Genomic DNA, 57,671 nt, shown 5'->3' with positions numbered 1-57,671 from the left:
TACAGAAGTTGAAATCAAAGATGCAGAGGAAGAAGCTGAAGATGCAGAAGACGCTGATGAGCCATCTCATTTTGAAGAAACTATTGACGCTGCATCTGAATCAGAAGAATAATCCCACTCTTTGTTTATTATTTTCTTGGATTCAACAAAAAAGAAAGACCATCTTATCTGGTATAGCGCCGGATGAGATGGTCTATTTTTTATTTATGCTTTTGGCAGTTTGAATGAACTCTTAAGAGATACGATACGGTTAAATACCGGTGCGCCTTCTTTGGAGTCATGGATGTCTGCGCAGAAGAATCCTGTTCTTACGAACTGGAAGCTGTCGTAACCTTTCGCTTCCATCAATGCAGGCTCTACATATGCAGTCACTTTTGTCAGGGAATTCGGGTTTACATTCAGAGAACCGTCTTCTTTGTTGTATACACCTTTCTCCTCGTCTACGATATTCTCGTAGAGACGTACTTCTGCTTTTCCTGCCTGGCTTGCTTCTACCCAGTGGATGGTTCCTTTTACTTTTCTGCCGTCCGGTGCGTTGCCGCCTTTTGTTGCAGGGTCATAAGTACAGTGTACAACACGTACAGTTCCATCTTCATCAGCTTCATATCCTGTGCAGGTTACGAAGTATGCGTTCATGAGACGAACCTCTGTGCCAGGGAACATTCTCTTATATTTCTTAGGTGGGTCTACCATGAAGTCTTCTCTCTCGATGTAGAGTTCTCTGCCGAATGGCATCTTACGGGTACCAAGTTCTTCATTCTCCATGTTGTTCGGAGCTTCCAGATATTCTACTTCGCCTTCCGGATAGTTGTCGATCACAAGCTTGATCGGATCAAGGATCGCCATCAGACGCGGACGTTTCAGTTTCAGATCCTCACGGATACAGTACTCAAGCATTGCATAGTCAACAGAACTGTTTGCTTTGGATACACCACAAAGTTCTACGAACATCTTAATAGATTCCGGTGTGAAGCCACGACGGCGCAGTGCTGCGATGGAAACCAGACGTGGGTCATCCCATCCGTCTACGATTCCTTCTTCTACCAGTTTCTTGATATAACGTTTACCTGTAACAACGTTTGTCAGGTACAGTTTTGCAAACTCGATCTGCTTCGGTGGCTGCGGGTATTCCAATTCTCTTACAACCCAGTCATACAGAGGTCTGTGGTCCTCAAATTCCAGAGTACAGATGGAATGTGTGATTCCTTCAATTGCGTCCTCAATCGGATGAGCGAAGTCGTACATTGGATAGATGCACCATTTGTCGCCTGTTCTGTGGTGTGTCATATGGGCAACACGATAGATAACCGGGTCACGCATGTTCATGTTCGGAGATGCCATATCAATCTTGGCACGGAGTACTTTCTCTCCGTCTGCGTATTTGCCTTCTTTCATCTCCTCGAAAAGCTGAAGGTTCTCTTCTACACTTCTGTTTCTGTATGGACTCTCTTTTCCTGGCTCTGTAAGAGTTCCACGGTATTCGCGGATCTGATCTGCTGTCAGGTCACATACATAAGCTTTTCCTTTCTGGATCAGCTTTACAGCAGCTTCATACATCTGGTCGAAATAATCAGATGCAAAGAACAGTCTGTCTTCCCAGTCTGCACCAAGCCATTTGATATCCGCTTTGATGGATTCTACAAACTCGCTCTTCTCTTTGGTCGGGTTTGTATCGTCAAAACGCATGTTGAATTTGCCGTTATACTCCTGTGCAAGACCATAGTTTAAAAGAATAGATTTCGCATGACCGATATGAAGATATCCATTCGGTTCCGGCGGGAAACGTGTATGCACGGTGTCATAAACACCCTCTGCTAAATCTTTATCAATAATATTCTCAATAAAATTCTTGGAAACTGTTTCGTTCTCCATCTTCTTCCCTCCTGTTGTCGTATTTTACAGTGTTTTTCACATATCTATATATAAAAAATACAACTGAATATTTTTTATGTCGAATGAATTTATATTATCATTGGAAATTCCATCTGTCAACCGTTTCCACTATAGTGATAAGCCTTATTTTATGCTCAAAAGCTCAATATTTGGCGTTTAAACTTCCAGTTCAGGGTATTGGCGTCTGTTGAATTTTCCGGATAGCTAAGTTATAATATTATTTACAGTACATATATAACTGTAAATCCAAAGAAGGGATATTGTCATTATGATAGAAATTAAAACTCTACAATCTTACTACACTGAAGATAAAGTTTTAATGACACAACATTCTTCCGAGCGTTGTCGCCAAAGAGGAATCAAGATAAAAGATATTCGTCATGCCATTATGGATGGTGAAATTATCGAACAATATCCAGATGATTATCCATTCCCCAGTTGTTTAATTTTCGGCTATTCTGTGGATAATAAAATCATCCATGTAGTTATGAGCGATGAAGGAACCGGCAGCCGGATCATCACCGCATATTTCCCTGATCCGGAAAAATGGGAATCTGATTATAAAACAAGAAAGGAGACTTTAAAATGAGATGCCTAACTTGTAAAAATGGTACTATGGAACAATCTACAACCACATACTTTGCACACCTGAAAAATTGCTATGTTATTATTGAAAATGTTCCATGTATGAAATGTGATCAATGTGGAGAAGAATTTTTTACTGCATCTGTGCTTGAAAAAATTGAAGATATCTTAGATCGTCTTGAGCAGATTGCAAGCAAGATTTTCATTATGGATTATGCTTCTTCTGCATAACAAAACTTTACAAGCTTGTTGCTCTCCATTTTTTATATGTTATAATACCAATTGAAAGAAATAATAATCTGGCAAAAGTCAAAACTGAAAGCCCTCGGAGCGGCAAGCTCCTTGGGCTTTTCTCATTTTACAAGTTTATTATATTTCAGAAAGAAAGACCAGAATATTCACCCTGGCCTTGCTCCTATTACATATTTGTATTAGAATTTTACAAATTTTGTATTAGCATAAATGCTACTTGCTTTTATCAGCTTCTGATATGTGCTGTAAGATTTCTTCGGCAATTTCAGAGTTACTGACTTATTAACTGCAAGTCCTTTCTTTCCAACATATTCCAGAGTAGAACCATTAATCTTCAGAGTCTTGATGGATGTACACTGGTAAAATGCTTTAGCTCCAAGCTTTCTTATGCTTGATGATAATGTCACATTCTCAAGATTCGGGCACTGAGTAAATGCACAAGTCTGTTTCTTGTCCTACGCTATCTGAAAAATCTGCTGCATTCACCACAATGAACGGATTTACAACCATTGTACTTGCAACTAAAAAAGCCAATACTGTCCTCTTCATACTATTATCCTCTCTTTTTATAAGATATCATTAAATCTTGTCATCATGCTCCTTGTAGTTAACTTTTTTCCATTTATACTTTATTTCTAATATCATTAAATATAATATTTTTACTTACACTATTGTATTACATATTTGTAAGAATTTCCACCATCATTAGAATATTTTCTATATATACCAACATATGCAGGCCTTTAAACATTATATCTTTCATTTTGTATATATCTTTATATTTTATAATTTTCCTTAAAAGTATACTTCTAGTATTCCTTCACTTCTGACAGTAAGCTATCTCAAATAGTCCATTCAACAACGGCAAATCTTTAAATAGAAAAAGGATCACAAACAGTCTTTGTTTTTGACTACTTGTAATCCTTTATTTTTAGCAATAAAAAAAGCTGATGACGGGAATTGAACCCGTGACCCCTTCCTTACCAAGGAAGTGCTCTACCTCTGAGCCACATCAGCATCGTGTCGGACTTGCCGCTCACATTTGGATATGTTACCAGAACTTGTTCGTGTTGTCAATCCCTATTTTTTAACTTTTTCATTTTGTAGAAAATTTTTTACAGAAAATATATTCTGATGATTTTATTTTTGTAGTTGTTCCAGTTGTTCTTTGATCTTGGTGCGGATGCGTTGGAGGGCGTTGTCTATGGATTTGGGTGTTTTTCCCATGATCCGGGCAATCTCTCCGTAGCCGTTTCCTGCAAGATAGTATTCGAGAACCTGATTTTCCATTGGACTTAGGGTGGTGGTGATCTCCTGTTCCAGGCTCTGGACATTTTCCTGGTCGATGATGATCGACTCGGGATTCTCTACCCAGGTGTCGCCAAGATGTTCTTCATTCTCTCCGTCCTGTTCGCTGAGGGAAATATACGAGTTCAGCGGCTGGTGTTTCTGTCTGTTGGAGCTCTGGATGGCGTTATATATCTGTCTGTCTACGCATATGCCTGCAAATGTCTGGAATGCTGCATCCTTGTCTGGCTGGTAGTCGCGGACTGCTTTGAACAGTCCGATCATACCTTCCTGTATCAGGTCATCATTCTCTCCGCCTATCAGGAACATGGTCCTTGCCTTCTTACGGACCATGTTCTTGTATTTCTCCATCAGATAGTCAAGGATTTCTGATTCCCCGTTTTTGAAACGTGATATTAATTCTTCATCTTTAATTCCGTCATACTGTTTCATCAATTCGAACCTTCCGTTTTTCTGAAAATCTCTCTATCATTTAAGTTTATCCTGAAACACACTACATATGTGTTATAACAAACTGCAATCTACAAGAAATTTTTCGCCCAGAGGGCTTCTTATAGCATAACAATATTGTGGAATAATTTTTATTATTGCTCACTGGTAATATCCCGCGAAGTGTTTTACCGGGCACGAAGTGAACAGTAATTATTTTTTCTGCAGTCTCTGACGTACAATTTCATAACCAAGTACGCCGGCTGCTACTGATGCGTTGAGGGAGTCAATGTCACCCTTCATAGGAATGGACGCCACGAAATCGCATTTCTCACGGATCAGTCTGCTTACGCCTTCACCCTCGTTACCGATCACTACACCGATCGGCCCTGTGAGATTGAGGTTATACATGGTTTCGCCGCCCATATCTGCGCATACAAACCACATGCCCTGTTCTTTCAGTTCATCGATAGTATGTCCCAGATTGGTAACTTTGGCAACGGGTGTATAGTTTAATGCGCCTGCAGAAGTCTTGGCAACTGTAGATGTCAGACCCACTGCTCTTCTCTTCGGAATGATCACGCCGTGTGCTCCTGCAAGGTTTGCTGTACGGATAATGGCACCGAGATTATGAGGATCTTCGATATTATCCAGGATAAAGATAAATGGATCTTCTCCTTTCTCCTTTGCTTTTGCAAGGATATCCTCTACGCTTGCATATTCATAGGCTGCCACCTGAGCGATCACACCCTGGTGTGCACCTGTCTCGCTTAACTGATCCAGACGTTCTTTTGCCACATAGTTAATGATTGTATCTTTTTTTCTTGCCTCTCTGGCAATGGTGCGGACCGGGCCGTCCTGGCATCCGTCCAGGATAAACAGCTTATCTACACATTTGCCGGAACGAAAGGCTTCCAGGACTGCGTTGCGTCCTTCTATCTGTTCACTCATATCTGATCCTCTCCAATTCCTGCACGGACCAGTTCTATGATCCTGCTGAAATCATCTTTTAAATATAAATAGCCCATCAGAGCTTCAAATCCCGTTGCCCTGCGGTAATCTGCCATGGTTGCATGCTTTGCCATTGTCGGAGAATGGGCGTTTCTTCCTCTTCTGTAAACGCTGTGTTCTTCCTCTGTGAGCATCGGCTCGATCACTTCCATCATGGAAGACTGGGTTCCTGCCTTGACCAGACTGCTGGCTTTTCTGTGAAGCTGATTGACCGGGCAGTTGCCTTTTTTTACAAGGATTGTGCGGATCACCAGTTCGTAGACTCCGTCGCCAATATACGCCAATGTCAGTGGAGAATAGGTTCGCAAATCTTTATCTTCCAAATGAAACACCTGATTAAGTAAACCTTTCAGACCACTTAAATTTACTTCTTCAGAAAATCTTTTATCTGAACTTTTGTCTGAATGCTCCGCAAGTCCTGTCAGTTCTGCCTCAACAGTATTATTCACTTCATTAAGTTCATTGGTTTCACTCATATCATTTAAGCTCGTTTCCATTTTACTCCTTCACGGGTATCCTTAAGGATAATTCCCTTTGCCAGAAGTTCGTCTCTGATCTCATCGGCTCTTGCGAAGTTCTTTGCTTTTCTTGCTTCCTGGCGTTCTGCGATGAGGTCTTCGATTTCTTTGTCGAGGATTTCTTCTTTCTTCTCAGCTTTCAGGCCAAGTACGTCGCATAATTTCACCATTGTATCAAGAAGTGCGCCGGTGAATTCCGCGGAGCTTTCCTCAGATACATTTGTGTTCGCAAATTTAACCAGTTCAAAAATTGCTGCCAGTGCATCAGCTGTGTTGAAATCATCCTCCATGGCTTCTTCGAATTTCTTTACAAATTCCTGTGACTGTACAAGCAGTTCTTTCTCTGCATCTGTTGCAGTTTCTGTCTGTGCGGCTGCTTTTCTGTCTTTTAAGTTTGCGGCAGCATCTGTGATACGTTCTAATGCGTTCTTTGCAGCTTCCATCAGGTCTGCGCTGAAGTTCAACGGACTTCTGTAATGTGCATTCAGCATGAAGAAACGAAGTACCTGCAGATCATACTGTTCGCTGATCTCACGGACAGTACGGAAGTTTCCAAGAGACTTGGACATTTTTCTGTTATCAATATTTAAGAATGCATTGTGCATCCAGTATTTTGCAAAAATCTTGTCGTTGCAGCATTCACTCTGTGCAATTTCATTCTCATGATGAGGGAAAATCAGATCCTCACCACCTGCGTGGATATCAATCTCATCGCCAAGATATTTCTTAGCCATAACCGAGCACTCAATATGCCATCCCGGACGTCCGTCGCACCATGGTGACGGCCATGACGGTTCGCCTTCTTTCTTCGGTTTCCAGAGTACGAAATCAAGCGGATCTTCTTTCTGGTCTTCACCGGATACCTGCAGAGAACGGAAGCCGGACTGCAGATCATCCAGATTCTTGTGAGAAAGTTTGCCATATTCTTTGAACTTCTTAACTCTGAAATATACAGTACCATCTGCTGCCGGATAAGCATAACCTTTATCAACCAGAGTCTGGATCATATTGATCATTCCATCGATTTCCTGTGTGGCCTGCGGATTAGTCGTAGCAGGTTTTACGTTCATGCCATCCATGTCTTTTTTGCACTCTGCAATATAACGTTCGGAAATCTCCTGTGCACTTACGCCTTCTTCGATGGCTTTCTTGATGATCTTATCATCTACGTCTGTGAAGTTGGATACATAGTTTACTTCATAGCCTTTATATTCCATATAACGGCGTACCGTATCAAAGATGATCATCGGACGTGCATTTCCGATATGGATCAGGTTGTATACAGTCGGACCGCAGACATACATACGAACCTTTCCCTCTTCAAGAGGTACGAATTCTTCTTTTCTACGTGTCAGTGTGTTAAAAAGCTTCATGTTTTATTCCTCCAGTTTTCTCTATTGTTTCATTATTTCATAGAGTTTTTATATAAAAGTCAGGTCAAATCTTCTGCAATCTGGCAAACATCTGGCTGCCAGATACAAAGTGAACAGTAATTCTATTTTACTTCATTAAGAAGACAGATTGCCTGAGACGCGATTCCTTCTTCTCTTCCTGTAAATCCCAGCTTCTCCTCTGTAGTTGCTTTGATATTCAGCTGAGATTCATCGATTCCCATTGCTTTCGCCATATTGGTTCTCATCTGTGGAATGTGAGGTGCCATCTTTGGTTTCTGCGCAATGATCGTTGCATCTATATTTCCAATCTCATAATGATGCTCTCTCAAAAGTTTCGTTACATGCTCCAGCAGCAGAATGCTGGAAATCCCTTTATATGCAGGGTCTGTATCCGGGAAATGTTTCCCGATATCTCCCAGCGCGGCAGCTCCCAGAAGTGCATCCATTATTGCATGGATCAGCACATCCGCATCTGAATGTCCAAGGAGACCTTTTTCCCAGTCAATCTTTACGCCGCCCAGGATCAGATCTCTGTCTTCGGTTAGTCTGTGTACATCATATCCCATTCCAACACGCATAATCATTCTCCTCTGATTTCCAGCATCTTGCTGATTCTTAATAAGCTTAATCGTCTCCTTGTATAAGGAGCAAGTCTGAGGCTTGGTAAAACGGCCGCTTCATCAAGTCCGATATCGTAAACAGTTTTTGCACATCCGGCTTTCTCCAGCATATGGAACATATCCTGCTCATTCGGAAGTTCGTCGATGATCTCCGCAATTCCATCCAGACATTCCTCCAGGTGCTGCGGGGAAATCGTTTTCAGAAGTTCCGGCTCGTTTTCTTTTGTGATTTCTTCCAGAAGCCCTTTCTTTCCAAAGGTTTCTTTCAGAAGTTCCTCGTCTTCATTCTCATACGGTTTCGCGTGACATCTTCCCTGTGTGATGGCTGTGGCAATACGCTTGTATTCTTCCAGTACAAGGAGTGCTGCTACAGAAACTTTCTCACCATGAAGTGCATCCAGCGGACCATTGATCACTTCCATATCCCATAAATGTGTGACATGGTGCTCTGCGCAGGACGCAGGTCTGGAATTGCCGATCATCTGCATGGCAAGTCCGGAAAGGATCAGGGCGTACATAAGCTGTTCACACTCATCTTCCTCTCCCTCTGTAATATCCTGAATCGAAGATTTTACAGTTTTTAACGCTTTCTCTTCCAATTTTACAGTTTCGCGGCAGAAATATTCTCCGGTGACCAGGTTGGCGATCTTCCAGTCTGCAAGGCAGATATATTTTCCCATCAGGTCTGAAATTCCGGCTGCCGTAAGGCGCTGCGGTGCTTTTGAGAAAATGTCCGTGTCTGCATATACGCAGATCGGAGCTACTGACGGTACCGTTTTCTTCACTCCGTCCCAGGTCATTGCTGCTACTGTTGTTACAAATCCATCTCCACTTGCTGCGGTAGGCACTGAAATGAAAGGTACTTTATAGTTGTGTGCAATATAGCGGCTGATATCATGGATCGTACCTGCTCCTACTGCAAGGATCAGGTCAATATCCTCTTCCATGTTATTCTCCACAATTTTTACTGCATGCCGGTCTGCCTGAAGTCCCTCTGCATCCAGGACCAGTACCTGGCATCTGTCATAGATATCCTCCATGAGTTCTTCTGTTGCCGCATAGGTATTGGTGTCGCAGATGACCAGCGGGGATATGTACTCTCTGAGCATTCCCTCTGACATCTCTTCTTCAAGCTTCTCTACTGCTCCGGCTTCTATCAAAATCTCTTTCACTGCAATCTGGTGTTCCCTGCCGCAGCTGCAAGGTCGGGCAAAATCGTCCGCATCAACTCGCATTTAAATTCTTCCTCCTGACTTTCTTGATTAAACTTAATTTTCTATAGGCATAGTTCGTTGGTATTATACATGATTTTCCAGTAAAAATCAATCATTGTGCATGTGGCTGACAGTAGTAAATTACATTATTTCCGGCCCCTGCATGACACTCTATAAATTAAGGTAATTATATACAATCTTCGAAATGTTCTGTATATTTGTCACTGCAGTACCTTCCGGACAGTTCTCAGACATTACACATAAGATATAAGTTGTCTTTTCTCCATAGATAATCGCAATATCATGCTGGTCCTGATCTGTTTCACCGGTCTTATTGGCCGACTTGATCCCGTCCGGCAGTCCCTGCGGGATTTTCCAGGTGTTCTCCTGGTTTGACAAAAGATTCAGCATTGCTTCTGAAGCTTCTTTGCTGACACATTCTCCATTGTAAATCTTCTCAAGCAGTGTGCCGCAGTCTTTTACGGAAGTCATATTTCTGCCGCCCAGACTCTCCTGCGCAGAAGCTGCCGGGTGCAGAGTATGCTGTACCGTAGTTTCCGTGTAGCCCTCTTTTTTCAGGTATTTATTGATATCTTCAGCGCCTTTTTTGAAATCAAGAGCATCTGTCTGAAGCTTCACCAATTCGTTGCAGGATTCGTTATCGCTGACCGTGATCATATTCCATAAGAAATCATCCAGCTTCACTTCTGCTGTTTTCACGTCTGTAGTATTCAGCTTCTTCTCTTCATTTGCTTTTACCTGTTCCATATCCTGGTATGTTTTTGCCATTACGAAGGCCTTGATCAGGCTGGCAGAATACAGTTGGGTATCGTTGATCACGATTTCTTTGTCTTCGTTAAGGTCTTTGACATATACACTCCAGGTTCCCTGATATCCGGACAGGATGTTCTCAAGCTGAGGTTTGAGATTATCAATTCCCAGGTTATCCAGATTCAGGACTTTTCCTGTATCGTCTACGATAAATCCATCTGAAGTCACGGTACTCTCCTGCAGCAGCGCTCCATTTATACCGCCAAAATAGTAACTTCCATCAAAATTTATCTCATAACAGTTCATTTCAAGGGAATGGATCCCCGGCTCTGTTACCATTCTGCCATTTTCATCAAAATAGTAGTAGCCGTTCAGAGTAATCCCGTCTATTGCCAGGTTGTCAATATATCTTACCTGTGGCGCTGCAGACAGGCGGCCCAGATTATTTACAAAATAGAATCCGTCAAATTTCTCTGCAGTCTGGGTTGTCTGCGCTGCCTGAGCATCTGCTTCTGTTGTTTCATCTGCCTTATTCTCAAATGCCGCAACACTTTTTAAACGTTCCATATGTGGATTGCAGGCTTTAAACTTACCATCCGTATCATGGTAGTAATATCCGTCAAATACTGTTCCGTCTATTTCATAATCGTGAAAATAATGAACCTCTGCCTGAGTACTTCTGGCACCGTTCACATCCAGACAGTAGAATCCGTCACTCTTCATAATATATTTGCCGCTTCCGTCACCTATAGGCTGAATCTGCGCCTGTTCTGTGACAGAGGACAGGCTCTGCTGTGCTGCCGGAACATAATATGGAAAAGCCATCATTATCGAGACAGCTCCTGCCAAAATGCCTGCCGCTATAAAAGATTTCGCTGTTCTTTTGTTTTTTCTCATGTGCAACTCCTTTTACAGTTACTTTCCATGTTGTCACTGCTGTTTTCTAAGCATCCTGCGAAAATCCTGCAGAATATTCTCAGAAACCATTTTTTCATTTATCATTTCAACTCATGTTATTTTACAGTAAGCAAAGTATATATTGTTTTTTTCAGGATAGCAACATTTTTATCCTTTTTCCAGTAAAGCCCTGCTTTTTAATCTTGAGCACTGCCATTTTCCTGATTTGATAACTGTCCACTTTCCTTTACGCTATTCCAGAAATGATCAAGCTGTTCTTCTACTGTATTTAAAGTGCAGTTTCCGCGGTCAGACCATTCTGCCGGAAAGAGATTCCGGTAATCGCTTCCCGCGAAACGTTCATCCAGTAGAAGTATGATTCCTGTATCTTCCTGCGTTCTGATCACTCGCCCTGCAGACTGCAGTACTTTATTCATTCCCGGATAACGATAGGCATAGTCAAACCCGCTGGCTCCTTTTTTATCATAATATTGTCTCAGTATTTCTCTCTGTATTCCAATCTGCGGCAGGCCGGTTCCCACAATGATCGCCCCGATCAATTTCTCTCCCATCAGGTCAATTCCTTCCGAGAAAATACCGCCCATCACGCAAAATCCTACCAGTGTCCCCTCTGATGTAGAAAACTCTTCCAGAAACTCTTCTTTCTCCTGTTCGTGCATTCCCGATGTCTGCGCAATACAGCGCACCCAATCAACTGAAAATTCATTTTCATACACATCCAGCACATCTTCCATAAATTTATAGGAAGGAAAGAATACCATATAATTTCCTTTTCTCGTCCATACTGTTCTGGCAATATACGACGCGATCCTGTGATACTCCTCATATCCTCTTCTGGTGTAACGGCTGCTCACATCACGGCCTGTAAGAATACATCGCTTCTCCTGTTGAAAAGGTGACGGAACATAAATCCCATAGTCGTCCTTTCTGGTGCTCAGAAGCGTCCGGTAATAGTCCATAGGAAGAAGCGTTGCTGAAAAGAACACGGTACTCTTTCCTTTCTCCAGGCATCTGTCGATGTTTGCCGCAGGATTTACGCAGAAAAGCCGCAGGACTACTTTTCCCTGATCTCCGATTTCTGTATAGACCACATAATTCTCATCCAACAGTTCATCAATATTCAGAAAATCTCTGACGCAGAAATAAAATTCCAGGAGCTGTTCCGGCAATTCTTTTCCATGAAGCTCTTCCAGCAGTTTATCCATTTCACCCATGACCTGCAGCATACTCAGAGAAACAGCACCCGGATTCTGCAGGATTTCGTAATCTCCACATTCCTTTTCCAGCGTAAGCAGGTGCCGGTTTACCTTTTCCAATGCCTTTACAAGGCCTTTGCTGTAATCTGCTGCCAGCTTCTTTGCTTCCAGTACATCTGCTCTGTCCACATAGGCGCTGTACATTTCCCTGCCTCTGTCCACCAGATTGTGTGCTTCGTCGATCAGGAAGATATAATCTCCCGAAGTTCCTTCTCCGAAAAATCTCTTCAGATATACATTCGGGTCAAATACATAATTATAATCGCAGATCACTGCATCTACCCAGACTGCAAGATCCAGACATAGTTCAAACGGGCATACCTGCCACTTTTTTGCATACTCAAGCAGAGTTTCCCTGTCATATCTGTCCTGCGTAGTCCACAACTCATAGACCGCATCATTGACCCTGTCCAGATGTCCTCTTGCCCAGAGACAGTTCTCCGGATTGCATTCTACTTTATCGCAGAAGCATAATTTTTCTTTTGCAGTGATGGTGATCACTTTGAATTTCAGACCATGCTCCCTCAATATGGAAAAGGCTTCTTCTGCTACGGTTCTGGTGATCGTCTTTGCTGTAAGATAGAAGATATTTTCGCCCATTCCTGCACCGACTGCTCTTACCGCTGGAAAGATCGTAGACATGGTTTTGCCTACGCCTGTAGGTGCCTGAATAAAAATCTGGCGTTCTGTGGATATCGTATGGTATACACTGGATACGATTTTCCGCTGTCCCTCCCGATATTCAAAAGGAAACTCCAGATTAATCATGGATGCATTCCTCTCTTTTTCCCATGCAAGCTGATAGGCGATCCATTTGTGATATCTATCCAACAGATCCTGATACCATTGTCTGAGTTCTTCCAGCATATGGTCTTCCCGGAAATATCGAAGTTCCTCTGTATCCAGATTTCCGTAGGTCATCTGCACTCCGATCTTCTCAAGCTGCTGCTCCTGGGCATAGATCCACGCATAGCACATTGCCTGGGCACGGTGGACTTCTACCGGCTTCTCAAGCTGACTGACATCTGCATAAATGCCCTTAATCTCATCAATGTAATACTGATCATCTTCCGCGAATATCCCATCAGCTCTGCCCTCTACCTGAATGTCCACATCTTCGTATTCTGTTATATATTTCAGGGAAATCTCTGCTCTGTAGTGGCTTCCCATACGGCCTTGTATCTTTCTGTGAAGTCTGCTGCCTTTCAGCATTGCTTCTTTGTCCGCAGAACCTCTGCGGTTGTCAAGGTCACCGCTTTTCAGTATAAACTCCACCAGATTTCTGACGGAAATGCGAACCAACGGTTTCTCCATGTCTGCCTCCTGCATCCTAAAAGTTATTTTTCCTCACCATATGAGTTATCCACTGACCAATTCGCCTGATCACCTAATGCCTAATTATTCCTTCAGGTATAATATACGATTATAGCACATCTTCCTCATTCATAAAACGCAAAAGCCACCGGAAATCTATATACAGATTCCCGGCGGCCTGTTACATTCTTCAACTTCTGTATGGCTGAATCTTCAAAATTCAGCTCATTGTCTAATGTGTTAATTAGATCTGAGTAAGTACAAAAATATCATAAATTGCTTTTACAGCAGCTTCGAAATCTCTGTTCTCAACACCGATGATGATGTTCAGCTCACTGGATCCCTGGTCGATCATCTTAACGTTTACATTTGCATGGGCAAGTGCAGAGAAGATTCTGCCTGCTGTACCTCTCTGGGATTTCATACCACGACCTACAACTGCGATCAGTGCAAGGTCAGATTCCATTTCTACGAAATCCGGCTGTACTGCACGGTGGATTCCTGCGATTACCTGCTGTTCTTTTTCCTCAAATTCATCCTGATGTACATATACAGTCAGTGTATCGATTCCGGATGGGATATGTTCAAAGCTGATTCCCTGATCTTCGAACACCTGAAGAACTTTACGTCCGAAACCAACTTCGCTGTTCATCATGGATTTCTCGATATTGATGGAGCAGAAGCCTTTCTTTCCGGCAATACCGGTAATTGTATATTTCGGTTTCTTGCATGTGCTCTCTACGATGAAAGTACCTTTATCTTCCGGTTTATTTGTATTCTTGATGTTGATCGGGATTCCCTCTTTACGAACAGGGAAGATTGCATCTTCATGAAGAACGGTTGCACCCATGTAAGAAAGCTCACGAAGTTCTCTGTATGTGATCGTCTCGATCACTGCCGGATTCTCTACGATTCTCGGGTCTGTTACAAGGAAACCGGAAACATCTGTCCAGTTCTCATAGAGGTCTGCTTTGATTGCTTTTGCAACAAGAGAACCTGTTACATCAGAGCCGCCTCTGGAGAATGTCTTAACTGTTCCATCTTCATATGCTCCGTAGAATCCCGGGATTACAGCACGTTCACATTTGGCCAGTCTCTTGGAAAGAAGCTTGTCTGTCTTGTCTGCATCGAAGTTTCCGTTCTTATCGAAACGGATCACGGTTGCTGCGTCTACAAATTCATAGCCAAGGTAAGCTGCCATTACTTTACCATTGAGGAACTCACCCCTGGATGCTGCATAATCAGAACCTGCCTGAGCCTTAAAATCTTTTTCGATCTGTGCAAATTCGTCTTCTAAAGAAAGGTCCAGTTTCAGACCACGGATGATCTCGTAGTATCTCTCTTTGATTTCCTGTAAAACAGCTCCGAAATCTTCGCCCTGTACTGCGATGTTGTAGCATTTATAAAGTAAATCGGTAACTTTGGTATCTCCGTCAAATCTCTTTCCAGGTGCGGACGGAACCACATAACGTCTGCTCTCATCACTTCTGATGATCTCTCCTACTTTCTCAAACTGCTGTGCATTTGCCAGAGAACTTCCTCCGAATTTTACAATTTTCTTCATCTTTCCTGCTCCTCATATGTCACTTAGTATTTCCAGACAACTCTCATTCTTGCCTTATTGTTCCTCATCAGTCTCCTGCCTCACTATCATCAAACTCTCCGGTCAGGTTCCTGTCTGAGAACTGTTATTGTTACTGTTCACAAAGTAAACAGCAGCCTGTTAGTCTTTGTCACTCTACTAACATAAAGTCTGTTTAATATTTTATTGAATAAACTAGAATTTTGCAAGCTTTTCTTGCAGAAATATCTGAAAATAGTTATTTTTCACAATCCGCGGCAGATTCCTGCTGTTTTTTTACAAAATCTGTTACATCATGGACTCGCAGAGTATCCCCATTTACGCGGAAATGAATGTCTTTGTCTCCAAACGGCATTCCATAGGAACGTTCCGGATCATTCTGGTATGCAGGACGCGGGTCGTCTGCAAGTACTGCCATTAATGCTTCGCGGCTTTTGGGCGGGATTTTTTTCAGAAGTTCCGGTGGAAATTCTACATTCAGATGATAGTCTCTGGCAAATTCAGCAAAGCTCCCTGTTGCTTCAGGATGACAGTCCGCATACGGAATGTATGGTTTTATGTCAAAAATCGGTGTGCCGTTCATTAAGTCCGCACCCTCTACATAGATTACGGGACTGTCTGGCTCATCCAGAGCTACTTTTGTAAGTTTCACGCAAGATAAACCTATGGAGTTTGGGCGGAACGGAGATCTGGTGGCAAAAACTCCCTTTCTTACGTTTCCGCCAAGCCTCGGCGGGCGGACAGTCGGTGACCACTTTGTTCTTTTCGCCTCTGAAAACTCCCAGATCAACCAGATGTGGCTAAATTCTTCCAATCCACGGCAGGCATCCACATTGCGATACTCCGGTTCGAATACAATCCTTGCTTTCAGAGCTTCTACACGGCCGCTTTGTCTGGGGATGCCGAATTTAGTCGGGAAATCATTTTCTATGTGTGCAATTGGTTTCATATTTTTCTCCTCATGCTCTATTAGCTCTAATGAAAAAAGAGAGGAAAACTAATTTTCCTCCCTCTACATTCTTCACTCGGTCAATTTTTATTTTACCGATGAGTCAGAACCGTCACTCATCTCATATTATGGTGAAGAGAATATTTTTCTCTGTTTATTATATAACATATTTTTCCGCATCATGCAAGTTATGGGCAAAACAATAGCCCGGAAAATTACTCTCCGGGCTATTAATGTTAATTCTTCTGTGCGAAATACTCTTTCGTAAGTGTAATGGCAGTTCCTGAAAGCAGAAATACACCAATTAAGTTGGGGATTGCCATGAGACCGTTGAATGTCTCAGCAATGCTCCAGAGAAGTCCCAGATTTACAGTTGCACCAAGGATTGCCACTAATGAATAGGCAATCATAAATGGGCGGATAACTTTTGCAGAGAATAAAAATTCAATACAGCGTGCTCCGTAAAGTCCCCATCCGATAATCGTTGAAAATGCAAAGCAACACATGGCAACTGCCGTAAAGATAGAAACCCAGCCTCCGTATGTAGCAGTAAATCCGGAAATTGTAAGTTCTGCACCTGCCGCTGCACCGTAATTTACCGGCACGCCGCTTACAAGGATCACAAGTGCTGTCAGAGTACAGATCACGATCGTATCTGCAAATACCTCAAAGATACCAAACATACCCTGTTTTACAGGTTTGCTTGTATCTGCACAGGCATGAGCGATAGACCCTGTACCAAGTCCGGCTTCATTGGAGAAAATACCTCTGGAAACACCCTTTTTCATACTGAGGAAAAAACTTCCGATCACACCGCCTGTCACTGCTGACGGATTAAAGGCTCCATAAACAATATCATGGAAAACTGCCGGAACTCTTCCGATATTTAAGATCACAACACCCAATGCAAGTACAATATAAAACAATGCCATAAAGGGCACCAGCTTCTCGGAAACACTTCCGATTCGCTTGATACCACCCAGCAGTACCATACCAACCAGCAGCGTGATCACAATTCCAAGGATCAGATTCAGTCTGCCTGTGGAAGACTCTGAAATCACATTAAAGTTAATAAGAGCTGTGTCAATTGCTGTTGTAATGGTATTTACCTGAGTAGCATTACCTGTTCCAAATACAGTCAGTACACCGAATGCAGAATAAAGAACCGCAAGAAATCTCCAATTCTTTCCCAGACCGTTCTTAATATAATACATAGGTCCGCCTACATAATCTCCATGTCTGTTTCTCTCACGGAAGTGTACTGCAAGGGTAACCTCTGTAAATTTCGTGCACATTCCAAGGAGCGCGGAAACCCACATCCAGAATACAGCGCCCGGACCACCGATGGCGATAGCTCCGGCAACACCGGCGATATTTCCAGTACCTACTGTACCTGCCAACGCAGTACAGACTGCCTGGAAAGGTGTCATGGAACCGTCAGAGGCCTCTTTTTTCTTAAAAATTCTTCCCAGTGTGGTTTTAAGCGCATACGGGAATTTGCGGATCTGGACAAAACCAGTCCGCAGGCTCAGGTAAAGCCCTACGCCGATAATACAGATCATAGCCGGGACACCCCAGATAAAATTATTTACGACGTTATTGATGGATTCAATTGTCTGAAGCATGTTAAATAAACCTTTCTTTCGTGTAATAATAACAGTTTAGCACTTTTTTCACCGTATGTACAGAAAAATTCTATTAAGATAAAGCATTAAAGCATAACAGATTATCGGAACAAACAACTAAAACCATCCGCTCTACTGCCTGCCATACCTGTATCTCTGCTTCACAGTTTGATCAAAAGTCAAAATAACGTATAAATTTGTCATAATTTCAGTAGCATTTCTCCACTCAGCCCTCTATTATTATAGATAGAAAATCAAGGAAAACACCTGTGTATTTTCCAATAGTACTTAAACGCTTCAGTTATTAATTTAACATTTTTCAACCTAAGGAGGACATGACAAAATGATTCAGAAATATACTTACGGAACCCCATTTGAAACCGATGCCATCGTAACTTCCATCCCGGCTTCTGAGGGGACTCCTGCATACGGAACTATCTCCACAGAGAACGGCTTCTCTTTTACTTATGACATGGATGACAACGATGTTGTCTATGGTCTGGGCGAATCAAACCGCGGAATCAACAAACGTGGATACGTTTATGAAAGCAACTGTTCCGACCAGCCAAACCATACAGAAGATAAAATCTCCCTCTACGGAGCACACAACTTCATCGTAATCTCCGGAAAACAGACTTTCGGTCTCTTCGTTGATTATCCCGGAAAACTGAAGTTTGATATCGGTTACACACTCTCTTCCCAGTTAAAGATCACCTGTGAGGATGCAGACCTTTATCTGTATGTGATCGAGGGCGAAACTCCTTACGATATCGTAAAACAGTTCCGTAAAATCATCGGAAGAAGCTATATCCCGCCTAAATTCGCATTTGGTTTCGGTCAGAGCCGTTGGGGATATACAACTGCTGACGATTTCAAAAAAGCCGCTGACGGATATCGTGAAAACAATATTCCGATCGATATGGTATACATGGATATCGATTACATGGAAGACTACAAAGATTTCACAGTCAATCAGGAAAACTTTCCTGACTTTGAGGCCTATGTCAATGAAATGAAAGAAAAAGGCATCCACCTTGTCCCGATCATCGATGCAGGTGTCAAGGTAGAGGCTGGCTATGATGTTTATGAAGAAGGCGTTGAGAAGAACTACTTCTGCAAACGTGAAGACGGAAGTGATTTCGTTTCCGCTGTATGGCCGGGCTGGACTCATTTCCCTGATGTCCTGAACGCAGATGCCAGAGCATGGTTCGGACAGAAATACGAACGTCTCATTTCCAAAGGAATCGACGGTTTCTGGAATGACATGAACGAACCTGCAATGTTCTGTACACCGGAAGGCGTTGCTGAATTAAAAGAATACATCAAAGACAACTTCATGGACAAGGAAGAAGCACCTGGATTTACACTCGGTGATAAAGTAAACGCCCTTGCAAATAATCCGGAAGATTACAAACGCTTCTATCACAATGTAAACGGTCAGAAAATCCGCCACGACAAGGTACATAACCTGTTTGGCTATAACATGACCCGTGCAGCAGGTGAAGCATTTGAAAAAATCGCACCTGGCAAACGTTTTCTGATGTTCTCCCGTTCCTCCTATGTGGGAATGCACAGATACGGCGGAATCTGGATGGGAGACAACAAATCCTGGTGGTCACACATCCTTCTGAACTTAAAGATGCTTCCATCCCTGAATATGTGCGGTTTCCTTTACACAGGAGCAGATCTGGGCGGATTCGGTGCAGATACCACACGTGACCTGGTACTGCGCTGGCTGGCACTGGGTGTATTCACACCTCTTATGAGAAACCACTCCGCTCTGGGAACCAGAGAACAGGAAGCTTACCAGTTTGAAAATATCGAAGACTTCCGCCATGTGATCGGTGTCAGATATCGCCTTGTTCCATATCTGTACAGTGAATACATGAAAGCAGCATTAAACGACGACATGATGTTCCGTCCGCTGGCATTTGACTACACAGACGATGCATTCGCAACTCAGGTAGAGGACCAGCTTCTCCTTGGAAACGAAATCATGATCGCACCAGTTTACACACAGAATGCAAAAGGCCGCTATGTATATCTGCCGGAAGAAATGATGTTCGTAAAATTCCTGCCTGACGGAACAATTTCTCAGGAGATTCTTGAAAAAGGACATCACTATGTAGAAGTTGCCCTGAATGAAGTTCCACTGTTCATCCGCAAGGGAAAAGCAATCCCGGTTGCTGATGTTGCACAGACAGTAAAGGATATCGATCCTTCTACTATCCGCATGATCGGATATGAGGGAGCTGAATATGACCGTTATGATGATGACGGGGTAAGCACTCTGTAATCCCAGCATATATCTGTAAAAACAGTTACCTCAGAAATAATAGAAAAACAAAAAGAAACAGCCACATACATTTGATGAATACTGAAATATTCACTCAGATATATGGCTGTTTTTTGCATTGTTATTTTTTCAAATAATACATATCAAACTTCCCAATATTTCTCATGTGGCTTTTCACATATTTTTCCATTCTGAATCACATATACTTTATCACATAATAAATCTATATCTTCCTGATAATGACTGGCTATCACAATAATTTTTCTTCTTTTCTTCAAATCAAGTAATAATTCTCTTATTAATTTTACTCCGGATTCGTCTAAACCATTTGTTGGTTCATCTAAAATCAGAATTTCAGGATTTTCCATAAAAGCCTGTGCTATCCCCAGCCGTTGTTTCATACCCAAAGAGTATTTTCCAACCTTTTTCTTGTCACATGGATCAAGGTTTACTTTTCGTAGACTTTCCTCAATTTCTTTTTTTCCCGCAATTCTTTTAATGGATGCAATGTATCTAAGATTCTCATATGCGGAAAGCTTTTCCAAAAATCCTGGACGCTCAATCAGAAACCCTAACTGATCTATGTATTCCATATCTTTCTTCAATCTTTTTCCATTAAAAATCACCTCTCCCTGTGTCGCTTCCATTAAGCCACATATACATTTTAGCAGCACAGTTTTTCCTGATCCATTGCGTCCAACAATTCCATAAATATGTTCCTCTTCAAAACATAAATTAATATCTGAGAGAATCAACTGATTTTCTATCTTTTTCGTTAAGTGTTTTATTTCAATAATGTTCCCCAATTTATTTTCTCCATTTTATAAAATCATGAAATAATATTCCTGATACAAATATCACAATACCAAACAAATAAAACTTTATTGAAGAATCAAAACTAATCCCGTATTTTGCTGTTTCTATCGAATAATTTCCAAGCTGAACTAACGTTAAAGGTGAAAAAACATAAAATTTCTCCAACATAGTATTGGTAAGCATAACGTCCAGAAAAATAAAAACATATGTGATATAAATTCCTATCACTTTTTCTGATAAATCATAAATAAAATACATAAGAAACGCTAACCAGCATATACATAGAAGCTGAAGTATTTCCGCTTTCAAAAATGCTTCCACTGCACAGTTATTTCTGCTGATAGAAGGCAGAATATTTATCTGCACATCATACTTTGATTTATCTATTACCGCTAAAGTTTTCCATATTTTTCCCCATGTTAATGAAAATTTTACATGCGGAAAAAGAACAGCGATTGATACTACTGCTAAACTCAATGTATATAAAAAAGCAGCAACTATTATAGCAATACAGCTTCCTGTTTTCCATATGATTTTCCCGGCACGTGCAATCACATAATTATCAGATTCCTTTTTATCACAAAATCCTGTAATCAACCAAAGAAAATATCCTGAAATCAGCATCTGACAAATCCAGTCACTTGTCAGAAACGGAAAAATCCAGGGTGTGATTTTCTCCCCGGTCTGAATAGAAAATTTGCGTACTCCCTCCTCAGCAATATATAAAAAAACAGAAAAAACACTTCCTGTTATCCATAACCTTCTATTAAAAAATCTATCCTTTAATCTATATCTGCACACCATAATACTTCTATATAAACTCTCATTCATTTAAAACTCTCCACTTTACTTTTTTATAAAACAACCAGCAACATATACTCGTTAAAATAGTAACACTGACTGTTAACAGTAAAATATAAACATATGGTTGCTCCAATCCTGCCCTTCCGCAAAGCCAAAAGTCTAAACGCCACTTATCAGGTAAATGGAGCATAGAATTAAATCTTGTTAATAAAAAAATGCCTATAAAAGGAATTAAATGTACAAAATAATTCACAGGGCAATATGCAGAAATACAAACACTAATAGTTGTCCACATTCCCCCTGCCAAAAGCATAATATATAACATAATCAAAAAATATTTTTCCGGATTCTTTATCAAAATTTCACTACATGGCAAAAAAGTAACCTCTATTGCTCTGCCACTCTGAAATAAAGGTAATACACTTTTTAAAGCAGTTATAAAAAGCAAACCACCACCCGAAGCTGTTAGTCCTCCCAGGCAAAAAGCTATTATAAACTTCCTGACAGCATATTTCTTTGTTCCCATACGCATTATAAGATATCGCCAAATGCCCTGACAATATTCACAGCAAAACGAGTCTGCATAAGGCATTCCGGCTAATATATAGATAAAATAATATCCATAAATACCACCATAAATAATTGAATTCATCCAGAAATAGTGAATATCCAGATTACTTCTGTTTTTTATAGCTGCCATAAAAATATCCAAACTGTCTGCCGGTATACAAAAACTCACAAATAATGCGGAAATCAGACATTTTGATAAAATAATTATTTTCCTATTCGCCATATGACAAATCTCCACCTGTTATAGCATTAATTCTATCGGCTGTAGTGTACTGTTCACCATCTTCCTCAACATTTTTAATAATGCACCAGTATGGTCTTAATTCTATTGGTTTTGAAATTTCTGTTGTCCAATCCGGAATCATTACATACTCAAGTTTTATTTCTTCAATTTCTCCGGTTTTATCTGAAATTATTTCCTCATCTTCTTTCTGTAATATCCCAAGAGCTTCTTCTGACGACAGAATCGGAGTACTATATACACTTTTCTCTTCAAACATCTCCTGAATACTAACGCCTATTAACTTTCCATCTCCCATTAAAACTCTGACATATGCCGGAATTGCCTGTTGTATGTCCAGATAATATCCTTGTGTCGGTTCTTCTGATCCCATAACCGGAATTCCATCTTTTAAAATTTCATATTCCAACCCTGTATATTCTTCAGCGTTCCAGGCAGATGTATCTATATTTTCTTCACCATACTGTTTCAATTTTTCTGATACTTCCACCAGAGTCTCTTTGCTCAGTTTACAGGAACGGATTAACTGAAGTGTTTCATTTTCTTTAAATTCACAGATATGTTCTATTTGATTTTTTATTCTCTCATCTTCGCTGTCATCTACCATCTCTACTGAATCAGCGTTCACAAACTCATTTATGTCTATTAATCCAGGTAAAATATAATAAAAACACAGTGTTTCTATATCTGATGTCATATCATCTTTTTTATATTCTATCGTCCCTTCATTAACATAAACACTGCTTTCTTCTGACTCTATAATAAGGCTTCCATTTTTCTGAGATATTATATTACATTCCTGTGGTTCTTTTTCCAATAACCACTCACAAACCTTATTGTAATCAAATTTTTTAAGTGATATTTCATACACTTCAATCTCGTTTTTTTCCACATTTTCAGTTGCAAATATAGAATTAGTTCCACTAGCACAAACTGTCAGCAACATCATCGTTAATAGTATTTTTTTTCTCATATCTATTCCTCCTAAAAATGAGTTGTACAGGGCTTTTCTGTACAACTCATTTTTTGCTTCCTTACGGTGTTACAGTTCCAGATATATTCATTTCTTCTTACCTTGTATTTGAATAATAACATATTTATCGCAAAATTTTCTGAAACGGCGAAATTCATATATAAATTGGCGAAATTCGTTTTTTCAGAACATATTGTGGTTTTTTATAAGGTTTTCTTTCACAATATTTTCCCTCTTGACTAATTTTCTGCAAAATAAAAGACAGCGCAGTCCTACCACTACACTATCTTTCATAGATTCTACATAATTTATAAGTACAGCATTACCTTTACAGTAAAAATCTGATTTGTATTCGAAACATCCATAAATCCCTGATATTTCTCTACCATCTTCCTGACATTTGCAAGACCAATGCCATGTCCTTTTTCTTCCTTCGTTGACAATAATTTATTTTTCTCTACAGCCAATTCATGTTGAAAGCTGTTTTTTATTTCCATGGAAAGCATGCCCTTTTCATAGTATATATCCACTGACATCCATTTATCTTTCGTCTGTTCTGCTGCTTCTATTGCGTTCTCTGTCAGGTTTCCCAAAATCACATTCAGATCAAATGCTGATATACACAAATCAGATGGTACCCGTACCTCATACTCTACATGATTCAGTTTCTTTTTTGCCTGTCCCAGAAGATAATTCAGCAAACTGTCAAGATTCTTATTCCCACAGCTGACCAGTTCAGACTGGTTCTGCATATACTCCCCCATGTCCTGTATATATTTCCGAATTTCTTCATTATTCTGATTTCCAGCCATAAGTGCAAGTTCTCCCAGATGATTTTTCATATCATGGCGTAGAGCTTTTACTTTCTCTTCCGATTGCATCAACACATCCAACTGGTGAGAATAAATGAGCATTTGTTTTTCCATAAGAGATTGTTCTTCCAGTTTCTTATACGCACTTATCAGAACATCATATAAATAGAAAATCAATAATACAACTGCCAAAACACAACATCCAAATAACACCAGCAGGATACGATTTTTTAGTTCCTGTTCAACAATAAGCAATTCTGCCAGACAAAGTGCTGAAATAACCGCCAGTATCATCCCATGCGGAGTTTTATCTTCTCCTTTATTCTTAATCAAGATTTTTTCTGAAATAACATCGCAAATCAGCAATAATAGTACAGTTATATACGCAGCACATTCACCGACTTTCCCTGTTATTGAATAATCTGTCAGTAAATGAACAGCTACTAAATCACATCCCATATTAGTTCCATATACAAGTAGTGTCACAAATATTTTCTTTTTCAATGCTCCTTCATAACACACTGTAATCAAAAAAATCAGCACTATATTTGTTATCACACTCATACCCGGCGAACAAAATATCAGATATACCACTGCTGTCAAAACAAAAAACAATACATAACAGGCTCTTTCTTTTTTCTTTTCCTCAATATCTGTCCAAAAGAACAACCTCATAAAGCGATAGATTATATATGTACGCAAAAGATTCGTGCTTAATGTAGTTATCAACGCAAACATTTACTCTCTGTCCCTCCACACACGTTCCGCCAGTTGCTTTCTCACTGATTTCCGATATGGCTGGCTGATTGGAATTGTATCTCCGTTTTTCATTTTCACAGATTCATAAGAACATTCTTCGATATAATCAAAATTGATCAGATACGACTGATGAATCTGAATGAAATTTCCCGGAATTTTCTTTGCTATTTCTTTCAGTTTGCCATTAAATTCTTTCTGTCCGTCTTTTAAAACCAGATACACTTTTTTATTCTGACTGCTGAAATACAGAATATCTTTATACAGCACCTTGAAATAATATCCACTGCCAAAGTACTCGAAAATACCTTTTCTGACTTCCGAAATTTTCTGAATCCTGTTCATGACATTCCCAACTTTTATTTTGTCTAAAGGTTTGATCAGAAAATCTGTAGGCTGTACACGAAATAGATCCATCGCATAACTGCTGTTCGCTGAAATGTAAACAATTGCAGTTTCCATGTTTTCCTGTTCTTCTCTTATAAAACGTCCCACTTCAATTCCATTTGTTGTCAGTAATTCTATATCCAGAAATAACACATCAAGAATCTTCTTGTTTTCTCTCAGGAACCGGCACAGGCTTTCTCCCTGATACCAGATATCAATATTCATCTGAATTTTATGCTCTTTTCCATAATCATAAAGCATTTTTTCCAGTTCCCCGCAGAGACCCTCATCATCATCGCAAATGCCAATGCAAAACATTCCTTTTCTCCCTTCATACTACATGCAGTATACAGCTCTTACAACTCTATTTCAAGACAAAAGTACCCTTTGGTTTCGCGTGGAGTACTCTCAGGGAAACCAAAGGGTTCACATATGAAAGTTATTATTTTTCTTTATTTGCCAAAACAATATAACGATAAATTTCTGTAAACGGGATCTCTTTTTCTCTGCTCAACTGTGCAACGCTCTCATATTCCGGATAAAGCTGCTCTTTTCCATTCAAAGTGCATACCTTTGCCAGAACTTCTCCCCATGGAGTCGGAAGGGTTCTCGTTTCTCTGGGAAGAATCGTACGTTCCATTCTGCTATAACGAATTCCAATCGTAGTAGTTTCTTCAAAAATAATATTCTGAAGCGTTTCCATATCTTCTTCCTTACAGATCACATTCAGAACCCATGCAGGTCTGTTCTTTTTCATAAAAACAGGCACATAATGCACATCTCTGGCACCGGCTTTCATTAGACGCTCCATGACAAATCCCAGAACTTCTCCACTGCAGTCATCAATGTTTGTCTCCATCTTGATAATCGTATCTTTGGTTTCCTGATTTTCAGCTTTCGGATTATTTCCGATTTCCGGGTGTTTGAATTCTTCTGTCTGAGCCTTTGCTTCATCTGTTTCTGCGCTCTGTGAGATAATCATTGCCCTTAGGATTCCCGGACACTCATACTGGCGTTTACCTGCGCCGATTCCAATCTTCCGGATCTCAAAATCTTTCGGAAGTTTATCTTTCGTTTTCACTGCTGCTACGATTGCCGCACCTGTAGGAGTTACAAGTTCCCCTTCTACTTCTGTCATTTTCAGGTGTAAATGGTTTGCGCTTACCACATTCGCAACTGCCGGAACCGGAATTGGCAGGATTCCATGCTGGCAACGGACAGTTCCGCGTCCCTCACAGAGGATAGGAACGATTACATCTGTAATGTCCAGATTATCCAGGCAGACTGCCACAGATACGATATCTACGATGGAGTCTACTGCTCCGACCTCGTGGAAATGTACCTGATCTGCCGGCACATTGTGAGCTTTGCTCTCCGCTTCCGCAAGAATTGCAAAGATTCTTAATGCGATTTTCTTTGCATTCTCTGTCATTGCGCCATGTTCAATGATATGAGTGATCTCTTTCATGCCACGGTGCTCATGATGGTGATGACCGTGCGCGGATTCTGTATTATGACTGTGAGTATGTTCATGTGTATTCAGTTCAGTTTCCTCATGCGTATGATCATGTGAGTGTTCTGCGGCATGACTATGCACATGACCATGTGCTGTATCATATGCCTGTTCTACATCACATCTATGTTCATGAACTGTGTGCGTATCATCGTGAATACGTTCAGCTGTTTCTTCATGGACATGTCCATGAACATTTCCAGAATGATCATGATGATGTTCACCAGATTCATGGTGATGGCCGTGCAGATACTCCATATCATGGTCATGATTCTCATGCTCTTTGTCCAGCACAACATCGAAATCGCAGGCATCTATTCCTGATTTCACGACTCTGCTGACCTTAGTCTGGAATCCTGACACCGGAAGACTTTTCAGCACATTGTCAAGAACTCTCTGGTCAGCGCCCAGATCAAGAAGTGCGGCTACTGTCATATCGCCGCTGATTCCGGAGTAACATTCCAGATATAATGTTTTTCCCATAATTATAAGTTCCTCCAGTTTCTCTGTTACTGTTTACTTTCATCTCAGTAACATTTGCTTATTTTTGATTCTGCTACAATGCTCTTAAAACAACTAATCCTCTCGTTTATCCACAATTGTAATTACATATGTTAAAAGTCCATGTAGCTATTTTTCTGTTGGAAGATTTCCCTTCTCATCTGCCCCGGCTGCCAGACGGTTAATTTGTGTTGCCAGATAACCGGCACCATAGCCATTATCAATATTCACCACTGCAATTCCATTTGCGCAGGAATTGATCATGGTAAGAAGTGCGGAAAGTCCGTGCATACTTGCTCCATATCCTACAGATGTCGGCACTGCAATCACCGGTCTGCTCACCAGACCGCCCATAACACTGGCAAGAGCTCCCTCCATGCCTGCAACTGCAACTACGCAGTTCGCACTCTGGATCGTCTCCAGCCGGGAAAATAAGCGATGCATTCCGCTGACTCCCACATCATAAATACGTTCTACATTTGTCCCAAAATATTCCGCTGTCTGTGCAGCTTCCTCTGCAACCGGAATATCTGCTGTTCCCGCAGAGCAGACTGCAATCTTTCCGATGCGCTTCTTATCTTTTTTCTCTATCTTTAAAATGCGTGAGATCGGATCATATTCCACTTCCGGGAACTTCTCTCTCACCAGTTCATACTGATGTTGGGAAGCTCTGGTTCCGAAGACCTCTCCATCTTCTCTGTATAATCTTTCAAAAATGTTCAGAAGATGCTCATCTGCCTTATTGCTGCAGTAGATCACCTCCGCGAATCCGGTTCTTGCCTTGCGGCTTGTATCCAGTTTCGCATATCCCATTTCTTCATAGCTTTCTTTCTTAAGGATTCTCTCTGCTTCTTCCACAGATACCGAACCGCTTTTTACACTTTCAAGAATCTCCTGTAATGTCATAAGTTCCTCCTGGTCTGTATCTCCAAATCGAAACATTAAAACTGTCATTCTGACGACTTATTCATAACCGAATATCTACTTTGCAGCCGTCAATTTATCCTTCTCTGCTCAAAAACAATCTCAAAATACCACCTGTATCAAAAACATATAAGCAACAGTTCCCGCTATAATACTAAGCAGAGTATTTCTTTTCCATAAATGCAGCAAAACAACCAGCACACACGCGATCAGCTCCGGCAGTCCATGAGGCGCTGTGATCAGGCTCACATTTTTCAGACAGTAAACCACCAGCATTCCCATGATCGCATAAGGCAGTACATCTGCCAGATAGTCAATTACCGCCGGCCTCTTCTTATTTCCGCCAAAGACAGCGCAGTCATAGAAAAGTCAATTCCGGCTGTATTAAAGTTCAGCACACTTCCCAGTACAGAACCCAACACGCTTCCCAGTACCCAGTAAAACTGATCAAATAAGGATACCAGAAAATAATATTTATTCTTATCAACTCCCTCAGGAATTTCCCCGCTGCACACCAGCGAATACGTCTCATCTGTCAGTGAAAAAATCAGATATGGTTTATACTTTCCCGTGTTCTTATATTTATCCAGCATGGAGATTCCATAAAACAGGTGTCTGGCGTTCACCATCAGTGTTATCAGTGCAGTCGCGATCATAGACGCCCCGCCTGTGATCAGATCTATGGCAACATACTGCATAGATCCCGCATAAATAAACACACTCATGGCAATCGCCCAGAGCACACCATACCCTTTTGATTCCAGAAGAACACCAAATCCCATGCCAAGCACGATATATCCCGCCATGATCGGGATAGACTGCTTAAATGCATATTTTGCTGTCATCTCTCTTTTGTCCTTTCCTGTATGTCTCATTATTCATTCCAGTATTTCAGGTAATAAGACTATCTGCTTTGCAAACTACTTATTTTCATCCCGAAAAATCCTATGAGCATTTCATCTCTTATCAGAATTTTTCCCAAAAAGCTGCTTCAAAACGCAGATATTATCACTCTTTATCAACGCCCTTATTTCCGCGCTGATCATAGTCATCCAGGAAGTTATAATATTCTCCATCTTTGTGATATCCCATAACCGTACGAAGATTAATATCCCTCACACTGTTAAAGATATTTGTCTCGATCACACTGCTGGTATTTCTGAACTGCGCAACCAGTTCTTTCATCTCGTCACGCTTGGAACCACGGCCGCCACCACAGCTTACACAATTCTCAGTGAAACGGCATGCACACTGAATGAAATGCAATCCGTTGGTATCTCTCCATGCCTTGATTGCAGACTCCTTGATCAGATACATCGGACGGATCAGTTCCATTCCCTCGAAGTTCTGGCTGTGCAGCTTCGGCATCATAGTCTCCACCTTACCGCTGTACAGCATACCCATCAGAATCGTCTCAATCACATCATCGAAATGATGGCCCAGCGCAATCTTATTACATCCCAGCTCTTTCGCATGAGAATAAAGATAACCACGTCTCATTCTCGCACACAGATAACACGGATTCTTCTCAATCTCTGCCACTGTATCAAAAATATCACTCTCAAACACAGTCAACGGAATTCCCAGAAGCTTCGCATTCTCCTGAATGATCTTCCAGTTATCTGCATTGTATCCCGGATTCATAACCAGAAAAACTGCCTCAAAATGAATCTTTCCATGTCTCTGCAGTTCCTGGATCAGCTTTGCCATAAGCATAGAATCTTTACCACCTGAAATACAGACAGCAACCTTATCCCCCTCCTGGATCAGCTGATACTCATTCAATGCCTTTGTAAAAGGTCTCCAGATTGTCTTTCTGAAAGTCTTGATAATGCTATGCTCGATTTCCTTTGTCTTCTGCTTCTTCTGCTCCTCTGCATCATCCGCCATAAAACGGCTCAGAGAGAGTCTCAGATATGCACGATATCCGCCCTCAATATTCACAGCATCATATCCTGCTTCCGCAAACTTCTCCACACATTCCTGACTTCTGTCCCCGGTATGACACAGAACATACACTGTCTTATCTTTATCAACGGACTCCATCTTCTCATCAAATTCATCTAACGGAATACTTACCGCTCCCGGAAAAGATCCTCTGCTGTACTGATCCGCCGGACGTACATCCACGATCGTAATCTCAGAAGAATCAATCTTCTCCAGTTCTTCTACACTAATTGTATTCATATATAACCTGCCTTTTATTTCTTAAGATCAATTACTTGTATCTGGCGAACCGCCTGTATTTCCGCCCAATTCACCAGGAAACATTATACTTGGAAACCCCAGTGTAGTCAACAGCTTCCGTCGCTTATAAAAAACATGAATTTGCATATATTCTATACTATTTGGCTAAAATTCTATTTTCTGCAAATGCAGTCAATTATAATAGCTTTCTATATTGGCTCTACTACTATTTTTTTATTTTAAGTCCGATGGTTCCTTCCGTAATCCCGGCTTCATCCAGGATTTTCAACATCTCTTCCCCTGCCTGCTCACCAGCTGCATAGTTATCTGTTGCAAATGTCGCCTCACCCTCAAAAGTTGCCGGTGAATCTATGTATATAATCTTCGCTCCTTATCCGGTACTGCCCACACACCTGCACCTGCGATTACGCCAACAGCACATTCCAGTCTCAAGTCCGTTTCTTGCGGCTGCAATAGCTACATTTACAGCATCACCGCCTGCATTCCTTATATATTCACCCTCTCTTTCGCCAAGTATAAAGTCGATCACCATTTCTCCAATACTGTATATGTCCATGTCGTTCCTCCCTTCGTTATCTTTAACTGCATTATAGTACACTATTTAATAATGCCAAGACACTATATTTAATTCTGTCACTTTCCATATAGCAAATCCATTGATTTTGTGCTGTTTTCACAATATTTTTTAGGTCTGCGCCTTTTATATTGATTCTGCTTTTTATACTTTTTGCGCATTTTACAGGTATTTTAATCAATTTAGTTATTTCACATTACTTTATATTTTATTTATTATTCCCATAATTTCAGTCTTCCAACAAAAACACCCTCTTTGCGACTTGTCCCCCAAAACAGAATACTTATCAAAAAAATTGATCCATATCTGCATAATTTAATTCAGGTTGATAAAATCGTCCAACTTCACTCTTGTCCCCAACAAAACAACCCTGATACAATTTTCGTACAAAAAAGAATCCTGATAATGTCTCAGACAGAATCACCTGTCTTCCACTTATCAGGATTCTTTTTATATTGAATATGTGTATAGCTTACCTATATAAATAGTTACCGTTTGCTCTTAGCAACACTTTGCAAGATAGCAACGCATAAACACAACTCTGATAATCCGCTTAAAGCACTTCCCCCTGGAAATACTTCGTCAGCATATTACAAACCACTCCCATCACCGCAGTTGTCTCAGAATAAAACGCCGGGACTACGCGGATCTTCGTCTGCTTATTACTGAATTCAGTTTACTAATCTTATTTTCCACATTTGAGTAACAGCATAGAAATTACACAAAAAAGATGTGCACCATACCACTCTGATACAATGCACATCCTAAATAAACATTTCTTATCTTCTGCACTCCGCAGTCAAGTCTTTAATAACCTCTCCAGCAATGATCAGTCCAACCACAGACGGCACAAACGCCACACTGCCGGGAATATCCCTGCGCTCCGTACACTTATGCTTCGCCCCTGGAGTACAAATACAGTGCGACCTGCAACTGATTGCCATATCCTCAATCGGTCTGATCGGCTGCTCCTCAGAATAAACAACCTTCAGCTTCTTCACACCACGCTTCTTCAACTCTCTGCGCATAACTTTCGCCAGTGGACACACCTTCGTCTTATAAATATCCGCCACACGAAACGCACTCGCATCCAGCTTATTTCCAGCCCCCATACTACTGATGATCGGCGTCCCGGACTCTTTTGCACGCATAATCAGCTCAATCTTTGCAGTCACCGTATCCACAGCATCTACCACATAATCATACTCGCTAAAATCAAAATCAGAAGCATTCTCCGGCAAATAAAAGCACTGATGGATACGAACATCCGCTTTCGGATTGATTTCCAGAATCCTGTCTCGCATTACCTCAGTCTTATACTGGCCTACCGTTTTTCTGGTAGCAATGATCTGTCTGTTAAGATTAGTCAGGCATACTTTGTCATCATCGATCAGGTCAAAAGAACCTACGCCGCTTCTCACCAGCGCTTCACATACATATCCTCCAACCCCTCCGATTCCAAATACTGCCACACGGGAGTTCTCCAGTTTATTCATTGCTTCTTTTCCCAGAAGAAGCTCTGTTCTTGAAAATTGATTGAGCATATTTCCTCCATTCATTTTTTTCTTCTGTCTGGATGCTGTCATTAATCAGAACAACATCCTTATTTTACCTTCTGCAGTTACTTACACTGCCACTTTATATATCTGATCATCATCTCCGGATTGAACCGCAGATTCTGTATCATTCTTTTCCATTCGTCCAACCCTGTTACCTGTAATATAGGCCGCTCTGCACGCCAGGATCAAAAAAACGATCAGCAGAAACCAAATCCAGATTCTTCTTTTGTTTTTTATAATCAACCGTTTCATAATTATACGCCATTTTCCTCTTAAAAATTAGTGCAGGAGGATTTCTCCTCCTGTCAAATAACTCTGTATATTACAGTTCTCTCTGTAACCTTATCGCTTCGAAAAAGCAAGATATGCTGCTCCGATCAGACCGGAGTCCTCATTTAATGTGGATTTTCTCACTTTAATAAATGGTCTCTGTGCCTCATAAACTTTACTCTTCACAAGTTCTTCCACTTCTTCTACGAAACCATTTATCTTAATCGCCACTGAACCACCCAGAATTACAATATCCGGGTCAACAAGATTATAAATCGCCGCGATGAAATTGGCAAGATGAACTTTTGCATCTTCCATAATTTTCTTAGCTGTTTCATTTCCGGCAAGTGCCAGATCATTGACTTCACCTGCATGTTTTACATCCAGTCCTGCTTTTCTGGCTCTTACTGTAATGGCAGTTCCACTGCTGATTGCCTCGATTCCACCTGGAAGAATGGTTCCGTGAGACGGGCCATCCTGCATCATGATCGTATTCTCTACTTCATTCGCCCATCCATGAGCTCCCTGAAAAATTTTCTTATCAATCACAAAGCCAGATCCGATTCCTGTAGAAATCGTCAGGAACTGGACAAATCTGTAACCCTTCCCTTCTCCCGCCACAGCTTCAGCAAGAGCTGCCAGATTTCCGTCATTATTCAGATATACCGGAATATGGATCATATCTCTCAGTTTCTGTGATACCGGTAAATGATACCAGTCACCTCTGATATTCGGAGGTGTGATAATTTTCTCATTTACCAGATCAAGCGGTCCAGGGCAGGACATTCCTGCTCCCACGATCTCGCAGTCATATCCTTTGATCACATCTGCAATCTTTCCCAGTGTTTCTTCCGGATCTTCCGGGTTTGTAGGAAACTGCTGCCTGTCAGTAATCTCCAGATTCTCATTAACAAGTGCAACTCGTGTATTCGTTCCGCCGATATCAATTGCTACTGCATATCTCATAATAAATCCCACAACTGTATTCTTTCCCTGCAAATACAGTCTTCCCTTTCTTTATATAGTGTTTTGCTGTTACTGTTGTTCCTCTCGCTTCGCATAAAGTCAAACAGATAAAATCATCCGCTTCGCTACTTGCTCATGACCAGATATCTGCTCCGCAGTTTGATTAAATTACGAAGCATATTACCGAGAATGGAATAAACTGCAGCTAATTATTTCAGTCTTATTTTTAACGTCTTAATTTCATATGGCTTAATGCAGAAAGAAACTGTATGATCCGCATAAGATACCTGCTGTTCATCTTCTTCCAGAAGATTACACTCAACCACATCTGCAATTTTTTCCCCACAGGTAAGAACCACATTCGCTCTTTTATTATAGCATTCATACAGACGAACGATCAGTTCCTCTCCAATTTCTGCCTTTTTAACCGTTTCAATTATTACATTATCCTGATCAACCTTGATCAGAGAATATTCTGTGGCAAGTTTTCCGCCCTTATTTTCCTTAACAACCGCTGTCATCGGATTATTCAGCTCATATGCCTGAGCAACCGTATTGGCATCTGTCCAGTTTTCTGCATGCGGATAAATTGAATAGGTAAATTCATGATGTTCTTTATCTGCTTCAGGATTCGGATGGATCGCAGATTTCAGCATGGAAAGTCCAACCTCACTTCCACGCACACTTACTCCAAACTTACAGTCATTCAGGAAGCTTACTCCATATCCGCCTTCACTTACATCCATCCACTTATGATGGCAGACTTCAAATTTAGCAAAATCCCATGACGTATTTGCATGTGTCGGGCGTTTTACGTTGCCGTACTGAATGTCAAATGTTGCTTCATTGGCATGCACATCTACAGGGAAATAATCTTTAACAAAAATCTGGTGTTCTTTCCAGTCAATACTGTTCTTGATATCAATTCTCGGAATATCATGATATAGATAAATTTCCTGAACGATCACAGAATCCAGATATTTTCTCTCAATCCTCACGCATGCTCTTACCGGTCCGTTCTCTGTTACTTTTATGGAGGAAACATCATCAATTTCCCAGGATTTCTCCGTATAATAATTATTTACATCCCAGGCATCATAATTATGCGGGCGGTCCTCATAACTGATGATCACATTACCTGCTTTACCTTCTTTAAGGATCTGTCTCTTCGCTGATTTATCATAAATCTTCGCAAACTGACCTTTTTCGTTATAATAAATTGCAAACCAGTCATTCTCCATATGTTTTACAGAAACATCCATGGACGCTTCTTCTGCAGACTCTTCTCCATCTTCCAGAACATAAGTTTTATATCCCTTTGATGGCACTCCCACTGCTGTAAAAATATAAACGTCTCCTGTCTTCTGGACCGCAACCTGAGTTCCATGATCTCTTAGTACCGGGTTCTTAATCTCTTTAGGGCAGGCAAAGGAAACAATTCCCGGAACCTCGCCGCTGTTTGGATTAAACACGACCACCGCATGTAAAGGTGCATCTACATTCTTTACAAGGCTTCCAAGGGAAGCAGCTTTCAATTCTTTATTTTCCTCAAAAATCTTCTCATATTCTGCTTTGGAGTCATCATATACCTCTTTAATGGAAGATCCTGGCAGAATATCATGGAACTGATTTCTTAGGATCACTTCCCATGCATCATAAAGAGCATCTTTCGGGTATGTATTTCCTGTCAGCAGTTCATCCATTGCCGCATAAGTTTCTTCATCCTGATAAGCAAGCTCTGCTTTACGGTTATACTTCTTATTTCTCGCCATAGAAGTATAGGTTCCTCTGTGATATTCCAGATATAATTCTCCGACCCATGACGGAAGATATTTACTGCCCTTTGTTTCTTTGTCCAGTCTCTCAAAGAACTCAAGCGCTGTGGACATTTTGGTTCTCGGGCATCCCGGTATTCCCTGGCTCATACGCCTCTGATTTTCCAGCTCTTCTTTCGACGGGCCACCGCCACCGTCACCAAATCCGAAGCTGCAGAGAACCTCATCATTCAAGTCTTTCTGACTGTAACGGGCCCATCCGCCCTTCATCTGACTTGGATTCAGGTAACCATTATAAGTTGTAAAATGCTCTGTTTCTGTGCCGCCTTCTACAGCAGCTTTATTATAATCTCTGGTAGGAATAAAATGGGTCAGCACTCTGCTGCCGTCAATTCCTTCCCATTCAAACGTATCATAAGGCATTTTGTTTAATTCATTCCAGCTGATCTTTGTTGTCATAAAATACGAGATTCCGCATTTCTGCATGATCTGAGGCAGGGCAGCTGCATATCCGAATACATCCGGAAGCCAGAGGATCTTGTTGTCCGTTCCGAATTCCTCTTTGAAGAATTTCTTTCCATGCATAAACTGACGCACCAGAGCCTCTCCTGATGCCAGATTGCAGTCCGCTTCCACAAACATACCGCCCTCTGTTTCCCAGCGGCCTTCTTTTACGCGCTCCTTGATCTGCTCATAAACCTGAGGTGCATTCTTCTTTACAAATTTGTAAAGCTGTGGCTGGCTGGACATGAAAATATATTCCGGATATTGTTTCATCAGATTCAGCACAGTGGAAAAACTTCTTACAGCTTTATCTTCTGTTACCCTTAATGTCCATAGCCATGCGCAGTCAATATGTGTATGACCTACACAACAGATCACTGGCCCCTGTTCTTTATCACAATGTTTCTCATAAAACTCTTTTGTAATAAATTCCTGTGCTTTCTCAAGGCTCTTGTAATATTCCGGCGAACCTTCTTTTCTCATATCCAGAAGATTCAGGGAATCATTTAACGCCTGAATAATCGTAATATACGCTCTGTCCTCTGTATTTAACAGACGTGCAGTTTCATATGGCACAGAGAGGTCATAGAAATACTTCTCTGTTTTTCTGTCCAGAACCTTTAATCTGGAATCCAGCTTCAATCTGAAATTCTGATCTCCGGTAAAAGCAGAGAGAATAATTCTGTACTGCATTCCCGCTTTTGCCTGCTCTGCAAGAATGATTTCTCTGTGGTTAATGTCAAGTCCTTGTACAAGAGTGCCGTTTACATAGATTGTAAACTGCGGATTAGTCGCATCCCATTCCCCTTCTTTTCCTGTCCGAAGTTCGTACACAACACATTTTCCATCAAACTCTTCCGGAACCGTTACGAAAGTTTCAAACCAGTAATATTCTCTGTGTCCACCCCACACTTCCGTATTTGTAAATTCTTCCCAGCCAGAAGTATCAAGATCTGCTATATTCTCAAATCTCTTATCCGTTTTGATCATACGGTACTTCTGAATTGGCATACTCTCAGGATAAATCTGCTCTTTTATGTATTCCAGCATTTTACTAATACGCTCTTTAATGAGAACCATTTTTTACCTCCCAGTCATTCTCCATCAGAAAACAATATTTTTCTGATAAAAGAGAATATTTATCGTCAATATCCTCCAATATACTTATGTTGTGTCAAGTGTATCACAGAAAAAAGAATCCCGCAATGCGGGATTCTTTCAGAAATACTGTGGTATTATTCAGATTTGTTTGACAATTATATTACGCCGCCTGTGAACGTTGCTGGGTGAAATTCACAAATCGGAAATGTTTATCCATCTGGTCACCGATCAGGCCGATCACTTTCCCCATGGTAAATGCTGCCAGCACGGTTCCTATTCCAAGCCCGCTGATATGTCCCAGGATCATTCCTGTCATACAGGCAGTAATTGTCAGGCAGATTACATCGAAAGAAACCTTAATCTTGGAATATTTCACCTTTATGATCTCTGACAACTCACGTGGAAACAGGTCCGTCGGAATGATCGGCAGTCCGCATCTGTTGGAAAGTGCGATTCCTATGCAGATCAGCAGATAACTGATGACAAAGTATAAGATTCTGAGCGGAATTGTCTTTGGCAGGACATTAATCCATGCCTCATTGACATCAAGTAGTTCGCTGAATGCAAATCCTACAAGGAAACTGCACAGATAAACCGGTACGAATTTCTTTCTCAGTATCATCAAGCTTAAGATCAGAAGTGCCTGGAAAATATAAGTCCATGTTCCCAGTGTGATCACCGGAAATACTTTCTCAAATGCATAAGGTACACTGGATATGGCAGATATTCCTGAACCTGAATACAGCATCAGGATAACTGCAAGGCTGTTGATCATAACTGCGATCACCAATGCCAGCTCCCCTCTGAAAATATGTCTGGAATCTTCTTCTCCGTTTGTTTTCATAATAATTTTCTCTCCTCATTACGTACAAAAAACAAGGGGCCGCTGTCGAAAAGTTGACGGCAGACCCTTGTATGTGTCTTTAAAAATTTATGCTGTTTGTTCTGTTAATATGATGTCAGGGGCAAAAGGTACCTTGCCCCTGACCTTGTATCTTAATATTATTCTACGATGCAGACACGGATCATGTTTGTTCTTCCCGGAATACCAAGCGGTACACCACCTGCGAATACAACCGTATCACCAACTTTTACAAGTTTATGCTTCTGTGCTGCTTCGATTGCTCTCAGGCAAAGGATTTCAGAGCTGTATTCTTCTTTGATGAGCATCGGATAAACGCCCCAGGACAGGTTCAGCTGACGCAGAACTCTCTCAGAGCTTGTGCATGCACCGATCAGACATCCTGGTCTGTGTTTGGACATCATGTGTGCGGTACTTCCGGATTTTGTCACTGCAAGGATTGCACGAGCCTTCAGGTCGATTGCTGTCAGGCAGGTTGCATGTGCGATCGCATTTGTGATGTCCGGGTTTTCATTTCTGTCTGTTTTCTTAAAGATTGTATTGTAGTCAATATTCTGTTCCATATGCTCTGCGATACGGCTCATCATCTGCAGTGCCTGTATCGGATATTTACCAGCTGCTGTTTCTCCGGAAAGCATAGTCGCACTTGTTCCCTGGAAGATCGCATTGGCAACGTCTGTCGCCTCTGCACGGGTTGGTCTCGGATGAGAGATCATGGAGTCAAGCATCTGTGTTGCAGTGATGACAGGTTTGCCTGCTGTATAAACTTTCTGGATGATCTTCTGCTGGATAACAGGTACATATTCCGGTGGAATCTCAACACCCATGTCACCTCTGGCGATCATAATACCGTCTGCTGCTTCGATGATCTCATCGATATTGTCAACACCCTGCTGGTTCTCAATCTTGGCAATGATCTGGATTTCTTCACCGCCGTTTTCTTTCAGGATTTTTCTTACTTCACGGATATCATCAGCAGTACGTGTAAAAGATGCTGCAACAAAGTCAAATCCTTCCTGAATACCGAAAAGAAGGTCATCATGGTCTTTCTTGCTGATAAATGGCATCTTCAGGTTTGCGCCCGGAACATTGACACCTTTCTTATCACCAACTACACCTGCGTTGATAACTTTACATACGATATCTTTTCCTGCGATATCCTGAACTTCCAGATCTACAAGTCCATCATCAACCAGAATGTGTCCGCCTGGTTTTACATCCTTATAAAGTTCTTTATAAGTAATGCTTACGTGCTCGTTAGTTCCTTCTATATCTTTATTTGTAAATGTAAAAATCTGTCCTTCTTCCAGAGAAACCTTACCATCCTTGAAGCATCCAAGTCTAATCTCCGGTCCCTTTGTATCAAGAAGTGCTGCAACAGGTCTGTCATATTTCTTGCGAAGTTCTCTCAGCTTCTGGATACGTCCTCTCTGTTCATCGTGAGGTCCATGTGAAAAGTTGAAACGTGCTACGTCCATTCCCTCTCTCACAAGCTGTTCCATAACATCGCCTTTATCAGTAGACGGTCCCATTGTACAGATAATTTTGGTTTTTCTCATTTAATTCTTTCCCTCCAACTGTTGATTGTATCTATTATCCCTGTCAATATTGTGTAAAAATTACTTTTCTCTTATCTTCCGGAAAAAAACCGTTAAAAAGAGTTTGCAAACCTGCCAGTTTTTTGTTTCTGTCAGCAGATTTCTTAACAGTTTCTATAGTAATGAAAAACATTAAGTCAAATAAAAATTACCATTATTGAGAGTATCTGTCAATATCGAATTTCGGTTTATTTTTGTAAGTATTTGACAAAAAAATAACATACTTTTATTGCAAATGTTACATATAATTTCGTCGATCCGGCAGTTGGAAGATTTCCTGTTCAATCAATAAAAATATTTCTTTTTTGCTATTAAATGCCTGAATCAGAATTCAAAATCCGCATAGTCTTCCGGCAGGAATCTATGGTAAATGATATGGCATCCTTCATCTTTAAAACAATAATAGTAAGGATCTGATCCATCGTCAAAGCGAATCATCACATCAAATTCGCCATTATCCATCGGTTCCGTAACGATCTTATCTGAATAAGAATGAAACAGTTCTTTAATCTCATCCATCGTACATCCATGTCTGCCAACCAGCTCGATCAATGCCTTGATAAATTCATTATCTTTCATATTATTATGCACATATTCTGAAGCTTTATCCGAAACAGTAAAACAGAAACGGTCTCCTCTGTGAGAAACTACAACTTCTCCGAATTTCTCTTCTATATAGGAAGGAAAATCTTTTAAAATCTCCATCATGCCTGCAGCATCTGCCTCACTTCCAAAGAAATGATTCAGGGAACTGAGCGGATAATAAAGACTGATCTTCTCTTTCATATATCCAAGCTTCGCCTGTTCCTCTTTGATCACATCGATCAGACTGGTTTCTAATCTATTATAATTCATGTTTTAATCCTCCTGAAAATCCCTTTTTTGCTCTTTTCTGGTTAATATTTTATCAGACATTGCCCGAAAATCAATGGATTTCTTTCTCAATTGTATACCCATCAAAACAATTCCAATGTTTTCTTTTTCGTACAAAAATAAAGCCTGCTCAATACTGTCCATTTTTTCTCCCCGGAAAATGGCTCTGGCCAAAACATCACGTGGATATTTTCAATTAAAAAACAGAGCCTTATTTGATCTGATTAGAATATAGTAAAAGATTCCTGCAAAATTTCCACTATATCAAAACAGCGTTCCAGATATTATTTATATCCAAAACGCTGCTATCATTTACATTATTTCAATATGTACTTAATCCCAGTTCTTACGCCCATAACGCAATGTCACATCATGAATCTCTTTCTGGAGTTTCCTTGTAAGATCTCTCTTCTTGATTCTCCACTTCCAGTTCGTGCCTACTGTAGACGGTTTGTTCATTCGGAATCTGTTATCCAGTCCCATGTAATCCTGCATTGGGATTACGCAGACACGTGCTGCGCTTCGCATGATCAGACTGATAAAGCATTTATACAGTTCTTCTTCCGGTGTTGCATGATCACACAGATAATCTCTTGCAAGTTTTCTCTCTGCTGCTGTGATGCTCTTCCACCATCCCACGATCGTTTCATTGTCATGAGTTCCTGTATATGCCACGCAGTTCTCTGAATAATTGTGCGGCAGATAATCACTGGCACATCCGGAATCTCTAGAGTCAAACGCAAATTCCAGAACTTTCATTCCCGGGAATCCACTCTCATAAACCAGATGACGTACAGAATCTGTCATGTATCCTAAGTCCTCTGCGATAACCTGTTTCCATCCAAGCGCCTGCTCGATCTTACGGAACAGATCAATTCCAGGACCTTTCTCCCAGTGTCCGCCTCTTGCATCAGTATCTCCGTATGGAATCGAGAAATATTCATCAAATCCGCGGAAATGATCGATTCGCACAACATCGTAAAGTCTGAAGCAATAGCTCATTCTGGATATCCACCACTGATATCCGGTATCTCTGTGATAATCCCAGCGATACAGCGGATTTCCCCATAACTGACCAGTTGCTGAGAATCCATCCGGCGGGCATCCTGCCACTGCCAGTGGTACATTGTCCTGATCCAGCTGGAACAGCTCCGGATGCGCCCATGCATCCGCACTGTCCATGGCAACATAAATCGGAATGTCTCCGATGATCTGAATTCCCTTTGAGTTTGCATAAGATTTCAGCTTCATCCACTGCTCGTAGAACTTAAACTGCATGTACTGCTGAAACTCAATATCAAAATATAATTCCTCACGGTAATAATCCATGGCATTATTCCAGCGGAGTCTGATATCCTCTGCCCATTTTGTCCACTCTACACCTTCAAAGCGATCTTTTACTGCCATAAACAGAGCATAATCAGAAAGCCACCAGCTGTTCTCTGCTACGAATTTCTGATAATCAGGATTCTTGCTGATGTCACTGTTCTCATATGCTTTTCTCAGAAGCGGATAACGGCCTTTGTAAATCTTCTCATAATCTACATCGTCGATCTTCTTTCCCCAATTTACTTTCTCGCAGTCTTTCTTATCCAGAACGCCCTCTTCTACCAGTGCATCCAGATCAATAAAATACGGATTTCCTGCAAATGTAGAGAATGACTGATACGGAGAATCTCCATAACTTGTCGGTCCCAGTGGTAAAATCTGCCAATAGGTCTGTCCTGCTTCCTTTAACCAGTCTACAAATTCATATGCACTCTTGGAAAAACATCCGATTCCATAGTCTGATGGCAGACTGCTGATCGGCAGTAAAATTCCGGCTGCTCTTTTTCCCATAATTCTTATCTCCTTCGTGATCTTTCACTTTTGCCACTTATACTTTATTCTGAAACGCTTGTCGGGTTCCATATAAGCAGCTTTTATATACCTTATGCGCAATTGTTTTTTTTATTATATCTATTTTTTGTGCAAATTGCAATATAACTTTTGCATTATTCATTTTTTCGTGAAAATCACTAATCAGCAATCAGTTCTTTCCGACATGTTTCATATTAAATGTCAATAATTTTCCAATCAAATCTTTTTTAACATTTGGGAATCTCTTACTCATCTTCCATCCATATCAAAAAGTTATATTTATAATGCAATATTGCTATTTTACGTTTCGTTTCTGATATGATAGGATGTGATCGGTTAAAAAAATAACAAAGTAACACTTCAACTTATCTGTTGAGAAACACTTGTCATTAACCAACTTATGAAAGCTTCTTCGACAGATATCTTCGACATCTTAAGTTATACACATCAAAGACAAAGAAAGAGGTAAGAAAATGGAAGACAACAAATTATGTCTCGAAAAGCAGCCTTTAAATCAGGAAATGCTTGACAAAATCGATGCTTACTGGCGTGCAGCTAACTACCTGTCTGCCGGACAGCTCTATCTTCTTGACAATCCGCTTCTGAGAGAGCCATTAACAATGGACCAGATCAAGAAGAAAATCGTTGGTCACTGGGGAACTGTACCAGGACAGAACTTCGTTTATGCACACTGCAACCGTGTTATCAAACGTTATGATCTTGATATGATCCTGCTTTCCGGTCCGGGACATGGCGGAAACTTCATGATCGCCAACACTTATCTGGAAGGTTCTTACAGCGAAGTTTATCCTAACATCAGCCAGGATGAGGAAGGTATGAAGAAAATGTTCAAACAGTTCTCCTTCCCATGTGGAGTTCCAAGCCACTGTGCACCGGAAACACCTGGTTCCATCAATGAAGGTGGTGAGCTTGGTTATTCCATCGCTCATGCATTCGGAGCTGTATTCGACAACCCAGACCTGATCGCTACTACTGTTGTAGGTGACGGTGAAGCTGAGACTGGCCCTCTTGCAACATCCTGGCAGTCCAACAAATTCCTGAACCCAATCACCGACGGTGCTGTACTTCCTATTCTTCACTTAAATGGATATAAGATCAGCAACCCAACTATCTTCTCCCGTCTTTCTCATGAAGAACTTGAATGCTTCTTCAAAGGCTGCGGCTGGAAACCATACTTCGTTGAAGGCGACGACCCAATGACCATGCACAAGAAGATGGCTGAGACAATGGATACTGTAATCGAAGAGATCAAAGCAATCCAGAAGAACGCTCGTGAAAACAATAATCCAGAGCGTCCGGTATGGCCAATGATCATCCTTCGTACTCCTAAGGGATGGACAGGTCCTAAGGTTGTTGACGGACTTCAGATTGAAGGTTCTTTCCGTGCTCATCAGGTTCCGATCTCCATGGAGAAACCAGAGCATCTTGAACTTCTCAAAGAGTGGTTGGAAAGCTATCGTCCGCAGGAACTGTTCGATGAAAACGGACGTCTGATCCCTGAACTGGCTGAACTGGCACCTAAGGGAAATGCACGTCTTGGTGCCAACCCACATGCAAATGGCGGACTTCTTCTGAAAGACCTTCGTCTCCCGGATTTCCGTGATTACGGTATCGAAGTAGAGCCAGGCAAAACAAAAGCTCAGGATATGATCGAACTTGGCGGATACATCCGTGACATCTTCAAACTGAATGAAGAGAACAAGAACTTCCGTATCTTTGGACCAGACGAAAGTATGTCCAACCGTCTGTACAAAGTATTTGAATATCAGAAACGTGACTGGAATGCAGAAATGCTTGATACTGACGACTGCCTCGCAAGAGACGGACGTATCATGGACAGTATGCTCAGCGAGCATATGTGTGAAGGATGGCTGGAAGGTTACCTGTTAACAGGTCGTCACGGCTTCTTCGCAAGCTATGAAGCATTCATCCGTATCGTTGACTCCATGGCAGCTCAGCATGCAAAATGGCTAAAAGTCTGCAACCAGCTTTCCTGGAGACAGCCGATCGCATCCCTGAACTTCATCCTGACATCCAACGTATGGCAGCAGGACCACAACGGATTTACACATCAGGATCCTGGATTCCTGGATCACATCGCTAATAAGAAAGCAGACGTGGTACGTATGTACTTACCACCAGACGCTAACTGCTTACTCTCCTGCTTCGATCACTGCATCAAGAGTAAGAACTATGTAAATGCGATCGTAGCTTCCAAACATCCAAGTTGCCAGTGGCTGACTATGGAGCAGGCTGTTAAGCACTGCACACAGGGTATCGGTATCTGGGAGTGGGCAAGCAATGACCGTGGTGAAGAACCAGACGTTGTTATGGCTTGCTGCGGTGATACACCTACACTTGAGATCATGGCTGCAGTTACTATCCTTCGTGATGAAATGCCAGAACTTAAGATCCGTGTTGTTAACGTTGTCGACCTGTTCAAACTGGAATCCGATCACAAACATCCACACGGCTTAAGTGATGCAGAGTACGATGCAATCTTCACAAAAGACAAACCGGTTATCTTTGCATTCCACGGATATCCAACACTGATCCACGAACTTACATATGGTCGTCATAACCACAATGTATCTGTTCATGGATATCAGGAAGAAGGTACTATCACTACTCCATTCGATATGCGTGTACAGAACCAGATCGACCGTTTCAACCTTGTAAAAGATGCCATCATGCATCTGCCACAGCTTGGAAACAAAGGTTCTTACTTAATCCAGAAGATGAACGACAAGCTTGTTGAGCACAAACAGTACATTGCTGAATACGGCCAGGATCTTGAAGAGATCAGAAACTGGGAGTGGCATAAATAATCTCTGATCGCGGTTTTATTTACAGATCAGGAGAATGATTTTTGATCACCCAGACAATGATAAATTCCTTATAAATATAATCAGCCATCAGGGATTCCTATAATATGGATTTCCTGATGGCAATTGTTCAAACGTTCAGACAGGGCAGCTAATCTATATGTTCCCCCTGAACATTCTACCTTTCTCTGTCCGAAAGAAATTTCTGAAATGCTTTCGACGCAATACTCTGTGGATATTCCGTATCGTGGATCAGAATAATGCTTCTCTCCGGAAAGGTCTCGTTTACATCAATTGCAAAAACTTTCCCTGATGCCAGATCATCTTTTGCAAACTCCTCAGGCAGAAATCCGATTCCCATATTGTAACGTACTGCCGGAAGGATCATGTCCGTAGTCGCCAGCTCTACATCCGGCGAAAACTGTAAGCCATTTTTCGCAAAATACGCATTCAGGAATCTTCTGGTGATTGCCTCAGAAGTCAGGCTGATCCATGGATAGGCAGACAGTTCTTCCAGCGAAGTCTTCCGTCCCTTCAGTTCTGAAAAGCGGCTTCCACTGATCAGAATTTCTTTATACTTTCGCACAACTTTCATCTTCAGTGGCTCTGCCACCTGTAAGGCCGCCGACACAACCGCAAGGTCTACTTTCCCCTCTTTCAATGCATTGACAGAATCCGTCGTACTGTTATTCAGTATCTTAAAGTGGACATTCGGATATTGAATATTAAAATCTCTGACAGCTTCAAACAGATAACAGTGAAGCGCCGTCTCTGTTGCACTGATATAGATGGTTCCATTTTCCAGACTGATCAGATTATTTAGATTATCTTCCGCTTTAAAAAACTGTGCGCATCCCGCAGCCACATATTCATAAAAAATCCTCCCCTCCGGTGTCAGCTTCATTCCGCTTTTACTTCGGGTAAACAATCTGCATCCCAGGATATTTTCAAGATTATGTATTGTCCTTGTCACCGCAGGCTGACTGGTCTTTAAAACTGATGCCGCTTTCGTCAGATTTTCATACTTGGATACATAATAAAAAACTTTATAATACTCAAAATTCGCATTCATTTTCTTCTCCGTCTGTCATCATCAAGTCCTTTTTTACGCGCATATTCTAACATAAATTTTTCTTCCATACAATCTTTACAATCGTTTTCGCAGGCTTTATAATTACTCTTGGTCATTTGATCATTTTTCTGTTCAGCCATTTTCTGACAGAAGCCAAACAATATTTATATGTAACCCACAATACAAAAAGTGCTGGCTTTACAGCATTTTTTTATTGCACAATTCTTTTTCGGGAGGATATTTTCTTTCTATGTTTTCTATATTGCGTTTTTCTGCACAATACAATATAATAAATTCAGAATTTATTTATGCAAAAAGACGAAAGGGTGGAAATATGAAACACACAAAAGACTGGTACAAAGATCTGGTCATTTACCAGATTTACCCTCGAAGTTTTAAAGATGGAAACAATGACGGAATCGGAGATCTGAAGGGAATGATTGAGAAATTAGATTATCTGAAAGAGCTTGGCATCAATGCCGTATGGATGTCCCCTGTCTACGCTTCTCCGAATGTGGATAACGGCTACGATATCTCCGATTATTTCGCGATCATGGAAGAATTCGGAACCATGGAAGACTGGGAAGCTTTCCGCGACGGCGCACATGAACGCGGCATCGCCATTATCATGGATCTGGTTCTGAACCATTCTTCTGACAAACATATCTGGTTCCAGGAATCAAGGAAATCCCGCAATAATCCTTACAGCGATTATTATATCTGGCGTGACCCTGCCCCGGACGGAGGTACCCCGAACTGCTGGATGTCTGTATTCGGCGGAAGTGCCTGGGAATATGTCCCGGAAAGAGGACAGTATTATCTTCACTTCTTTGCCAGAGAACAGCCGGATCTGAACTGGGATAATCCGAAAACCAAAGAGAAAATCTTTGATATCATCCGTTTCTGGAATGAGAAAGGTGTCGACGGCTACCGCATTGACGCCATCAGCTATCTGGACAAAGGTCTGGACGGACGTGCAGATATGAATGAACCGATCGGTACTGTAGCATGTGTAAACCTTGAAGGAACTCACCGCTACATCCGTGAAATGGTTGCTGCAACCATGACCCCTGACAATCTGATGAGTGTCGGAGAAGTCAACATCAATAATGAACAGGATGCCATCAACTATTCCAGTGCTGCAAGCAAAGAATTTAATATGTCAATCCCGTTTGTTCCTCCAATCGTAGAAATCCAGACCTGGTCACCGGAGAAGATGAAACGCGACCTGAAAAAAGATTATGAAACTCTGAAAAAAGACGGATGGTGGGCAAGATTTTTAAGCAACCACGACAAACCACGTCAGGTTTCCCTCTATGGAAATGATAAAGAATTCTGGTCAGAATCAGCCAAAATGCTGGCATGTTATCTGCATACACTTCCGGGAACCCCATTTGTTTTCCAGGGTGAAGAATTCGGAATGACCAATGTCGCATTCCCGTCTATCGATGATTATGATGACATTGATACCCGCAATTACTATAAAACCATGATTGAAAATGGCTCCTCCCCAGAAGAAGCATTAGCAGAATCCCAGAGTATCAGTCGTGATAATGCAAGAACTCCGATGCAGTGGAATGACAGTCCAAACGGCGGATTTTCCGAGCATACTCCATGGCTTGGTGTCAATCCAAACTATAAGCTTATTAACGCAGAAAGCCAGATGAAAGATGACTCTTCTGTTTTCAGATTCTACCAGAATCTCATAACACTGCGTAAAGAACATCCGATAATGGCTCATGGCGATTTCAAACTCTGCTGCCCGGAAGAAGGTCCGATAATTGCCTATACCAGAAATTATCAGAACGAAACATGGCTGGCAGTGCATAACTTTTCTGCATCCATGCAGAAGTTCGATTATGCCGCTGAAAATATTGAATTACCGTATGATACTCCTGTTATCATCTCCAATTACGGTGAAAACGAAGTGGAATACGGTAATGGAACACTGGTGCTCAAGCCTTACGAAACTGTTGTTTTTCAGCTTCATTAAATGAATCGTTATCATTTCCATAACGTAGAAAAAAGAGTCATTTCTGACTCTTTTTTCCGTTTGCAACAGACTTACTTGATTCGGTTAAAATCAGCAAAAAATAATGATACGATAGCACCATCATCACAGTATGCTGCAAAAGTATCTTCCCCGGAATCCCCGGTATATACGACATCCGAAATATTCTTACTTTCTGGATTCTATTTCTCTACCAACTTCAAAGAACATACACTGAAGCAGTTCATGTCCGTCCGACAATTGAATGAATTCAATTTCTCCCTCAATGGCGCTATGGTATGTCTTTAACAGAAATGCAGACTTATCCCCTGGCTTCTTTAATCTTCTGATAATTTCTCTGGCATATTTCAAATTGTCTTCGTCCAAATATTCTATCGGTTTTATAGTATCTCCAGCAGACAAATGGACTTTCATAATTTCCGTAGCTTTAGGATTCACCCTGTAAATCTGGCACATATGTCCAAATGGCAATTCCATCTGCAAGATACCACACGGAACACTTGCAAATAACCCCTCGTAATCTTTTTGCATTTATTTTTCTTCCTTCATTATCTTAAACGCTGTTGTATAATTTCTTAATAAAATCAATGCCGGAGTATATCTGAAAATCACCATAATGAATTCTCAGATATATGCTCCGGCAACTCATTTTGCCACCCTTAGTATACCACGCACACATAGAATACGTCCAGAAATCTGACACCTATCAGCTCAATCCTCTTTCTCTGGCACTCCAATGTTCCGTACAAATCTACATTTTGGGAAATTAGAACATCCATAGAACATATTCCCAACATTTTTTCCTTTTTTTGCAGTTCTTATAACCAATTCCGAGCCACATCGCGGACACACAAGTCCTGTACTGACCATAATCTTTTCTTTCTCATCTGCCGCATCGCTAATGCTGTTATTATTTATAGACAGATTTTCTTCCGTTTTTTCAATTTCTTCCGTTATTGAATGTTCTGTTGATTCACCTGCTAAATCTTTTGTCTGGTTATCATCTGAGCTTTCTTTCTGCTCTTTTAATTCATTAAGGAGATTTTCATATTTTGCAAAATAATCCTTTCTTTCCTCTCGATTTCTTTCAAGAAAATTTTGGCCTATATTCAACATTTCTTTTTTTGATGACGGAAGTTCTTTAGATGCTGCGTTCATTTTCTTCATTGTCGCAATTAACTGATCTGCTCGGATCACCTGATTTTTTACTTCTTTCTTCGCATATCGATCATTCACTACTGTCTTGGGATTTGCCAGTACAATCAATGATTTATAAAAATCATCAAAATTTTTCCGAATAAAGAATTGCCAGAATCCATTCTTATTCTCTGTACGGCACTCTTTTAGTACAGATAAATGTCTCTCGTTCTGGGTAACTGGTGAATAAATTCCTTCCTTAAACCAACGATTTCCATACTTAATTGTGCGAATAAAATCTCCCCGTGAATTTATCTGAATATTTCCAAAAAGATTTTTACATTCAATAAGAATAACAAGTTTTGATGTAATGACGATAAAATCTATTTGTGCCCCTCGTCCATCCTGTGTTTCTATGTAAATATCTTGCAATACAACAAGATCCATATCACTGTTCTTTAACTCAAACAGAATGTTTTCTTCTCCGGTGATCCCGGCTTTTACAATTGCAATCTCCTTTTGAACTTTAGATTTTGTTTCTCCTTCAACTGTTACAAGTAAGTCTTCCAACTTTTTCAAATAAGTTTTTGCATCACTGCTTTCTTTCAAAATTATAACTTCTGGTTTTGAAAAAAATCCCATTGTATTTTCCTCTTTTTTCTTTTGCTTATATAACTAATTCCACTTTACATTTCTTTTTATAAAATGAAATACCATATTTCAGAATATGTTCTATCCCTTCTTCTAAAAACAATTCTTCATATCTTTTCTCTTCTATCTGCTTCAGTGCTTCTGCACATCCTGCCTCCAGTCTTCTTGGACGTGTAAAAAGATTCACCTCCGCCCAATTATCCAGAAATTCTTTGATAAGCATTGTTTTATCTACATAGTAGAAATCTTCTGATTGTAATTTTGTGAAATTTTCGATTCCTATGGGAAGTTTCTTGCTCTGTTTCAATGGTTCACGCTCCCTTTACTTTAATACAATGCCATTTTTTAACATATTCCTGCATTTGCTCACTTTAATGCAAATATTATTAATAATCTTATCACGCTTTACCGATTCTGTCACTCCATATTATAAATCATATTGCTTTACAAATACTATCACTAATAGCAAAAATCCCTCTGACAAAACTTGTAATTCTGCCAAAAGGACTTTTTCTAAAAATCTAAAATATCACAATTTTCCATCTGCTCCAGCTCAAACTCTTTTTCATTACTAACCGAAAAAATATAACCATCAAATTCCGTAGTCTTAAAAAAGCACCGCTTTTCCGGGCTTTTTCCAAGTATAAAGCCATCTGCGGTCGGGACAACTTCAAATGCACCCAGGGCAAGACTCATGCCTTTGCCTGTCATTTTCATGTAGCTTTCTTTTAGAGTCCAGAGGGTGAAAAATGCTTTGTTTTTATCATCTGCATTTTTTATGTAGTCTAATTCGGATGAATAAAAATAGTGTTCGGCGATTTCAAGTGGGGCGTTGTCGTTTTTTTCGATATCGCATCCAACTTCGCAGTCTGATAATACTCCGACCACGTAATCTCCTGCATGGGATATGTTGAAAAACAGGTTGTCTACGACTGGTTTTTCATTTTCGGAATACTTCAGATTGCTTTCTGAAAGACCGTTTTCAGTCAGGATTTTTCTGATTATAATGCCTGCACCCAGGCTTCTTTTTCGGTCATCTGGTCTGTAATATCGCATTACTTTTTTTCTTCGTTCTGTACCAACCAGATTCAGAAGCCGCTGGTCTTGCAGCGGATCAGCAATATTTTGGATGTTTATTCTGTATAGTTTCAGATTGGACATTTTTATTTTTCAATCTGAATCTTCTGGTCAAACCCAGTGAGTCTGAATACATCAAATACTTCATCAGAAACGTTTATAATTTTGAAGCCATCTTTGCCTGCCATTTTTTTGTATGCAGAGATTACCTGACGTAAGCCGGCGGATGAGATGTATTCGAGTTTTGCGAAGTCGAATACGAGACTTGTTACGCTGTCATCGAGTTTTGAGAGTTCTTCTCCTAACTGCGGTGATGTCTGTGTGTCGAGCCATCCGGTGATTTCCATGGTTACTTTGTTTCCTTCTGTTTTGCTTACAATTTCCATTAATTTTTTCCTCCCTTTCAGGCGAACAGGATTACCTGGATAACTGCTTCGCAGTTCATCAGGAGAGCTTAAGACCCTCCTGATATAATCCAGTTCTCACCTGTTGCTCATTACTTATTATTTTTCTCTCATTGTTTTTCTCTTTTCGAAAGTCAAGCGGATATTCACAATTGAAGCAAGGGACTCACTTGATTTGGTTAAAGTCCTCAACTTACTTAGTTACTGTGCACGGAACAAACAATAACCAACTTAACTTAATCAAAGAATGCCAGTCTGTCAAGTGCTTCTATTGCGCTTTCCAGGTATCTGTCGTCTGTGACAGGCCATTTGTAGTCGAGTCTGTAAAGTACCTGTGCGGTAAATTTGTTGCTGTATTCCATTGTATAGATCTCATTTTCATTATGTGAAGTATATGCAATCAGACCGGAAACAGCATCTGTATCTTTGTTGTCCTTTGCAAACTCCCTTACAGCGTCCTCGAAGTCTTCGTCTCTGACAATGTCAATGTTAAATCCATACCTGCGCATTGCATAGATCAGGTCTGCCATGTAGATCTGGTGGCTGTTGCATGCGTGGAATACAGTAAATCTTCTGTCGGTCTGTGTGAGTTTCAGGACTGCAAGTGCAGTAGAATCGATCGGTGAGAATTCTGCTGCTTCGTGCATGCCGCCCATTGGGAATTTGCCGACTGCTTTATAGCCTCTCAGGCTACGTAAAAATCCATTGGTGATAAAGTTGATCTGGAATTCACCATCGGAATCTCTGCTCATCAGATTTCCTACACGGATGATCTTTCCGTCAAGTCCGGCTGAAACTGCTTCCAGTACCGCTCTTTCTGCAAGGAATTTTGTACGGATATATTCGTTTGTAATACTCTGTCCAATGTACAGATCATTTTCATTAAATACTCTGGACATCGGCGGATTACCATCTGAGCCTTCCCCTGCAACGGAAACTGTGGAAATCTGAATCAGTCTGCGGCCATTGTTTTTACAGAACTCAATGAGGTTTTCAACGCCATGTACATTGATTTTCTCCAGAACATCACCTGCCGCAAAATGTTTTACACATGCAGCGCAGTTAATAATGGTCTGGAATTTGTAGGCAGCAAATCCCTCTACCTGTTCTTTTGATGTAATGTCGCCGTCTACACAAATTATACGCTCTTTAAACAGTTCTTCGCAAGGATTATCGAAATAATACATTAACATATGCATCATTCGTTTTTCCATGGATTCATAAGAGCCCTTACGTACCAGACAATAAACTTTGCCATCATAATTATCCAGATATGCTTTCAGGATATGTATTCCAAGGAATCCGGTCGCACCTGTGATCATGATATCTCCCAGATTTTCCTTTGTGATTCTGTCCACATTTTCTTCAACGTTTCCGCTGATCACACTCTGGATCTTGTTGTAATTGTAGTTTGAGAACTCATTATTGCTCTGCGGGTTGTCAAATGCTGCATTATCATCCACGATCGCTGCAAGTTCACGTATTGTCGGATATTTGAAAATATCTGCATATACGATAGAAATATTCTTCGAGAGACACATAACTGCAACTTTTGATGCAGTAAGTGAGGAACCTCCGATTTCAAAGAAGTTATCTTCTATTCCAACTCTGTCAAGGCCCAGCGCCTTTTCAAATATCTCGCAAAGTGCTCTCTGAACTGCAGTAACCGGCTCTACATAATCAGTTCCCTTTACACTTATCTCCGGCATCGGGAGTGCTTTTTTGTCAATCTTGCCGCCTGGTGTTACAGGCATTTCCTCAATGTGAACGAAGAATGACGGCATCATATAATCAGGGATCAGTGGCTCCAGAAATGTCTTGAGTTCTTCATCTGGAATACTTTCTCCTGTATAATATGCAGTGATATACTTGTTTCCACCTTTTTCAACTACTGTTACAGCGGCATTCTTTACCAGTTCATGTTTCAGAACGGCACCCTCGATCTCGCCAAGTTCAACACGATATCCTCTGATCTTTACCTGGGAGTCAATTCTGCCGATATATTCTATATTTCCATCACCTTTCATGCGGACCATATCGCCGGTTCTGTAGAGACGTTTATCGTCTTCGCATACAGAGTATGGATTTTCAACAAATACAGAGGCTGTCTTTTCCGGAAGATTATGATATCCTCTCGCAATCTGACGGCCGGCATGGCAAAGTTCACCGGATGCGCCAACTGGAAGTCTGTTCAGATCTTTGTCAACCACATAACTGCGGACATTTCTCTGGGATTTTCCGATCGGTATGTTATCATACTGTCTATCAACCCGGAATTCTGTTGAAGATACAGTATTTTCTGTCGGACCGTAGCCATTGATCATCTGATAGGTTCGGTTTCTGTAATGCTTAAATTTCTCACCGCCCAGGGTCACAAATTTAAGATCCGGGGCATCTTCAAGAAGTTCTGCCACCAGCTCACCCATCTGTGTCGGGAATGTTGCGGTAGTAATCTTTTCATCTTTGATAAATTTTCCAACAGCAATGGCATCTTTTCGGATAGCCTCTGGCAGGATATATAATACAGAACCAGCTGTCAATGGTGCAAACAGGTCGATCACGGATGCATCAAAGCAGAAACTTGCAAATTCTGCAACGATATCGTCTGTTGAAAGTTTTCTTGTAAGACGGATGTATTCGATCAGGTTCATCAGATTTCTCTGTTCGATCATAACTCCTTTGGGTTTTCCTGTTGAACCGGAGGTGTAGATCATGTATGCAAGATTTTCCGGTTCCGGAGGTGTAAGCTCTGCGGAAAGTTCAAAGTCTTTTGATTCTTCTGCAACATCGTCAAGGCTTATGATATTCTTATCATAGAACGCAACCAGGTCACGGTACTGATTGATCACAAGGAGGTTTTCTGCTCCTGAATCTTTCAGCATATATTCAATTCTGCTCTGCGGATACTCCGGATCTAACGGAACGTATGCTCCTCCGGCTTTCATAACACCAACATATGCAGCGGCATATTCCTTTGTTCTTCCGCACAAAATACCTGCTGCCTTTTCTCTGCCGAATCCATTTTCGGTAAGTTTCTGTGCGATGTAATTGGACATTCTGTCCAGTTCTCTGTAGGTGAGCTCACCCATTCCGTCTCTTACTGCAGGTCTGTCCGGATATTTTGCTGCGGTTTCTCTGAACAGGTCTACGAAAGTTTTTCCTGCATGTTCCGGATCGTTCTCCATCTCTGTCTCTTCCTCAAACATCAGTCTGATATCTGTCGGTTCATATTCTCTGAGGATTCCCTCTGCTGCTGTTTCGAGGTTATCTGCCAGATATTTGATTGTTTCCTCATAGTACATGTCGCCCCTGTATTCAATTTCAAAGATAAATTTATTTCTTTCAATTGAAATACTGATGGAAACAGGGGCCTTTGCCATATTTAACTGAACCGGTTCTTCCTGCGCGTATTCGCCGCCGATCGTATCAAATGCGAAGTTATCTCCCTGATAGATCACCATGGCATCTGCTTTGATGTTAAATTCATGGCTGATCTGTGAGAACGGATAAATATCGTTGTTCATAGAATTGATCAGCTGCTCCTGAACACCATTCAGATAGTCTTTTGCATTTCCTGAGAAATCGCAGTAAACAGGAAGTGTCTTTACAAGCATACCAACTGTTTCGGAAAGTCTGGAATCGTTTCTGCCATGATAAATGGTAGTAAAGACCGCATCCTTTCTGAAATTGTATTTACCCAATGTAAGACCAAATGCAGCAATGAAGAATACGTTTTCTGTAATTCCCTGCTTCTGGCAGAAATCTTTTACCCGCTGTACTGAAATTTCTGTGGTTTCTCTGTGGTAAGTTTCAGCAGTCGGAACCGGGCCATTTTTATCCGGATAGAAATTTATGCTTCCACCAGCTTTCTCAAATACGGACTTATAGTAATCCTCTGCATTTTTGTATGCATCGCTGTTCAGTGCATCTCTGTTATCAAGCGCCAGGTCATAGGAAGTATATTCTTCCGTTTCAAGTTTCTCTCCGCTGTAGGCTCTATTGATATCATTAATTATAATGCCAAGAGAAGTACCGTCGGCAATAATGTGATGAACGTCAAGGAACAGGTAATTTCCATCGCAGGTTCTGTAAATTTCAAATCTGCAGAGCTGTTCATTGAACAGCATGTATGGACGAACCAGAGTTTCTTTGTTCATTCCATTTATAATTTGTGTTTTGTAACTTAACTGATCATCACGTTTCTGAAGAACATCTCCGTTATCGTCCATAAAGAGACGGGTCTTCAGATAAGGATGTGCTTCAACTGTGCTGTCAATTGCTGCTGCAAGCCTGTCCAGGTCTACCTTCTTGTCAAGTTTCAGCAGATACGGAATGTTGTAAATGGTTGATCCCATATTTGCAGTGCATTCAATAAAGATTCCCTCTTGTGTATTGGTAAGAGGATAATTTTCCTGTACTTCTCTCTTTGTTCCTTTTCCTGCTGTTCTGACAAAGCCTTCCAGCATCTCGATCGTAGGATTATTCTTGATATCTGATGTCTTTATCACAATGTCAAATGCTTTTGAAATCAGAATATTGAGCTTGATCGCACTGATAGAAGTCAGTCCTGCATCATAAATATCAGTTGTTATTCCAAATTCTGTATAGCCGAGTACCTCTGCAATACAGTCAAATAATTTCTGCTGGTTTTCATTCTGCGGCGGAATGATCTCTGCTATTTTTCTCTCCGGTACCGGAAGTGCTTTTTTATTTACTTTCTGGTTCTGATTAAGCGGGATTTTATCAATCTGCATGGTAACAGCAGGCACCATATAAGGCGGTTTTGTTTCTTTGATAAAATCATTCAGCTGACTGATATCAATTTTGCTGTCAGCTACAATATATGCCGCAATGTATTTTCCGCCGTTTTGTTCATCAAAGGCAACTACTGTTGCATCCTTGATTCCCTCATATCTTCTTATTACCTCTTCCACTTCTGAAAGTTCAATTCTAAAGCCTCTAACCTTAACCTGAGAATCTTTTCTTCCGATAATCTGAATATTTCCATCCGGAAGATATCTTGCAACATCACCGGAATGATACAGCACTTCGTATCCTTTTGTATCATCATAAATGTTCTTTGTATATACCTCAGCGGTTTTCTCAGGTTTATTAAGATATCCTCTTGAAACCTGCCATCCGGCTATCATCAGTTCCCCGCAGGCACCATATGGAAGCATATGTCCAAACTTATCTGTTATATAAAGTTTAACATTGTCAAGCGCCTTTCCGATCGGAATATTGGAATAATACTTGTCAACTTCAAATACTGTTGTAAAAATGGTGCATTCCGTAGGACCATACGCGTTTATGAATTTATAACCCTTCGGTGGTTCGCACGGAACAAGTTTCTCACCTCCGATGGAAAGGTATTTCAGACTCCTGCAGTCCATTTCCAGCGCAAACTGTCTTCCAACCTGTGTTGTCATAAAAGAATGAGTGATGCCATTTTCTTCAAAATAGCGCTGGAGTCCAATGAAATCAAGGCGGATTTCTTCCGGGATGATATGGAGCTCTGCACCGTTTGCAATTGCACCATAAATGTCCATCATAGAAGCATCAAACCCAAATGATGCATACGCCGCTATTTTTGAGTTGTAATCTATACTGTAATATTTTCTGTACCAGCGACAGAATGCAGTGATATTTCCGTATTCAAGCATACATCCCTTTGGCACACCTGTAGAACCTGATGTATACAGCAGGATAAACAGATCATGCATCTGCGGCTTTTTCAGTTCTGCTGCTGTATCTTCAAGCTGCATGATCTCATCTGTGAATAAAACCGGTCCCTGATATCCGTCAACCAGCGGCAAAAGTTCTCTGTCTGCGATCAGAAGTCTGGCAGCCGAATCTTCCAGCATATACATAAGTCTGTCTTTCGGATAAGACGGATCAAGAGGCTGATATGCTGCACCTGCTTTAATTACACCCATCGGCGCAATCGCCATATATTCACAACGAGGGATCAGGATGGATACTACATCTTCCCTGCCAATTCCCTGAGAGGCAATATATTTTCCAAGTCTGTTACTGATCTCATCCAATGCTTTATAAGTATACTTTTTGTCTTTAAATACAACAGCAGTAT

Annotated in this window: 46 protein-coding genes, 1 tRNA gene and 1 pseudogene (2 of these 48 cut by a window edge); 6 read left to right on the top strand and 42 right to left on the bottom strand. The window is 41.0% G+C overall.

The features are described 5' to 3' along the window. Positions 1–112 carry the end of a hypothetical protein gene (locus tag KQI87_RS12410; protein ID WP_216460413.1) on the top strand. It extends 275 nt beyond the left edge of the window, so 112 of the gene's 387 nt are visible here — the last part of the coding sequence; its start codon lies beyond the left edge, outside the window; the stop codon is at positions 110–112. A gap of 92 nt (positions 113–204) precedes the next feature. Here KQI87_RS12410 and KQI87_RS12405 read toward each other — a convergent pair whose 3' ends face one another. Further along, positions 205–1,872 (bottom strand): glutamine--tRNA ligase/YqeY domain fusion protein, encoded by a 1,668-nt coding sequence (locus KQI87_RS12405; RefSeq protein ID WP_216460412.1) that lies wholly within the window; start codon positions 1,870–1,872, stop codon positions 205–207. A gap of 289 nt (positions 1,873–2,161) precedes the next feature. Here KQI87_RS12405 and KQI87_RS12400 point away from each other — a divergent pair, with 289 nt between their 5' ends. Together KQI87_RS12400 and KQI87_RS12395 are read left to right on the top strand one after the other, a co-directional pair. Further along, positions 2,162–2,482, top strand: coding sequence for a DUF4258 domain-containing protein (locus KQI87_RS12400; RefSeq protein WP_216460411.1), 321 nt, complete (start codon positions 2,162–2,164; stop codon positions 2,480–2,482). Then, positions 2,479–2,709 carry a type II toxin-antitoxin system MqsA family antitoxin gene (locus KQI87_RS12395; protein WP_216460410.1) on the top strand — a complete coding sequence of 77 codons (231 nt, stop codon included), beginning with the start codon at positions 2,479–2,481 and terminating at the stop codon, positions 2,707–2,709. The genes KQI87_RS12400 and KQI87_RS12395 overlap by 4 nt, the downstream gene beginning before the upstream one ends. A 200-nt stretch (positions 2,710–2,909) precedes the next feature. On the opposite strand, the pseudogene KQI87_RS12390 reads toward KQI87_RS12395, so the two are convergent. The 13 genes and pseudogenes from KQI87_RS12390 to KQI87_RS12330 form a co-directional block, all read right to left on the bottom strand. Further along, positions 2,910–3,158, bottom strand: a pseudogene (locus KQI87_RS12390) (leucine-rich repeat protein); the annotation flags it as partial. Positions 3,159–3,675: 517 nt separating this feature from the next. Continuing rightward, a tRNA-Thr gene (locus KQI87_RS12385) sits at positions 3,676–3,747 on the bottom strand. A 123-nt stretch (positions 3,748–3,870) separates the two neighbouring features. Further along, entirely contained in the window at positions 3,871–4,470 is a 600-nt protein-coding gene (gene sigH / locus KQI87_RS12380; RefSeq protein ID WP_216460408.1) for an RNA polymerase sporulation sigma factor SigH, read from the bottom strand. 210 nt (positions 4,471–4,680) lie between these two features. Then, complete coding sequence (rlmB, locus tag KQI87_RS12375) at positions 4,681–5,418, bottom strand: 23S rRNA (guanosine(2251)-2'-O)-methyltransferase RlmB (protein ID WP_019161073.1); 738 nt, start codon at positions 5,416–5,418, stop codon at positions 4,681–4,683. Then, entirely contained in the window at positions 5,415–5,831 is a 417-nt protein-coding gene (locus KQI87_RS12370; protein WP_216460446.1) for a Mini-ribonuclease 3, read from the bottom strand. Before KQI87_RS12370 ends, rlmB begins: the two co-directional genes overlap by 4 nt. Positions 5,832–5,959: 128 nt before the next feature. Further along, positions 5,960–7,369 (bottom strand): cysteine--tRNA ligase, encoded by a 1,410-nt coding sequence (gene cysS, locus KQI87_RS12365; RefSeq protein ID WP_216460407.1) that lies wholly within the window; start codon positions 7,367–7,369, stop codon positions 5,960–5,962. A 122-nt stretch (positions 7,370–7,491) separates the two neighbouring features. After that, the gene (gene ispF, locus KQI87_RS12360; protein ID WP_216460406.1) at positions 7,492–7,968 is read right to left on the bottom strand and encodes a 2-C-methyl-D-erythritol 2,4-cyclodiphosphate synthase; all 477 of its coding nucleotides are present in this window, start codon (positions 7,966–7,968) and stop codon (positions 7,492–7,494) included. Positions 7,969–7,970: 2 nt separating this feature from the next. After that, positions 7,971–9,245, bottom strand: coding sequence for a sn-glycerol-1-phosphate dehydrogenase (locus KQI87_RS12355; protein WP_216460405.1), 1,275 nt, complete (start codon positions 9,243–9,245; stop codon positions 7,971–7,973). Positions 9,246–9,395: 150 nt separating this feature from the next. Further along, positions 9,396–10,892, bottom strand: a complete 1,497-nt coding sequence (locus KQI87_RS12350) for a serine hydrolase (protein WP_216460404.1) — start codon at positions 10,890–10,892, stop codon at positions 9,396–9,398. Between the two features lie 197 nt (positions 10,893–11,089). Next, positions 11,090–13,483: an ATP-dependent DNA helicase gene (locus KQI87_RS12345; RefSeq protein ID WP_216460403.1), complete on the bottom strand. Its 2,394-nt coding sequence runs from the start codon at positions 13,481–13,483 to the stop codon at positions 11,090–11,092. A 244-nt stretch (positions 13,484–13,727) separates the two neighbouring features. Further along, positions 13,728–15,047: an aspartate kinase gene (locus tag KQI87_RS12340; RefSeq protein ID WP_216460402.1), complete on the bottom strand. Its 1,320-nt coding sequence runs from the start codon at positions 15,045–15,047 to the stop codon at positions 13,728–13,730. A 256-nt stretch (positions 15,048–15,303) separates the two neighbouring features. Beyond that, positions 15,304–16,014: a tRNA (N6-threonylcarbamoyladenosine(37)-N6)-methyltransferase TrmO gene (gene tsaA, locus KQI87_RS12335; protein ID WP_216460401.1), complete on the bottom strand. Its 711-nt coding sequence runs from the start codon at positions 16,012–16,014 to the stop codon at positions 15,304–15,306. A gap of 236 nt (positions 16,015–16,250) precedes the next feature. Beyond that, a complete protein-coding gene (locus tag KQI87_RS12330; RefSeq protein ID WP_216460400.1) occupies positions 16,251–17,639 on the bottom strand; it encodes an alanine/glycine:cation symporter family protein in 1,389 nt (462 codons plus the stop codon). A gap of 343 nt (positions 17,640–17,982) precedes the next feature. On the opposite strand from KQI87_RS12330, the gene KQI87_RS12325 reads away from it, so the two are divergent. Beyond that, entirely contained in the window at positions 17,983–19,935 is a 1,953-nt protein-coding gene (locus KQI87_RS12325) for a glycoside hydrolase family 31 protein (protein ID WP_173700861.1), read from the top strand. Positions 19,936–20,078: 143 nt separating this feature from the next. On the opposite strand, the gene KQI87_RS12320 is transcribed toward KQI87_RS12325, so the two are convergent. From KQI87_RS12320 to malQ, 21 genes are all read right to left on the bottom strand, one after another. Then, positions 20,079–20,741, bottom strand: a complete 663-nt coding sequence (locus tag KQI87_RS12320; RefSeq protein WP_216460399.1) for an ATP-binding cassette domain-containing protein — start codon at positions 20,739–20,741, stop codon at positions 20,079–20,081. Between the two features lies 1 nt (position 20,742). Continuing rightward, positions 20,743–21,582 (bottom strand): hypothetical protein, encoded by an 840-nt coding sequence (locus KQI87_RS12315; protein WP_216460398.1) that lies wholly within the window; start codon positions 21,580–21,582, stop codon positions 20,743–20,745. After that, the gene (locus KQI87_RS12310; protein WP_216460397.1) at positions 21,575–22,348 is read right to left on the bottom strand and encodes a hypothetical protein; all 774 of its coding nucleotides are present in this window, start codon (positions 22,346–22,348) and stop codon (positions 21,575–21,577) included. The genes KQI87_RS12315 and KQI87_RS12310 overlap by 8 nt, the downstream gene beginning before the upstream one ends. Continuing rightward, entirely contained in the window at positions 22,338–23,339 is a 1,002-nt protein-coding gene (locus KQI87_RS12305; protein ID WP_216460396.1) for a hypothetical protein, read from the bottom strand. Before KQI87_RS12305 ends, KQI87_RS12310 begins: the two co-directional genes overlap by 11 nt. 308 nt (positions 23,340–23,647) lie before the next feature. Further along, positions 23,648–24,655, bottom strand: coding sequence for a sensor histidine kinase (locus KQI87_RS12300; RefSeq protein WP_167343391.1), 1,008 nt, complete (start codon positions 24,653–24,655; stop codon positions 23,648–23,650). Between the two features lie 234 nt (positions 24,656–24,889). Beyond that, the gene (locus KQI87_RS12295; protein WP_195999234.1) at positions 24,890–25,612 is read right to left on the bottom strand and encodes a LytR/AlgR family response regulator transcription factor; all 723 of its coding nucleotides are present in this window, start codon (positions 25,610–25,612) and stop codon (positions 24,890–24,892) included. A gap of 124 nt (positions 25,613–25,736) precedes the next feature. Then, on the bottom strand, positions 25,737–27,290 hold the full coding sequence (gene larC / locus KQI87_RS12290; RefSeq protein WP_216460395.1) for a nickel pincer cofactor biosynthesis protein LarC: 1,554 nt from the start codon (positions 27,288–27,290) through the stop codon (positions 25,737–25,739). A gap of 147 nt (positions 27,291–27,437) precedes the next feature. Further along, entirely contained in the window at positions 27,438–28,214 is a 777-nt protein-coding gene (larB, locus tag KQI87_RS12285) for a nickel pincer cofactor biosynthesis protein LarB (RefSeq protein WP_216460394.1), read from the bottom strand. A 120-nt stretch (positions 28,215–28,334) separates the two neighbouring features. Next, complete coding sequence (locus KQI87_RS17300) at positions 28,335–28,529, bottom strand: branched-chain amino acid transporter permease (RefSeq protein WP_334300744.1); 195 nt, start codon at positions 28,527–28,529, stop codon at positions 28,335–28,337. A gap of 20 nt (positions 28,530–28,549) precedes the next feature. Further along, positions 28,550–29,077, bottom strand: coding sequence for an AzlC family ABC transporter permease (locus KQI87_RS12275; protein WP_216460393.1), 528 nt, complete (start codon positions 29,075–29,077; stop codon positions 28,550–28,552). Positions 29,078–29,240: 163 nt separating this feature from the next. After that, positions 29,241–30,419: an ATP-binding protein gene (locus tag KQI87_RS12270; RefSeq protein ID WP_216460392.1), complete on the bottom strand. Its 1,179-nt coding sequence runs from the start codon at positions 30,417–30,419 to the stop codon at positions 29,241–29,243. 391 nt (positions 30,420–30,810) lie between these two features. After that, entirely contained in the window at positions 30,811–30,996 is a 186-nt protein-coding gene (locus KQI87_RS12265) for a hypothetical protein (RefSeq protein WP_216460391.1), read from the bottom strand. A 797-nt stretch (positions 30,997–31,793) separates the two neighbouring features. Further along, entirely contained in the window at positions 31,794–32,558 is a 765-nt protein-coding gene (locus KQI87_RS12260; protein ID WP_216460444.1) for a tRNA threonylcarbamoyladenosine dehydratase, read from the bottom strand. Positions 32,559–32,639: 81 nt separating this feature from the next. Continuing rightward, the gene (locus KQI87_RS12255) at positions 32,640–32,825 is read right to left on the bottom strand and encodes a hypothetical protein (protein WP_216460390.1); all 186 of its coding nucleotides are present in this window, start codon (positions 32,823–32,825) and stop codon (positions 32,640–32,642) included. Positions 32,826–32,915: 90 nt separating this feature from the next. Continuing rightward, a complete protein-coding gene (locus KQI87_RS12250) occupies positions 32,916–33,842 on the bottom strand; it encodes an ROK family protein (RefSeq protein ID WP_253292506.1) in 927 nt (308 codons plus the stop codon). Positions 33,843–34,018: 176 nt separating this feature from the next. Then, a complete protein-coding gene (locus KQI87_RS12245) occupies positions 34,019–37,168 on the bottom strand; it encodes an alpha-mannosidase (protein WP_216460389.1) in 3,150 nt (1,049 codons plus the stop codon). Positions 37,169–37,349: 181 nt separating this feature from the next. After that, positions 37,350–38,033, bottom strand: a complete 684-nt coding sequence (locus KQI87_RS12240) for a DUF6198 family protein (protein WP_216460388.1) — start codon at positions 38,031–38,033, stop codon at positions 37,350–37,352. A 158-nt stretch (positions 38,034–38,191) separates the two neighbouring features. Then, positions 38,192–39,610: a pyruvate kinase gene (gene pyk / locus KQI87_RS12235; RefSeq protein ID WP_216460387.1), complete on the bottom strand. Its 1,419-nt coding sequence runs from the start codon at positions 39,608–39,610 to the stop codon at positions 38,192–38,194. A gap of 363 nt (positions 39,611–39,973) precedes the next feature. Next, positions 39,974–40,504, bottom strand: coding sequence for a DUF3877 family protein (locus KQI87_RS12230; RefSeq protein ID WP_216460386.1), 531 nt, complete (start codon positions 40,502–40,504; stop codon positions 39,974–39,976). Between the two features lie 3 nt (positions 40,505–40,507). After that, positions 40,508–40,666 (bottom strand): hypothetical protein, encoded by a 159-nt coding sequence (locus KQI87_RS12225; RefSeq protein WP_216460385.1) that lies wholly within the window; start codon positions 40,664–40,666, stop codon positions 40,508–40,510. Between the two features lie 189 nt (positions 40,667–40,855). Then, the gene (malQ, locus tag KQI87_RS12220) at positions 40,856–42,361 is read right to left on the bottom strand and encodes a 4-alpha-glucanotransferase (RefSeq protein ID WP_216460384.1); all 1,506 of its coding nucleotides are present in this window, start codon (positions 42,359–42,361) and stop codon (positions 40,856–40,858) included. A 494-nt stretch (positions 42,362–42,855) separates the two neighbouring features. On the opposite strand from malQ, the gene KQI87_RS12215 reads away from it, so the two are divergent. After that, complete coding sequence (locus KQI87_RS12215) at positions 42,856–45,231, top strand: phosphoketolase family protein (RefSeq protein WP_216460383.1); 2,376 nt, start codon at positions 42,856–42,858, stop codon at positions 45,229–45,231. A 175-nt stretch (positions 45,232–45,406) separates the two neighbouring features. Here KQI87_RS12215 and KQI87_RS12210 read toward each other — a convergent pair whose 3' ends face one another. After that, positions 45,407–46,300 (bottom strand): LysR family transcriptional regulator, encoded by an 894-nt coding sequence (locus KQI87_RS12210; protein WP_216460382.1) that lies wholly within the window; start codon positions 46,298–46,300, stop codon positions 45,407–45,409. Positions 46,301–46,634: 334 nt separating this feature from the next. On the opposite strand from KQI87_RS12210, the gene KQI87_RS12205 reads away from it, so the two are divergent. After that, a complete protein-coding gene (locus KQI87_RS12205; protein WP_216460381.1) occupies positions 46,635–48,293 on the top strand; it encodes a glycoside hydrolase family 13 protein in 1,659 nt (552 codons plus the stop codon). Positions 48,294–48,479: 186 nt separating this feature from the next. Here the strand turns inward: KQI87_RS12205 and KQI87_RS12200 are convergent, their stop codons facing one another. From KQI87_RS12200 to KQI87_RS12175, 6 genes are all read right to left on the bottom strand, one after another. Then, a complete protein-coding gene (locus KQI87_RS12200) occupies positions 48,480–48,842 on the bottom strand; it encodes a hypothetical protein (RefSeq protein ID WP_216460380.1) in 363 nt (120 codons plus the stop codon). Positions 48,843–49,022: 180 nt separating this feature from the next. Further along, positions 49,023–50,090: an NERD domain-containing protein gene (locus tag KQI87_RS12195; protein ID WP_216460379.1), complete on the bottom strand. Its 1,068-nt coding sequence runs from the start codon at positions 50,088–50,090 to the stop codon at positions 49,023–49,025. Between the two features lie 25 nt (positions 50,091–50,115). Then, entirely contained in the window at positions 50,116–50,406 is a 291-nt protein-coding gene (locus KQI87_RS17565; RefSeq protein WP_216460378.1) for an AAA family ATPase, read from the bottom strand. A 206-nt stretch (positions 50,407–50,612) separates the two neighbouring features. Continuing rightward, positions 50,613–51,260, bottom strand: coding sequence for a 4'-phosphopantetheinyl transferase superfamily protein (locus KQI87_RS12185; protein ID WP_216460377.1), 648 nt, complete (start codon positions 51,258–51,260; stop codon positions 50,613–50,615). Between the two features lie 2 nt (positions 51,261–51,262). Further along, positions 51,263–51,562, bottom strand: a complete 300-nt coding sequence (locus KQI87_RS12180) for an STAS domain-containing protein (RefSeq protein WP_216460376.1) — start codon at positions 51,560–51,562, stop codon at positions 51,263–51,265. A gap of 254 nt (positions 51,563–51,816) precedes the next feature. Further along, positions 51,817–57,671, bottom strand: partial view of a non-ribosomal peptide synthetase gene (locus KQI87_RS12175; protein WP_216460375.1) — the 3' portion only. Its footprint extends 3,130 nt past the window's final position; the window shows 5,855 of its 8,985 coding nt (coding positions 3,131–8,985); its start codon lies off the right edge, out of view; its stop codon occupies positions 51,817–51,819.

The organism is Blautia sp. MSJ-9 (genome assembly GCF_018919065.1).
GTDB lineage: Bacteria > Bacillota > Clostridia > Lachnospirales > Lachnospiraceae > Blautia_A.
The sequence above is the reverse complement of the archived record's forward strand: the minus strand, read 5'-3'. Positions and strand labels throughout refer to the sequence as shown.

Coding starts and splice junctions, on each gene's coding strand:
- KQI87_RS12180 (WP_216460376.1), bottom strand. CDS start 51,562: ATGGAAATTGTAAGCAAAACAGAAGGAAACAAAGTAACCATGGAAATC.
- KQI87_RS12340 (WP_216460402.1), bottom strand. CDS start 15,047: ATGAAGAAAATTGTAAAATTCGGAGGAAGTTCTCTGGCAAATGCACAG.
- ispF (WP_216460406.1), bottom strand. CDS start 7,968: ATGCGTGTTGGAATGGGATATGATGTACACAGACTAACCGAAGACAGA.
- KQI87_RS12265 (WP_216460391.1), bottom strand. CDS start 30,996: ATGGACATATACAGTATTGGAGAAATGGTGATCGACTTTATACTTGGC.
- malQ (WP_216460384.1), bottom strand. CDS start 42,361: ATGGGAAAAAGAGCAGCCGGAATTTTACTGCCGATCAGCAGTCTGCCA.
- KQI87_RS12200 (WP_216460380.1), bottom strand. CDS start 48,842: ATGCAAAAAGATTACGAGGGGTTATTTGCAAGTGTTCCGTGTGGTATC.
- KQI87_RS12330 (WP_216460400.1), bottom strand. CDS start 17,639: ATGCTTCAGACAATTGAATCCATCAATAACGTCGTAAATAATTTTATC.
- sigH (WP_216460408.1), bottom strand. CDS start 4,470: ATGAAACAGTATGACGGAATTAAAGATGAAGAATTAATATCACGTTTC.
- KQI87_RS12185 (WP_216460377.1), bottom strand. CDS start 51,260: ATGTCCAATCTGAAACTATACAGAATAAACATCCAAAATATTGCTGAT.
- KQI87_RS12270 (WP_216460392.1), bottom strand. CDS start 30,419: ATGAATACAATTAGTGTAGAAGAACTGGAGAAGATTGATTCTTCTGAG.
- KQI87_RS12255 (WP_216460390.1), bottom strand. CDS start 32,825: ATGAAACGGTTGATTATAAAAAACAAAAGAAGAATCTGGATTTGGTTT.
- KQI87_RS12405 (WP_216460412.1), bottom strand. CDS start 1,872: ATGGAGAACGAAACAGTTTCCAAGAATTTTATTGAGAATATTATTGAT.
- KQI87_RS12305 (WP_216460396.1), bottom strand. CDS start 23,339: ATGAGAAAAAAAATACTATTAACGATGATGTTGCTGACAGTTTGTGCT.
- KQI87_RS12225 (WP_216460385.1), bottom strand. CDS start 40,666: ATGGACAGTATTGAGCAGGCTTTATTTTTGTACGAAAAAGAAAACATT.
- KQI87_RS12395 (WP_216460410.1), top strand. CDS start 2,479: ATGAGATGCCTAACTTGTAAAAATGGTACTATGGAACAATCTACAACC.
- KQI87_RS12350 (WP_216460404.1), bottom strand. CDS start 10,892: ATGAGAAAAAACAAAAGAACAGCGAAATCTTTTATAGCGGCAGGCATT.
- KQI87_RS12210 (WP_216460382.1), bottom strand. CDS start 46,300: ATGAATGCGAATTTTGAGTATTATAAAGTTTTTTATTATGTATCCAAG.
- KQI87_RS12230 (WP_216460386.1), bottom strand. CDS start 40,504: ATGAATTATAATAGATTAGAAACCAGTCTGATCGATGTGATCAAAGAG.
- KQI87_RS12195 (WP_216460379.1), bottom strand. CDS start 50,090: ATGGGATTTTTTTCAAAACCAGAAGTTATAATTTTGAAAGAAAGCAGT.
- cysS (WP_216460407.1), bottom strand. CDS start 7,369: ATGAAGCTTTTTAACACACTGACACGTAGAAAAGAAGAATTCGTACCT.
- KQI87_RS12215 (WP_216460383.1), top strand. CDS start 42,856: ATGGAAGACAACAAATTATGTCTCGAAAAGCAGCCTTTAAATCAGGAA.
- larB (WP_216460394.1), bottom strand. CDS start 28,214: ATGACATTACAGGAGATTCTTGAAAGTGTAAAAAGCGGTTCGGTATCT.
- KQI87_RS12400 (WP_216460411.1), top strand. CDS start 2,162: ATGATAGAAATTAAAACTCTACAATCTTACTACACTGAAGATAAAGTT.
- KQI87_RS12295 (WP_195999234.1), bottom strand. CDS start 25,612: ATGTTTTGCATTGGCATTTGCGATGATGATGAGGGTCTCTGCGGGGAA.
- tsaA (WP_216460401.1), bottom strand. CDS start 16,014: ATGAAACCAATTGCACACATAGAAAATGATTTCCCGACTAAATTCGGC.
- KQI87_RS12275 (WP_216460393.1), bottom strand. CDS start 29,077: ATGACAGCAAAATATGCATTTAAGCAGTCTATCCCGATCATGGCGGGA.
- larC (WP_216460395.1), bottom strand. CDS start 27,290: ATGGGAAAAACATTATATCTGGAATGTTACTCCGGAATCAGCGGCGAT.
- KQI87_RS12345 (WP_216460403.1), bottom strand. CDS start 13,483: ATGGAGAAACCGTTGGTTCGCATTTCCGTCAGAAATCTGGTGGAGTTT.
- KQI87_RS12310 (WP_216460397.1), bottom strand. CDS start 22,348: ATGGCGAATAGGAAAATAATTATTTTATCAAAATGTCTGATTTCCGCA.
- KQI87_RS12260 (WP_216460444.1), bottom strand. CDS start 32,558: ATGCTCAATCAATTTTCAAGAACAGAGCTTCTTCTGGGAAAAGAAGCA.
- KQI87_RS12205 (WP_216460381.1), top strand. CDS start 46,635: ATGAAACACACAAAAGACTGGTACAAAGATCTGGTCATTTACCAGATT.
- rlmB (WP_019161073.1), bottom strand. CDS start 5,418: ATGAGTGAACAGATAGAAGGACGCAACGCAGTCCTGGAAGCCTTTCGT.
- KQI87_RS12355 (WP_216460405.1), bottom strand. CDS start 9,245: ATGCGAGTTGATGCGGACGATTTTGCCCGACCTTGCAGCTGCGGCAGG.
- KQI87_RS12315 (WP_216460398.1), bottom strand. CDS start 21,582: ATGAATGAGAGTTTATATAGAAGTATTATGGTGTGCAGATATAGATTA.
- KQI87_RS12245 (WP_216460389.1), bottom strand. CDS start 37,168: ATGGTTCTCATTAAAGAGCGTATTAGTAAAATGCTGGAATACATAAAA.
- KQI87_RS12325 (WP_173700861.1), top strand. CDS start 17,983: ATGATTCAGAAATATACTTACGGAACCCCATTTGAAACCGATGCCATC.
- KQI87_RS12240 (WP_216460388.1), bottom strand. CDS start 38,033: ATGAAAACAAACGGAGAAGAAGATTCCAGACATATTTTCAGAGGGGAG.
- pyk (WP_216460387.1), bottom strand. CDS start 39,610: ATGAGAAAAACCAAAATTATCTGTACAATGGGACCGTCTACTGATAAA.